Here is a 56,365-nt window from a genome sequence, read left to right on the forward strand (position 1 = left end):
GGCGACCTCATCGTGCCGGGCGGGTCGTCGGCGCCGGACGACCCGCTCCTCGGCTCGGCCGCCGCGCAGATCGTCCGGCAGCCGCCCTACGAGCGGATCGAGGACTGGCTGTGGCGGCGGGGCCGGGACCTCGCGGCCACCTACCAGGACGCGCTGAAGGAGGACGGCGAACTCACGCAGAAGCGAAGCGGTCGGCTGCCCTTCGGCCCCAGACGCGTGGAGCTGGTCGATACACCCGGCCGCCACCGGGCCGTCGGCCGCCGGGAGGAGGGGGAACCCGTCCTGGCCGCCCTCGCGTCGGCCGTGGGCATCGACGGCGGACGATCCGGCGACGACGAGCCCCGCCTCGACGACGAGACGGTGACGACCGTGGTCGCCACCGTCCACGAAGCGGTGATGGAGCTGGAGGCCGTACGCCAGAGGCGGACCATCGAGAACACGGCCTTCGCCAACATCTGGCGCGGACCGTGAGCCGGAGTCCGTCACGCTTCCCCGGCTCAGCGAAGTCCGCTCCGACGGGACGCGGGCGCGGAGCCAGGCGCTGCACACGCTGTCCAAGATCGGCGACCGGCGGGCGTGGGCGGCGCTCACCCGGGCGCTTCTGACCGACGCCGACGACGAGGACCGCGCCATCGCGCTGACCGCGGCGTACCTGCTTCAGCCGCGCGACCTGGGGTGACGGACCTCGCCCGGGGTGCCGCCCACGGGGGCCACCGCGGCGTGGGCCGTCGTGGCCTCCAGCTCCTCCGGTTCCTCCGGTTCCTCCGGTTCCTCCGGTTCCTCCGGTTCCTCCGGTTCCTCCGTCCGCGCAGGGCCCCGCGCCGCGTCCCGTGACGCGGGGCCCCTCCGCGGCCGGTCCAGGAGCAGCGGAATGGCCAGTGCGGGCAGCAGCCAGACGAACACGATGAGGCGGTAGCCGAGCAGTTGGTCGAGGTTCGGGTGGCCCGCCTGGTTGAGGAGGCCTGCCGCCCCTGCCGCCAGGGCGACGGGCAGCACCACGGAGCGCCGTTTCAGCAGCGCCCAGGCCGAGAGTGCGAGCAGGACGGGGAGGACCGGGTAGGTGGCCTGGCGGCGGAGCCACGCCGACCAGAAGATCCGCTCCTGGACGAAGAACTCGGGCCAGGGGTCGGGCAGATCGGGGCGCTGGTAGTGGTGGGTCAGCAGGTCCTGGGCGCTGTCCTGGCCCATGGGCCAGGACAGGAGGTGCGCCCCGGCGTAGACGATCGCCGCCAGCGCACCGCACAGCCCAGCCGCCCGCAGTACGGGCGCGGGCCTCCGCCGCTTCAGGCGGAGCCACCCGGACCAGGCCAGGAAGACGCCCGCGAGGGCGACCGCCAGCAGCAGGGCCTGCGAGTAGCGGACGAGGAACATCAGGGCGAGTCCGCCCGCCACGAGCGCCGCGCCCGTACGGGGCCGGTCCCGCAGCAGCAGGACGCAGCCGAGGACGACCGCCGTGCCGAGCGCCAGGGAGAGCCCGTCGCTCAGGGGGTTCATGGCGACGGTGCCGGTGGGCAGGGCGAGGTACAGGGCCTGTCCGGCCAGACCGGCGCGCCGGGAAGCCCCCGCGGCCCGGAGGGCGAGCAGGACGCAGACGCTTCCGGCCAGCGCCACGACGAGCCCGGCGAGCCAGAGACCCCAGGTGAGGCCGAAGGCGGTCACGAAGGGGACCAGGAGCAGCGGATAGCCGGGCCTGGCCTCGAAGATGGCCATGAAGCGCTGGTTGGCGAACGGCGCGGTCATGCCCGACGTGTTGCCGTGGCCGGACCAGTACGCGACCGAGTCGTTCAGGCGGCGCACGCACTGTTCCTCCGACTCTCCCGCGGCCTTCCTGCTGGTCCAGGGGATGGTGTTCAGGGGGGCGTGCTGCCCGCTGGCACAGGAGTAGCCGATGGCCAGCCGGCCCGCCTCCCGGCGGTCCTCGCCGCTGAGGCTCAGGGCGTAGGAGAGGTAGTTCTTCGTATCGGGTGATGCCCGTCCGGTGACCGCTGTCAGCTGGAGTCCGGCGAAGGCCACGGCGATGAGGAGCATCCCGACGAGACCGAGGTGCTGGGTTCTGCGAGAGCTCGGCACCAGCCTGCGGATGTTCTGCAACGGACTGCGGATGTGCGTCATCGGCCTGCGGATATGCGGCGTCGACCTGCGGATGTGCGTCATCGGCCTGCGGATGTTCGGCATCGGACGGACACTCCCCTGCATACGGCGGTTGCTCCATCAACGAGACAACCGGCGTGGGGTGGCGTTGCGGGGCGGCTCCGGATCCGCCCCGCAACGCCCAGGGCCTTGGGGCGGCTTCCGAACCGCCCCGCAACGCCCAGGTCATGAACGCCGTCGAGAAGGCTCAGCGAGTGGAGCGGGCGGCCCGGTCGGAGGGCCGCGCGGGGAGGGGCAGCGAGGAGACGGTGAAGGGGAGCGACTGCGGCGGCAACCCCGCGGACCAGCGGTTGAACTGACTGTTCACCACCAGCACCCGGCCGGCCGCGCCCGCCCCGTCGGCCGCCCCGTCGACCGCCCTGCTCGTGAGGGCGACCGCGCTCGGGTGCAGCAGCCCTTCCGGCGGCGCGAGTCCGTCCACCACGCGCCCGCGTGACAGGTCCTCGCTCATCTCGACGACCGCGACACGGGACTGTGCCCCGGGCCCCTCGAAGAGGTCACCCTGCGAGACGTACAGGCGGCCGTCGCGCCAGGCCAGGCCGTCGCCGCCCGGGAGGTTCTCACCATCGAGATCCACCTCGACGACCTCTCGGGTCGCCGGGTCGATCCGCCACAGCCGCCCGGTGTTGCTCTGCACCGCGAGCAGCCGGCTTCCCACGGCGACGATGCCGTTGAGGTTGTGCTGCCCGTGGATCCACTCGACGCCGGCCGCCTCGACGTCGAGCCAGGGACGCATCGCCCAGCGTCCGCCCGGTGCTCGCGTCACGCGGTAGATCTGGGGCTTGAACGAGTCGGTGACGTAGGCCGTGCCGTCACCGGCCAGGGCGATGTCGTTGACGAATCCGCCCGTTCTGCCCTTCAGCCGGGCGAGCAGAGCCTTGCTCCCGGTGTCGTAGATCCGCAGAGTGCCCGTCGCGCCTCCCCCGGCGAAGAGACGCCCCGCGGGGTCGATGTTCATTCCCGAGGTGAAGGTGCGTCCGTCCTGGCCCGCGGGCGACCAGACCTCGACGGCCGGCTCGGAGAGGTGCCCCCGGTAGAGCGTGCCGTCCTCCGCGCTGCCGACGTAGAAGTGGCCGGACGTGGGGTCCATGGCGAGTCCGGTGGGGAAGGCCCGGTCACCCGGCACCACGTACCGGTCGGGCGGAGCGGCCCTCCCCGGGGCGGGTGCGGCCTCTCCGGGGGCAGGTGCGGTGTCCCCGGGGGCGAGGGCGAGCGATGCGGCGGTGAGCGCCGCGACGGTGACGGCTACGAGCAGGCGCATGAGGTGTGGAATCCCTCTCGATGGCGTCGGAGCCCCGACGGCCGTCGGGGCTCCGGTGTTCCCGTGCTGCTGTGCCATCGTCGGCCGGGGCGGGCCGTCCTCCCGCTGCCGTGCCGCCCCCCGGGTCCCGCTGTCCCCGGGTCGCGCCGTCCCTGGGTACGCCGCACCCACCATCGTCCGACGCGCCGCGGCGCCGGGGCCGGCTCCTCCGTCGTCACCGCTCGGCCAGTGCGTGCAGCACCTTCGCCTCCGGAGTGTCCGGCGGCGCCGTGTAGACGAGCAGGCTCAGCTCCGGGTCCTGGGGGAAGGAGGTGATCTCGTAGCCGAGCGCGAGCCGGCCCAGCTCCGGGTGATCGATGCGTTTGACGCCGTACGCCTTCGTCCGGACCGTGTGCGCCGCCCAGTGACGCCGGAACTCCGGGCTCGCCGCGTTCAGCTCGTCGATCAGCTCCGCGAGCAGGCGGTCCTCGGGAAAGCGGCCCGCGGCGATCCGGAGCGTGCCGACGGCCTCCCGGGCGATCGTGTCGCGCTCCGGGTAGCGGCTGCCGATCCTCTCGTCGAGGAGATGGAGGCGGCACATGTTCCGGTCCCGGGGCGGGAGCCGGGCGAAGTCGGTGATGAGGGCACAGGCAGGACGGTTCCAGGCGAGGACGTCCATTCGGCGCCCCATGGCGAGGGCGGGTGCGGCGATCCAGTCCAGCAGGTGCCGCACTTCGGGTCGTGTGGCCTCACCACCGTCCGGGGCGTGGGCCGGAGACGACCGGGCCGTACGGTCCGCGCCGGACGCGGCGCGGGCGGCCCCGTTCCGCTGCCGGCGCGCGAGCCGTACGAGGTGGTCGTGCTCGTCCCGGTCCAGTCGGAGAGCGACGGCGACGGCTCCGAGGACGGCGTCGGACGCCCCGTGGTTGCGGCCCTGTTCCAGCCGGACGTAGTAGTCGACACTCACACCCGCCAGATGCGCCAGCTCCTCCCGCCGCAGGCCCGGCACGCGGCGTCTGCCGGAACCCGAGGCGAAGCCGACGTCCTCGGGACGTATCCGGGCCCGCCGTGAGCGTAAGAAGTCGCCCAACTCTCCCTGTGTACCCATACGTTCATTGTCTCCGCACGCCCGGCCCGGAACGAAGCGGACAGGACGGCCGGTCACGGGAGCAGCGAGCCCCGGTGCGCTACCGGCCCCGCGGCTTTCCGCGCTTGCCGCCCTGGCCTCCGGTCCGTCCGCCCGACGAGGGCTTCCTGCCCGCCGCGGGCCTGTTCCGGGCGCCACCCGACCCGCCGCCCGCACCGGCCCGCTTGCCCTTGTCCTTCGCTTTGGCCTTGTCCTTGGCCTTGTCCTTCGCCGGGCGCGGCGGGGTGGCCGCGCGGCCACGGGTGCTGTTGACGGTGCGCCCCCGGACGATCCCGATGAACTCCTCCACCAGGTCGGGGGTGATCTCCGCCTCGGGCCAGGACAGGGCCACGCGTGACACGGGGGCTTCCGGGACCGGACGGTAGGTGAGGTCCTTGCGGTGATGGAGGCGGGCCAGGGACTGCGGGACGAGGAGGACGCCCACGCCCGCCGCCACCAGTTCGATCGCGTCCGCCGTGGTCGCCGGGCGCTCGGCGGCGGGGCGGCCGGGCAGGGTCTCCCAGTCGAGGAGGTCGTCCAGCGGGTGCAGCACGATCTCGTCGGACAGCTCGGCGAGCGACACCTCCTCCGCGGCGGTCGCGACGTGGTCCTTGGGGATCACGACGACGGTCGTCTCGGTGTAGAGGGGGATCGCGCTCAGGACGCTCCGGTCGACCGGGAGCCGTACGAGACCGGCGTCGGCGCCGCCGCCCGCGAGCAGATCCGGCGCCTCGGCGGCGGTGGCCTGGACGAGTTCCAGGGAGGTGGCGGGCAGCCGCTCGTGCCAGACCCTCACCCACTTGGTGGGCGTCACGCCGGGGACGTACGCGAGCCTGAAGGATGAGGGGATGTCCGAGCCTGTCACGGAACCAGGCTACCGGCAGGTGGTCGGAGGTATGTCCCATGGTCGATACCCTGGACCCATGACGTCGCACAAGACCGCCCAGACCATGAAGCCCGCCACGGCGGCGAAGAAGCTGGGTGTGTACCTCCAGGCCACCCCCGCCGAGTTCCAGGAGGGTGCCGTCTCCCGCACCGAGCTCAACGCCCTCCAGACCGACCCGCCCGCCTGGCTGGTGGAGCTGCGCCGCAGCGGCCCGCACCCCCGCCCGGTCGTCGCCGCGAAGCTCGGCGTCTCCATCGCGGGGCTCGCCCGCGGCGGGGTCACCGAGGCGCTCACCACCGAGCAGATCGACGCGCTGAAGGACGAGATGCCCGAGTGGCTCCAGAAGGAGCGCGCCACACAGGCCGAGGTGCGCAAGGAGGCCGCTCGGATCAAGGAGCGCAACGCCGAGCGGGCCGCGCAGTCCGACGATCGGCGGTAGAACGGCCGCACACGACATGCCACGGGCCCGCGGCCGGTCCGTTCCGCCGACGCGTACGTCGGTGGAACGGCCCCGCTACGGGCCCGTCTGGTTGACCGGATCGGTCAGAGAGTGCCGGACTCGGCGATGGTGACCTTGGCGCTGGTCTTGCCGCTGGGGGAGCCGAGCGCCTCGATCTTGCGGACCAGGGCCATGCTGTCGTCGTCGGCGACCTCGCCGAAGACCACGTGCTTGCCGTCCAGCCACGGGGTGAGCACCGTGGTGACGAAGAACTGCGAACCGTTGGTGTTCGGTCCGGCGTTGGCCATCGAGAGCAGGCCCACACGGTCGTGCTTGAGCTTGAAGTTCTCGTCGGCGAACTTCTCGCCGTAGATGCTCTTGCCGCCGGTGCCGTCACCGCGGGTGAAGTCGCCGCCCTGGAGCATGAAGTCGGTGATGACGCGGTGGAAGGACGAGCCGGCATAGCCGAAGCCCTTCTCGCCGGTGGCGAGCGCGCGGAAGTTCTCCGCCGTCTTGGGGACGATGTCGTCGAACAGGTTGAACGTGATCCGCCCTGCGGGCGCGTCGTCGATGGTGATGTCGAAGTAGACCTTGGTTGTCATGGTGACATCCTCACATTCCTGGGAACCACAGGTGAAACCCGGGTTGGGTCGACACACGTCGGGCGCCCTGTTCCGCCCGCCTCCCGGCGGCCCCCGCGGGCCGCTCGGGCGGGGTTCACCAGGGCCGACCCGCGCGGGACGTGGGCGAGCCGGGGGCCCATCCGGTTCATGACGTACCCGAGGGCCGTTCCGGCATCCGTGTCGGCCGGGCCGCGGGAGCCGCCCGCGCGCCACCATTGCCCACCGCACGCGGGCCGGGGCCGGGGCCGGGGCGTGGGAGCCTATCGGCCCTGAAGCCCGTCGAAGGCGGTACGGAGGCGGCGTACGCCCTCCGCGATCTCGGCCGCTCCGGAGACCGCGGCGAAGCTCAGGCGGACGTGGCCGGCCGGGGGTTCGGCGCAGAAGTAGGGGCGTCCGGGGGCGATGGCGACGGAGGCGCGCAGGGCGGCCGAGACGACGGCCGGCTCATCGGTGGCCGTTCCCGCGCCGCTGCCCGGGAGGCGGAGCCAGAGGCTGCCGCCGCCCGCCGGGAGATGCGGCAGCGTGAGTTCCGGCAGCTCGCCGCCGAGGGCGGCCGCCATGGCCGTACGGCGGTGTCTCAGCTCGGTCGCGACGGCGTTGAGGTGGCGGGCCCACGACGGGGAGCCGACGAGTTCCAGCGCGGCTTCCTGAAGTGGCCGGGGTACGAAGAAGCTGTCGACGACCTGGATGGCCCGCAGGCGCTCCAGCACCGGCCCGCGGGCGGCCAGGGCCCCGACCCGCAGGCTGGGCGAGGTGACCTTGGTCAGCGAGCAGACGTGCACGACGACGCCGTCGGGATCGTCGGCGGCCAGCGGCGCCGGAAGCGGTCCGGCGTCGTCGTGGACGAGCCTCCGGGCGAAGTCGTCCTCGACCACGAATGCCCCCGCCGCGCGGGCGATGCCCAGGATCTCGGGGCGACGGGCGGGTGCGAGGGTGGCCCCGGTGGGGTTCTGGAAGAGCGGCTGGGTGACGAAGACCCGGGCGCCGGTGGCCCGGAACGCGTCGGCGAGCAGCTCGGGGCGCACCCCGTCGGCGTCCATCGGCACGGGGACGGGGCGCAGCCCGGTGGCGCGGGCGGCGGCAAGCATCCCGGGGTAGGTGGGCGACTCCACGAGGACCGGGGCGCCGGGCGGGGCGAGCGCGCGCAGCGCGGTGGCCAGCGCGCTCTGTCCGCCCGCGGTGATCAGGACGTCGGTGCCGGAGACGGCGGGGCCGATCTCGCGGGCGAACCAGGACCGCAGTTCGGGCAGCCCGTCCGTCGGGGGGCGGCCCCAGGCACCCGGCCTGCGGCCCGCGCGGGCCAAGGCCGCGGAGAGCGCCCGCTCGGGCTGGAGGGAGGCGTGGAGGTAGCCGCCGTTGAACTCGATGACGCCGGGCGCGGGTGCGGCGAGGGTGACCAGCACCCCGGAGGCGTCCACGGTACGCGGCACCACCTCGGGCCCGCCGTCGCCGCTCAGCGACACCTCCTGCCAGGACGTGTCGCCCGGCGCGGGAAGTGCGCCACGGGGGTGCGCCCGGAAGGCGCCGGAGCCGGGGCGGGTGACGACGAGCCCCTCGGCGGCGAGCTGGGCGATGGCGCGGGAGACGGTGACGGGGCTGACCCGGAACCGTTCGACGAGTGCACGACTGGACGGCAGCTTTCCACCGGCTGAGTAGCGGTTGAGCTCGCCCCGCAGGGAAGTGACCAGTTCGGCGACGCTGCTACGCTCTTGCATGAGAGCAGAGAATAGCGCTACCCAGCCGTCATCGATAGCGGTTGCCCCGTCGGCCTCCACCTCGCAGGCCCCGGCGAGCACGCCGACGGCGGCCGAGGCACCGAATCCGGCACCGACTGCGGCTGCGGCTGCGGCTGCGGCTGCGAACGGGCCGGGAAGCAGGCCCGCGCCGGGTCCCTCCGCCGGCCGGAGCGGCACCGTGCTCGCCGGGCTCGGCGTGGTGGCGTTCTCGCTCACCTTTCCGGCCACGGCCTGGGGCCTGGAGAGTTTCGGCCCCTGGTCCCTGGTCGCCCTCCGCAGCGTGCTCGCCGCCCTGATCGCGGGCAGTGTGCTGCTGGCCGCACGCGTCCCGCTGCCCGAACGGCGGCACTGGGCCGGGCTCGCGGTCGTCGGGGGCGGGGTGGTCGTGGGCTTCCCGCTGCTGACGACGCTGGCCCTGCAGACGTCCACCACCTCGCACGCGGCCGTGGTCGTGGGCCTGCTGCCGCTGACCACGGCGGTGCTGGGGGCCCTGCGTACCGGTGAGCGGCCCTCGCGGACGTTCTGGATCGCGGCGCTCGCCGGGGCCGCCGTGGTGATCGCCTTCACCGTGCAGCAGAGCGGCGGGGCCCTCGCATCCGGCGATCTGTATCTGTTCGGCGCGCTGCTCGTGTGCGCGGCCGGGTACACCGAGGGAGGCCGGCTGGCCCGGCTGATGCCGGGATGGCACGTGATCGGCTGGGCCCTGGTCCTGTGCCTGCCGCTCGCGGTGGCGGGCAGCCTGGTGGCCCTGCCCCTCGAACCCGTGCACCTGAACGCCCAGGGCCTCCTCGGCCTGGTGTGGGTCGCCGCCGGATCGACCTTCCTCGGGCTGTACGTCTGGTACCGGGGCATGGCGGCGATCGGTGTCGCCCGGGCCAGTCAGCTCCAGCTCGCCCAGCCGCTGCTGACGCTCGTGTGGTCCTTTCTCCTGCTCGGCGAGGAGATGTCCGCCGCGGCTCCGGTCGCGGCGGTGGCCGTGCTCGTCTGTATCGCCGCCACCCAGCGGGCCGGCCGCGGCGCAGCGGGGGCCTCCGGGCGCATACGGTCATAGACTTGTCGACACGGATACCGTCTCCCCCTGTGAGGAGGTCGCTCCCGATGGAGGCACACACGGGCGACCGGCTGCTGATGCACGGCAGGACCGTGGGACAGCACGACCGGGTCGCCGAGATCATCGAAGTGCTCGGCGACGGGGGCGCTCCCCCGTACCGGCTCCGCTTCGAGGACGGCCGTGAACACCTGATGTCACCGGGCCCCGACAGCGTCGTCCAGCACAGGGAGGCGCAGGAGGACGGGCAGCGGCGGTAGGAGCACGGGGCGGGGCTCGCACACCTGGGCCCCGGCTGCCGGGCACCCCCCGCCCGCCCGGGCCGGCTCCGCCCCGGCCGCCCCCTGCTCTCCGCTGCCCGCCCGCTCCCTGCCTTCCCCGCCGAACGCCGGACCCGGGTGCTACCCCGCCGAGAGCCGGACCTGGGCCCCTGTCACCCCACCGAGGGGCGGCCTCGGTGGGGATAGGCGCGGCCCCGGTCCGGATGGAGCCGGATCCGGTCCGTGTAGTGGTCGGCCACCACGCGTCGCATCGCGCCGATCCGGTCCGCCATCACGCTCTTCCCGGAGAAGAAGACATGGCCACTCACCTCAGCGTGGTCCCGGGCGAGAGTGAGGTGGCGGGAGAGCTCCGCCGGGTCCTGCCAGGGATCCGCCTGGGCCGGGTCACCCGCCTTGTACAGCGCCTCGCCCACGTACAGGTCGACGCCCGTGCCCCGGACGGTCCGGCTCCACCAGGCGAGGACCTTCGCGTAGTCGGCGGCGGCCTGGCCTACGTACCAGTAGATCTGCGGACAGATGTAGTCGATCCATCCTTCCTTGACCCACTTACGGGTGTCGGCGTACAGGTCGTCGTACGTCTGCACGCCCGCCCGGGTGTCCGAACCCAGGGGGTCGGTCGCCGCGTTGCGCCAGACCGCGAAGGGGCTGACGCCGAAGCGGACGTGGGGCTTGATCTGCCGGATCCGCTCCCCCGTCTCGCGCACGAGCCGGTCGATGTTGTCGCGCCGCCAGGCCGCCCGGTCGGCGAAGCCGCCGCCGTACCGCTCGAACTCCGCGTCGTCGTCGAAGACCTGACCGGCCACCGGATACGGGTAGAAGTAGTCGTCCCAGTGCACGGCGTCGACGTCGTAGCGCCGCACGGCGTCCAGCATCGCGTCCTGGACGAAGCGCCGGACCTCCGGCAGCCCTGGGTTGTAGTACAGCTTCCCGCCGTACGGCACGACCCATCCCGGGTGCCGCCGGGCCGGGTGGGAGGCGATGAGACGGGTGGGGTCGGCATGGTTCGCCACCCGGTAGGGGTTGAACCAGGCGTGCAGCTCCAGACCCCGGTCGTGTGCCGCGCGCACCGCCGTGCCGAGCGGGTCCCAGCCCGGGTCCTTTCCCTGCGTCCCGGTCAGGCAGGCGGCCCACGGCTCGTGCGGCGAGGGCCACAGAGCGTCGGCGGTCGGTCTGACCTGGAACACCACGGCGTTGAGCCGCAGCTCGACCGCCCGGTCCAGATACGCGGACAGCTCGGCCTCCTGTCGCGCCGCCGTGAGCCCCGGCTTGGACGGCCAGTCGATGTTGGCGACCGTGGCGATCCACATGCCGCGCACCTGACCGGGCGCCGCCCCGGGCCGCCCGCCTCCCCCCGGCCTCCCCGTCGGGGCGGCGACCGCGTCACCGGCCGACGTCATCGCCGCCACCAGTCCGGCCGCGCCCAGCATGAACGCCCTTCTCGCCACTCCCGTTCGCCGCATCCCGGCCCACCTCTCTCCGCCACATCCCGCATCCGACCTCGATAGCTCTACGTAACCGCATCATGCCCATCCGTAGCCTCCGTGACCCGCGGAAGGCCCGCGTCGGCATCCGGAGTAACGTCGTGGGGTCGAGGCGGGCACCGGAACCACACGGGACCCTGCGATACGGAGAACAGCGAAAGGCACGAGGTGACGGACTCTATGGCCGACATTGCACGCGTCGGAGTGGTGGGCTGTGGCCAGATGGGCGCAGGTATCGCGGAGGTGTGCGCGCGCAGCGGTCTCGAAGTGAAGGTCGCCGAGACCACCGGCGAAGCGCTGGAGATCGGCCGCACCCGACTCCACAACTCCCTGTCGAAGGCCGCCGAGCGCGGCAAGATCAGCGCGGAGGAGCGGGACGAGACCCTCGGCCGTCTGAGCTTCACGACCGACCTCGGGGAGTTCGCCGACCGCGATCTCGTCATCGAGGCCGTCGTGGAGAACGAGCAGGTCAAGACCGAGATCTTCCAGGTGCTCGACCAGGTGGTGACCCGGCAGGACGCGATCCTGGCCTCCAACACCTCCTCGATCCCGCTGGTGAAGCTGGCCGTCGCCACCTCGCGCCCGGACCGGGTCATCGGCATCCACTTCTTCAACCCGGCCCCGGTGCAGAAGCTCGTCGAGCTGATCCCGGCGCTGACCACCTCGGACGAGACGATCGCACGCGCCGAGGCCGTCGTGCAGGACGTGCTCGGCAAGCACCCGATCCGCGCCCAGGACCGGTCCGGGTTCGTCGTGAACGCGCTGCTGATCCCGTACCTGCTCTCCGCGATCCGGATGTTCGAGTCGGGCATCGCCAGCCGCGAGGACATCGACAACGGCATGGAGATGGGCTGCGCCCACCCGATGGGCCCGCTCAAGCTGGCCGATCTGATCGGCCTGGACACCGTCGCCTCGGTCGCGGACTCGATGTACGCCGAGTACAAGGAGCCGCTGTACGCCGCTCCCCCGCTGCTCCAGCGCATGGTCGACGCGGGCCGGCTCGGCCGCAAGACGGGGTCGGGTTTCTACTCGTACTGACCGTCCTACCGGTGGTCCCGTCAAGTGGTCCCGTCAAACGGACTGCTCCGTACGGCAGTCGGTGGTGGCGTTGTGCTGTCGCGGCGGAAGACGCGTGGCCGGAGGAGGTCGAATCCTGCCCGGCCGGGTGTCCGGCGCATGATCCTCTTGGTGAGCCGCAGTAGCAGCAGGACGGTGGCGGACGAGACGGGTGCGGCCGGTGACCGAGTGAGCAGGGCGGCCACCCGGCCGCACGACTCGACCAGCACATCCGTCACGGTCCGGCTCCGGTTTCCGTGCACCTTCCCGGTCAGCACCCCGCACCCCTGGCAGGCGACGCGACCTCCCGGGTCGGGGCCATGACCCGGATCACCTCACCTCACCGCCATCCCGTCACCGGATGCCCGACCGGCAGCCCGGTGCGAGCAGGAAAGAGGGGCCCCGGGGTCTTTCGTCGCGGCCGGGCCCCGGGGCGGCTACGCCTTGCTGCCGGCCTCCCGCTCCCGCTCCGGCTCGGCCTCGACCGGGGTGGGCGGCGCGATCACGTCAGCCAGCTGATTCCTCAGCAGCCAATAGCCGATGGCGGCCACCGCGCCGACCACCGCGCACCCGGCCCAGAGGGCATCAGCGCCGAAGCCGTCGATGAGGAAGCCGCCGAGCAGCGGTCCCGCGAAGGTCGCGCCGGACCACGACAGCGAGTAGACGCCCTGGTAACGACCGCGAGCGGTGGGCGGCGCGAGCGCGGCGGCGAACGCCATGCTGGTGGGGTTGTGCATGATCTCGCCGAGGGTCCAGATACACACGGTCACGATGTAGACGGGGACCGCGTTGGCGAGGCCGGTGAGTCCGAAGCCGAAGCCGGTGAGCAGCGACGCCACGATCAGTACGGTGATGGGTTTGACCCGCCGCAGCCCCCAGTTCACGGGGATCTGGCAGAGGACGACCACCAGTCCGTTCACACCGATGACCACGCCGTAGTCCGCGCTGGAGAAGCCCTCCATTCCCATCGTGACGGGGAGGGAGGTGGTGTACTGCATGAGGACCATGGCGAAGAGGAAGGACAGGCCCACGACCGCCATGAACTTGGTGTCGCGGAGCACGGTGCCGAGGCCGATGGCGGGGTCTGTGGCCGAGTCGGCCGTCGCGGCGTCGCGCTTGCCCCCGGTCGCGTCGGCCACACTCTTCGGCCTGGTCTCGGGGACCTTGAAGAAGATCACGACTGCGCACACCAGCACCGATACCGCATTGCCGAGGAACAGCAGCAGATATCCGTGCTCGGCGATCAGTCCGGCCGCGGCCGATGCCACGCCGAAGCCGATGTTGACCGCCCAGTAGTTGAGCGAGAACGCGCGGACCCGGTCCTCCTCCGGCACCAGGTCGGCGATGATGGCCTGGATGCAGGGCCTCGCCGCGTTGGCGGCGACCCCGAGCACGCAGACCAGCACGGCGATGACGGCGGGCTCGCGCACGAAGCCGAGTATCGCCATCACCACCGCGGTGGCGAGCTGGGAGATCAGCAGTGTGGGGCGGCGGCCGATCCGGTCCGCCATCACACCTCCCAGCACCGCGGCAACCGCTCCGCCGGCCCCGTACAAAGCGGCGACCAGACCCGCGAAGCTCGCCGAGAGACCGCGGTCCGCAGTCAGGTAGAGCGCCATGAAGGTGGTGACGAAGCCACCGAGCCGGTTGATCAGCGTGCTCGTCCACAGCCACCAGAACTGGCTCGGCAGACCGGAAATCGCACCCTTCACGGCTCGTGACACGGATGTCGGGTTGGGCAGGGCTAACACAGGACCCCCTCGAAAGTGCTGCACAGTCACCGAGACATGTAAGCAGTGAAAACCGTCACCGTATATTACTGACCCCGTCGGCCCCCGAGACGGCGAACACGTGAAATAAGCCATCGGACATAACGGCCGTAGTCGTGATCCCCATGGCGGTGCGGGGTAGGACGGATACCCCGGGATGGGACAACCGCCCTGGACACGCCCACTTGTGACGTGCCGTCAAGGACCCGCCTGCCGCGCCGACGGCGCGCCCACCGTAGCCGTTCCAGGCCTTCGGCCGACGACCCGCCCCTCGCCGCGGCGTGCACGCGGTGCGCACATCAGACGCTGCGAAAACGAATGCCGAGAAGTCCACGACTTCCCTCTCGCACCGCACAGGTGAGAGATCAACTCGGCTCGCCGCCTCACGGTACAGACGTATATCCGCCAACGAATCGGAAGATTTGACCTAATTTTCCATGAGGTCGCTCATCTGTACGCCTGAATCAAGCCGTTCAAGCCCGTCTCAGGCCGAAAGGTGCTGCGATCGAGCGGACCCGAGTGATAGTGTCTCGCCGAGCGGTCGCAAATGTCATAGTAAACGTTTGGCCATTCGGGGGTTTTGCTATATGACTGCACCGAGCGAAATACCTCGGACTGTCAGGATCGACTATGCTGAAAATAGCTGGTACGGGCCTCACATTCCGCTCGGCAGGCGTGGCTCCGAGAAGCTTCTGCCGACGCCACGACGGTCCACGCTATTCATGGGCACCTCCGTCTCGATGAGGTCCGCGCCCGACTGATCACCACGCCGTCCCCGGCCGGACCAACGCGCATGAGCGTGAGCCCAGGGCTCCGCCTGCCGGGCCGCGGAAGACGGTGCGGAGAAGCCCGACGTCGTCGACATCGCCATCCGCCAAGCCGGGCGGCGATGACGCAGGCACGTCCGCCGCCCTGACGCCATGCCGACGGAAAACGGCCGAGGTATTGACGGGGAAGCACGGAAGGAACTCGCAGCGCGTCCCGGCATGGGCCGTCTTCGTATTCCATCCGAGCGTCGAGCATCGTTCACTCGCCGTCCGACCAAGTGTCACCCGGCCCACATAGGCCTGTTCTGATCAACAATTCGGCGGGTAGCGCACCCGGAATTCCTGGGCGGCCGGAGTTCTCGGCCAGCCGGGACGCCATCCCGGTCGTTACGGTTGCTGACGATTCTTCATGAATTTTCTGGGTCTTCGGCTGGTTGTGGGCAGCACCCATGACCGTCCGGAGAAGAGGCCGCGCAGGAAGATGAGGGGGTGGGTGCCGTGTTTGCGCACGGTGGAATGCGGGACCGGATCCGCGCGAAGCGTTGCTCGCCGGTCGGGGACCGTCAGGATCCAGAGACCTTCTGTTGCCCCTTGATCCCCGGATCGCCCTCGGCCCGGCCGGCTTCAGGCCAGGCGCCTCAGCTCCACCACCAGCGCGGCCAGTTCCTCATGCGAGGGTCGCACGGCGGCCGGAAGAAGGACGGAAGGTCAGCTTCCCTGCCCCGCGAGGCCACTTCACACCACAGCGCCACAGCTCACCGGTTATCCACAACAGCCACACTTCTGAGTCATTGGGGGATGACAATTGATTTACGATTCAATCCTGGAGACCGTGGGCCGCACGCCCGTGGTCAGACTGCGCCGTCTGAGCGCATTCGGCTCGGAAATCATCGTCAAGCTCGAATCCTTCAATCCCGGCGGAAGCATCAAGGACCGCGCGGCGATCTCGATGATCAACGGGGCGGAGCTCGACGGCCGGCTGAAGCCCCACGGCACCATCATCGAGTCGACGTCCGGGAACCTGGGCAAGTCACTTGCGCTGATCGGTGCGACGCGCGGCTACCGGGTCATCCTGGTGATCGACCCCAAGGCGCCCAGGAGCATGGTCGACTTCGCCACAGCCCTCGGTGCCCAGATCGAGTTGGTGGACACGCCCGACGAGTCGGGCGGCTACCAGTGGCCGCGTATCGAGCGGGTCCAGCGACTGCTGGCCGAGACCCCCGGCGCGTTCTGGCCGGATCAGTACAACAACCCTGACAACGTCAGGGCCCACTTCGAGCTCACCAGCCGTGAACTCCTGGACGACGTACCGGTGTTCGACGCTCTGATATCCGCGGTCAGCACCGGCGGCCACATCAGCGGGCTGTCGGCGGCGGTGAAGAAGGAGTTACCCGACGTGGTCACCGTCGGCGTGGACGCCGCAGGGTCGGCCGCGTTCGGCTACCCGTTCTCCAAGTATTCGATGCGCGGTCTCGGGCTGGCCTGGAAGCCCGGCAACCTCGACCGCTCCATGGTGGACCGGGTCCACCTGGTCGCGGACTACGAGGGCATCGCCACCATGCGCGTCCTGGCCAGGAGCGAGGGCCTCCTGGTCGGTGAGTCCGCGGGCGCAGCCGTGTTCGCCGCCGTGCACCACGCCTACCGATACCCCGGAAGTCGCATCGTCGTCATGGCTGCCGACGGCGGCGTCAACTACCTCGGTGAGTCATTCGATTCTGACTGGCTGCGGGCCAAGGGCCTCGCCGAACAGATCGAGACCGCCGGGATCACCAACCCGGAGGGGCTCATCGCGGCCGCCTCCCACCCGGCCAACGAGCAGGTGCCGACCGAGCTCGGGCTCAGGAACGTCACGCTCGCCAACGACTAGACAACCAAAGGGTTTCGGGCAAGTACATGGCAATCGTTTTTCTTGAGGCGAACTCGACAGGGACCACGTCCGACGCGATCAAGCTGGCGACCGGGCGCGGTTACCGCACCGTCTTCGTCACCATGCAGCGCGGGTTCTACGAGACGCTCCCGGACAACCCGCTGGACCTGTGCGACACGGTTCTCACCTGTGACACCTACAACGTGGCCGAGATCCTGCGCGTCCTCCGCGACGAGGACGTGGAGGCGGTCATCTCGTTCGACGACTACCACCTGGTGACAGCGGCGCTCTGCGCGATGGCACTCGGTCTTCCGCACGCCGATGTGTCCGGGCTGGTGGCGGCTCGGTACAAGGACGTCGCACGCGAGTTGACGAAGGATCTGCCCGGCGGGATCTGGACCCTGACGGTCCCCGAGGAGGAGCTCGACACCGTCGATCTCGACTCGCTCCCTTATCCGGTCATCGTCAAGCCCGTGGACGAGAGCGGCAGCGTCTCGGTGCAACTGTGCCGGACGCCCGCCGACGTCACCTCGGTCACCGAGCGCTACCGCAGCCATGTGGTGAACGTCCGGGAGTACCGGCCGGTCCGGGCCGTGCTGTTCGAGGAGTACATCGACGGCGACGAGTACAGCTGCGAGCTGTACTGGAAGGCCGGCCACGGATGGCATGTCGCCGGCCTCACCAAGAAGTTCTTGGGAGCCCCGCCGAACTTCGTCGAGCGCGGCCACATCTTTCCCGCGCCGCTTCCCGAGCAGCAGGCGAAGGAGGTCGGCGAACAGGTGGTCGGCTGGGTCGAGGCCACCGGACTGCGGTGCGGCGCGGCCCATGTGGAGCTGCGGATCAACGACAGCGGGCCGCACCTGATCGAGATCAATCCCCGGCTGCCCGGCGGCCACATCACGCAACTGGTCGCCTGGTGCACGGGGATCGACATGGTCGCCCACTACCTCGACTTCCACCTGCGCACAACGGAGCCGCAGCCGCCTTCGGCGCCGGAGTACGCCGCGGCCTCCAGCAGGTTCGTCCTGCCGGACGAGGTCGCGGCCGGCAAGACGCATGAGGACGTCTACGAGTCCTTCACCCGGCTGCCGACCTTCCGGCGCGGCAGGGTGCAGCCCGGTGCGCTGTCGTCCGACCGGACAGCGCAGACCAATTACGACCGCATCGGATACGTGCTGTTGGTGGGGCCCGACCCGGCCGCGCTCGACGCCGATCTCGACCTGCTCGCGCAGGACCTGCGCAGCTGAACCCGTACATTCCAAAGGAGAGTTGAGCCGTGGGCTACAAAGTTCTGGTGTTGATATCGCACATGCAGCAGTGGCGTCTCGACAACCAGTCGATCATCCCGAACGGACTGTTCCGGGGCGGTCACGAGGTCCACGTGGCCGATATCGAGACACTGGGCATCAAAGAGGGCACCGTGGTGTGCGACATGTTCCAGGCCGACCAGGAGTACTTCGACGGCATGCCGTTCCCCCAGGAGCGGCTTGAGCAGGCCAGCTGCGAGGACTTCGATCTGGTCTGGCTGCTCACCAGCCCGCACCCGAACCTCTTCCTGGAGACCTACCAGCTGCTCTGGGTACTCAACCAGCGGGTCACCTTCGTCAACGACGCGGCCGCGGTGCTGTTCCTGAACAGCAAGACCTGCCTGCCCGGCGGCGTGCCCCGCGATCACCTGCCGACCACCTACGTCTCGAACAGCTTCACGGAGCTGGACAAGGTGGTGACCGACGATCCCGAGACCGCGTGGATCATGAAGCCGGGCAACGAGGGCTGCGGCGCCGACATCTATTACGTCAACGCCCGCGAGAAGAACTTCCGCGCCCTGCTCCAGTCGGCGACCGGCAACGAGGTGTCGCGGTACGAGAACTACGGCCGCCAGAACATCGGCCTGTCCCGCAAGTACATCACGATGCAGGAGTACGTCCCCAACGTCGTGGAGAACGAGCAGCGCGTCCTGCTCTCCGGTGGCGTGCCGGTCTGCGGATTCCGCCGGTTCCACGGCGACGACGACCACCGGGCCAACGCCACGCTGGGCAACGGGTTCGCCGACATGGAGCTCACGCCGGAGGAGGACGCGTTCTGCCGCGAGCTGGGTGAGTCCCTGATGCGCCAGGGCATCTACTTCGCCGGCATCGACCTGGCCTTCCCCTACGTCCTGGAGCTGAACCTGGAGAACCCGGGTGCGACCAAGTGGACGTTCCTCGCGACCGGCGTCGACAAGACCCCGGAGGTCGTGGAGCACCTCCTGGCGGCTCTGGTGCGCGACGGCCGTCTGAAGGCTCTGTCGGCATGACACGCACCGGCGAGCTGTCCACGCTGCTCGCCCCGGACCTGGTGGACAGCTGGAGCGAGTACCAGGAAACCGTGGGCCCCGAGGCGGCGCGGGAGGACTCGGACGCCTTCGCCGCGGGCATCTACCGCAAGGGGTGGCCGCACATCTTCCCACCGCCGCTCTTCTCGTCCGAGTTCGTCGACGAACTCTCCCACGCCGCCCGGACCGTGGTCGGTCTGCTGCGGGCCGTCCCGGAGCGGGTGTTCGGCGGTGACTTCGCGGCCTGGATGGAGTTCCAGGGGCTCACTCGCGAGGAGTCGGAGCTGCTGACCCGGTCGCTCAACAAGCGCAACCTCCAGATGGCCAGCCGGTTCGCCCGCCCGGACTTCGTGCTCACGACCGGCGGTCCCAAGGTGGTCGAGGTCAATGTCTCGGCGCCGCTGGGCGGGATGAACACCGTTGATCCGTACGTGAAGCAGTTCCGCAGCTCCGGCTACTTCCGGCATCTCCAGGAGGCGGGCTACGACGTCTCCGCCCCCGAGATGCGGAGCATCTGGGGCGAGGCCTTCCAGTCGCTGGTGCGACCGCGGCAGTCCGACGGCCGGCCCGTGGTGTTCGAGGCGATCGCGGACAGCAACGACATCAACTCGGGCCGCCAGGCCTTCGAGAAGCTGGTCGGCTCCTTCGGGTTCGCCTACGCCAACGGCCTGGTGCAGGATCTCGACGTCCGGGCCGACGGCGTGTACTACGAGGGCCGGCGCGTCGACGTCGTGTTCACCATGTACACCTGGCTCGAGACCCGGAAGTTCGTCCCGGCCGAGATCACCATCGGACTGATGGAGGCGGACGCCGCGGGGCTGGTCGACTTCATCGCACCGCCGACCAGCGCGCTGTTCGACCACAAGGCCAATCTGGAGCTCCTGACCTCGGACTCCTTCGCGGAGTGCTTCACCGGGGCCGAGCGGGACTTCATCCGGCGGTACGTCCCCAGGACGTTCCGGGTGACCGAGGAAACGGCTCCCGAGGCCCTTGCCGACCAGAGCCGTATGGTGCTCAAGCCGGGCTCCGACTACGGCGGCCGGGGCATCGTCTTCGGGGACCGGGTGTCCGGCGAGGAGTGGTCCACGGCTATCGACGCCGCGGCGGCCGGTTCGGGCTTCATCTGCCAGCAGCGACTGGAAGAGCTGTGGACCGGCCAGGGCTTCAACGGCACCGAGTACCGCGATCACTACGTCTGTCTCGGCCCGCTGGTGTTCGCGGACAAGTACGCCGGCACCTTCGTCCGCTGGGCCGACGCGGCGAGCGGCAACGCCGTGATCAACGTGAAGCAGGGGGCGGAGTCGGGCGCGCTGCTGGCCGGCCACGCGGCAGCCGTCCGAAGGTCCTCCTGACCTCTCGCTCGACCTGGTCGACGTCCTTCGAGGGCCCGGCGTCCCGATCGTACGCCCGAGCCGTCCGTGCGTCCGCCGACAGGAGCCGGTCCCGGTCACCCCGGGGCCGGCTCCTCGGGCCGCGTACAGGACGTTCGTACGCGGCCGGGTCAGCCCAGTCTCAGGTGGTGCAGCATCAGCAGGGCCGCCGCCATGTTCGCGGCGGGCACCTCGCCCCGGGCGATCATGTCCGGGACCACCTTGAGCGGTATCCACTCGCGGCGCGAGGACTCGAAGGCGTCCCGCGGGGGCCCGGTCCAGTGCGCCTCGTCGGACCAGTACAGGTGGTGGCGGGCGTCGGTGAGGCCGTTCGACGGTTCCACGGTGAGCAGCGGGCGCAGCTCGCCGGGGCGCCAGCCGGTCTCCTCCTCCATCTCACGGGCCGCCGCCACCGCGATGTCCTCGCCGTCCTCGACGACGCCCGCGGCCAGTTCCCACCCCCAGCTGTCGGTGATGAACCGGTGCCGCCAGAGCAGCAGCACCTCGTTCGCCTCGTTGACGACGGTGGCGGCCGCGACGGGCCGCAGCCGGATGACGAAGTGGTCGAGATGACTGCCGTCGGGGAGCTGGACGTCTGCCAGATTCACCCGGAACCACGGGTTCTGATACACATTCTGTTCGCTTAAGTTCGTCCACTGCACGGTTCTGCCGCCTTTCGACATGTTGGGGTCAACATGTCAGCAGGCTCGGCTGCCAGGGGGACCGCTCGACGGGGCGTCGGCACAGCTCACAGAGGCACGCGGAGCGCCTCGTCGATGAGGGCGGTGGTCTCCACCGCGTCGGCGCAGCCGCTCGCGGCCAGCTCACGCCGGGCCTGCCGCAGCCGGTCGCGCAGCCGCTGGGACTCCATTCCCCGGGCCCTCAGCGCCATTTCGGCAGCTGTGCCGGCCGCGCGGTCGGGCTCGCCCTGGAGCAGCTCGATATGACTCAACATCGCAAGCCGGTGCACGCGCCCCCGGTCGTGCGCCGGGGCGCGCACGGCTGAGGCGGCGTGCTCCCGGGCGGCGGGCAGGTCCCCGAGGCCGAGCAGCGCCTCCGCCACCTGGACGTCGACCAGGCCCGGCTGCACGTACCCCGTCTCGTCCGGCTCCCGGCCGGTATGGATCCGGCCCGCCTGGGCCTCGGCCCGCCCGATGCAGGCCCGGGCGCTCGCCGCGTCGCCGAGCTGTGCGTACGCCTTGGCCTGCATGGCGTGCAGATCGGCGGCGAGGGCGGGGGTGATGTGCCCGCCGGCGGCCCGCAGCGCGGCCTCGGCGAAGGCGATGGAGCGGCGGTGGTCGCCGAGGAACAGCGACTGGGTGACCAGGAGGGCGATCACATAGCCGCCGAGACCCCGGTCGCCGCTGGACTTGGCGAGCCGCAGCGCCTGGTGGAAGTAGCGCTGGGCGAGCCCGTGGGCGTCGGAGTCGTAGGCGCAGATGCCCGCCACCGCCACCAGTCCCGCCGTCGCCCGGTGCAGGCCCCGGCCCAGGGCGTCGCTGTAGCCGCCGCGCAGCAGCGGCGCGGCCTCCGCGTTGAGGAAGCGGACGATCCGGGGCCTGGTCGCGACGCCGCCCGTCTTGCGGTACATCTGCTCGTAGTGGTCGCGGGCCGACTTGAGCATCGCTATGTCGGCCGCGCTGACCCGGCACGGCCCCGGTCGCGAGACGTCGGCGTCCTCCGGGGGGTTCTCCCACTCCCAGACCGGCATCACCGCCGGGGTGCCGGTGACGGCGGGCACGGTGGCCAGGTGCGGGCGCCGCTGTTCGTCGGAGCGCCACAGCGCGGTGGCCCGCTCGACGAACCCGGAGAGGGAGGCGCCCTCGGCGCAGGCCTCCGTCCCCGACGCGGCGGAGGCACCCATACCGACGTCGTCGAGCCCGACGGGCCGCCCCAGCCGGCCGGCCAGCACCTCGCAGATCAGGTCGGGCACCTGCCCCCGCGGGCGCTGGCCCTTGAGCCAGCGGGCGACCGCCGTGTGTTCGTACCGCAGGCTCAGTCCACGGGTCAGACCCGCCCGGTTGACGTGGCCGGCGAGGCCCGCACGGGACACACCGGCCTCCTCGATCAGGGCTTCGAGCAGGACATTGGGCTCCATCGTCCCCCCAGGTGGGTGTCGCGACGAGCCTAGTGGAGCAGGATTCACACGGGGTGTGAACGGAATGCCCGAACCCTCCCGCTGTGCGCTCTGCCGCGCCGGTCCCGGGCTCGGTTGAATGAACTCCCTCGCAAGAGGCGGCCCGGGTCGTCGGCTCCCCCTCGTAACGGCCCACGACCCGCACCCGCGCCGTCCGCGCTGCTGACCTGCCCGACATTCCGAGGCAGCGCGGACGGCGCCCGGACCACACGGCCCACTGACCGACGACGAAGGAGGGTGGCTGCGGAACGAAGGCCGGAGCCGCGTTCCTCCCGGTTCCGGCCCCCGGTCCGGCGTGTGGTCCCTCCGCCCCCCGGCGGGATGGAGAAGGGGCGTATCCGGTGGCCGGATACGCCCCTTCTCCTCGCTGTCGCAGGCGTTACGCGCCTCGCAGCACCGCGCCCGTGCGCTCGGCGGCCAGGGCCACCGCGCTGTCGCGTGCGGCCGTGGCCTCCTCGACGGTCAGGGTGCGGTCGGCGGCGCGGAAGCGCAGAGCGTACGCCAGGGACTTGTTGCCCCCGCCGATCTGCTCGCCGGTGAAGACGTCGAACAGCCGCAGGGATTCGAGGAGTTCACCCGCGCCCTCGCGCAGTGCCCGCTCCACGTCGGCGGCCGGGACGTCCCCGGCGACGACGAGCGCGACGTCCTGGGTCGCCACCGGGAAGGTGGAGATCCGGGGCGCCTGGAGCGCTCCGTCGACGGCCCGCTCCAGGACGTCCAGCTCGACCTCGGCGGCACAGGTCCGCTCGGGCAGGTGGAGCGCCTTGATCACGCGCGGGTGCAGTTCGCCCGCGTGTCCGAAGAGGGTCTCCTCGCCGTCCACGGTGACGTACAGCGCGGCGCAGCGGCCCGGGTGCCACGGGGCGTGCTGGTCGGCGCGGACGATGACCTCGACGCCTGCCTCAGCGGCGATGGAGCGGGCGGCCTCGACGGCGTCCGCCCAGGTCGCCGGGGTGCCCTTGCCCCACCAGCCGGACTGCTCGCGGGCGCCCTCGAGGACGACGGCGGCGCGGCGCGGCTGACGCGGCAGGGCCGCGTCGAGAGAGGCGATCTCCTCGTCGGTCGGGCGGCGGTCGACCGGCAGCCGGACCGCCCGCGTCTCCTGGCCCGTCGGCCTGAAGACCAGGCCGGTCTCGAAGAGCGCCAGGTCGTGGCTGCCGCGGCCGTCGTTGCGCCGCAGGGCGCCGAGGAGGCCCGGCAGCAGCGTGGTGCGCAGCGCCGGCTCCTCGTCGGAGATCGGGTTGACGAGCTTGACCGTGCGGCGGCGGGCGTCGTCCGCCTCCAGGCCGAGCTGGTCCAGGACCGCGTCGCCGATGAACGGGTAGCTCAGCGCCTCGACGTACCCGGCTCCGGCCAGCACCCGGCCGATGCGGCGGTGCAGCCGCTGGCGGTCGGTGAGACCGCGGCCGGAGGGGGGCGTCGGCAGGGTGGAGGGCAGGTTCTCGTAGCCCTCCAGCCGGATGACCTCTTCGGCGAGGTCGTTCGGCTCGTTCAGGTCGGGCCGCCAGGACGGGACGGTGACGATCAGCTCGTCCTGCCCGTAGACGTCGCAGCCGACCTCCTGGAGGCGGCGGACGACGGTCTCGCGGCCGTACTCCACACCGGCGACCTTGTCCGGGTGGTTCGCCGGCATCGCGATGGTGCGCGGCGCCGACGGGGCGGTGATCTCGGTGACCCCGGCCTCGGCGGTGCCGCCCGCGAGCAGGACCAGCAGGTCCACCGTGCGCTGCGCGGCAGCGGCGGCGGCCTGCGGGTCGACGCCGCGCTCGAAGCGCTTGGACGCCTCGGAGGACAGCTTGTGGCGGCGCGCGGTGCGGGCGATCGAGATCGCGTCGAAGTGCGCGGCCTCGATGACGACCTCGGTGGTCAGCGCGTGCTCGCCGTCCGCGTCGGCGATCTCCGTGTTGGCGCCGCCCATGACGCCCGCGAGACCGATGGGCCCGCGGTCGTCGGTGATGACGAGGTCCTCGGCGTCCAGCACGCGCACGGTGCCGTCCAGCGTGGTGAGCTTCTCGCCCTGCGCGGCGCGGCGCACACCGATCGGGCCCTCGACCCGGGTGCGGTCGTAGGCGTGCAGGGGCTGGCCCAGCTCCAGCATCACGTAGTTGGTGATGTCGACGGCCAGCGAGATGGGCCGCATCCCGGCCTTCTGGAGGCGACGCCGCATCCAGATCGGGGAGCGGGCCTCCGGCTGGAGACCGGTGACGGTACGCGCGGTGAAACGGTCGCAGCGCGACGGGTCGGAGATCTTGACCGGGTAGCCGTACGCGTTCGGCGCGGGCACGTCCAGGAGCGCCGGGTCGCGCAGCGGCAGCCCGTACGCGATGGCGGTCTCACGGGCGACGCCACGCATCGAGAGGCAGTAGCCGCGGTCCGGGGTGACGGCGATGTCGAGGACCTCGTCGATGAGCTGGAGCAGCTCGATCGCGTCGGTGCCGACCTCGTGCTCCGGCGGCAGCACGATGATGCCGTGCGTTCCGTCGTCGCCCATGCCGAGCTCGTCGGTGGAGCAGATCATCCCGTGCGAGGTCTTGCCGTACGTCTTGCGGGCGGCGATCGCGAAGTCGCCGGGCAGGACCGCGCCCGGGAGGACCACGACGACCTTGTCGCCGACCGAGAAGTTACGGGCGCCGCAGACGATCTCCTGCGGTTCGCCGGTGCCGTTGGCCGTGCCGACGTCGACCGTGCAGAAGCGGATGGGCTTCTTGAAGCCCTCCAGCTCCTCGATGGTCAGGACCTGTCCGACGACCAGGGGGCCCTTCAGGCCCGCGCCGATCTGCTCGACGGTCTCGACCTCCAGCCCGACGGAGACGAGCTTGGCCTGTACGTCACGGCCGGTCTCCGTCGCCGGCAGGTCGACGTACTCCCGCAGCCAGGAAAGCGGGACGCGCATCAGATCTCCATCCCGAACGGCCGGGTGAACCGGACGTCACCCTCGACCATGTCTCGCATGTCTTCGACGTTGTGGCGGAACATCAGCATCCGTTCGATGCCGAACCCGAAGGCGAATCCGCTGTACTTCTGGGGGTCGACGCCGCAGGCGGTGAGCACCTTGGGGTTGACCATGCCGCAGCCGCCGAGCTCGATCCAGCCCTCGCTGCCGCAGGTGCGGCAGGGGCGGTCCGGGTTGCCGACGGACTCACCGCGGCAGACGTAGCAGACCATGTCCATCTCGGCGGACGGCTCGGTGAACGGGAAGAAGTTCGGCCGCAGCCGGGTCTTCATGTCCGGTCCGAAGAGCGCCTGGACCATGTGGTCGAGGGTGCCCTTGAGGTCGGCCATGGTGAGGCCCTCGTCGACGGCGAGCAGCTCGATCTGGTGGAAGACCGGGGTGTGCGTGGCGTCCAGCTCGTCGGTGCGGTAGACCCGGCCGGGGCAGACCACGTAGACGGGGGGCTTGCGCTCCAGGAGCGAGCGGGCCTGGACCGGGGAGGTGTGCGTACGCAGCACGACGCCGGACTCGTCGCCCTCGGTGACCTTGCCGTCGGGCGTGGTGCCCTGGACGAAGAAGGTGTCCTGCATCTGGCGGGCGGGGTGGTCGGGCACGAAGTTCAGGGCGTCGAAGTTGAACCACTCCGCCTCGGCCTCGGGGCCCTCGGCGATCTCGTAGCCCATGGCCACGAAGACGTCCGCGACGCGCTCCATGAGGGTCGTCAGGGGGTGGCGGGCGCCGGCCGGGGTGCGGTCGTAGGGCAGCGTGACGTCCACGGCCTCCTCGACGAGCACCCGGGCGTCGCGCTCGGCCTCCAGCTCGGCCTGGCGGGCCGCGAGCGCCTTGGAGACGGCTCCGCGGGCCTGGCCCACGCGCTTGCCCGCCTCGGCCTTGGCCTGCGGGGGCAGGGCGCCGATCTCGCGGTTGGCGAGGGACAGCGGCGAGGTACCTCCGGTGTGCGCGGTCTTCGCCTGGGCGAGCGCGTCGAGGTCACCGGCGGCGGCGAAGGCGGCGAACGCCTCGTCCCGCAGGCGCTCGATCTCTTCCGGTTTCAGTGCCTCGACCTCGACTGGGTCGTACGACTTGTTCGGTGCCGACATCTCTTCCCGTGCTTCCGATTGGCTGGTGGCGCGACCCGGCTGGAGACCGCTGGACGCAAAGGTGCCAAAGGTCGAGTCTACGGGCCGCAGGACGGTCGGGGCGCCCGTGGGCCGCTCACACCAGGTAGGCGGGCATGCTCACGGGCAGAATAAATCGGAACTCGGCTCCCCCGCCGGGCCCCCGGTCGACGGTGATGGTGCCGCCGTGGGCCTCGACGATGCCCTTGACGATGTAGAGGCCCAGGCCCGTGCCGCCGCGCTTGCTGCCCCGCCAGAAGCGGGTGAAGACGCGGCTCATCGACTCCTCGGGGATGCCGGGGCCTTCGTCGCTCACGGTGACAGCCGTTCCCATCTCGTCGCACGCTCCCGGCGCGGGTGCCGGTGCGATATCGATGGTGACGGTTCCCTCGCCGTGGCGCACCGCGTTTTCCAGGAGGTTGCCGAGGACCTGGTCGACCTTGTCGGGGTCGGCCCACAGGTCGGGCAGGGGCCCCCGGGCCCGGACCCGGAAGCGGTCGGGAGTCTGGCCGCCCGCGATGAGGGCCTGGATGTGGCGGGCGACGGCGGCGGTGATGTCGACGGGCTGGCGGCGCAGCTCCAGGCGGCCGGAGTCGATGCGGGAGATGTCGAGGAGCTCGGCGATGAGCCGGGTGACCCGGCCGGCGTCCGCGTCGACGGTCTCCAGCATCAGCCGCTTCTGATCGTCGGTGAACCTCTCCCACTTGGCGAGCAGGGTGGCGGTGAACCCCTTGACCGAGGTCAGCGGGGAGCGCAGCTCGTGGGCGACGGTGGCGATCAGCTCGGCGTGGCTGCGTTCGGTACGCCGGCGGGCCTCGGTCCCGCGCAGCGAGACGACGACCCGGCACACCGGCCCGGTCGGCCGCTCGCGTACGTAACGGGCGGCGACCAGCACCTCACGGCCGCCGGGCAGCAGCAGGTTGCGCTCGGGCTGGCCGTTGCGGGTGGCGAGACCGCCGTACGGGTCGGTCAGGGCCCACCAGCGCTTTCCCTTGAGGTCCTCCAGCGGGAGGGCGGCCTCCAGGGGGCGGCCGATCGCGTCGGCACGGGGGGTGGCGGTGATGCGGGCGGCGGCCGCGTTGAAGCAGACGACGTGCCCACGCTCGTCGGCGACGACGAGACCGTCGGGAAGATCGTCCGGGTCGATACCTGTGCCGAGGCCGTCCGGACCGTCCGGCTTCTCTTCCGCGCGCGGTGCGGTGGTGTGCGCCGGTCCCGGCGAGCTCATGCCGACAGCCATCTTCCCGTATCCCCACCTCTCGAACCGGTGCAGTGGGCCCCCGAGTTCGTCACCCTACTAGGCGGTGGCGAACCGGCGACACCCTGTGGGGGCGCGGAGAGGAGTGCGCCGGTGGGAGGGGCTCGCGAATGGCCGGGATCGTGTGGTGACGGACCGTCGGAGCGGTGCTCCGTCAGCGGGCCCCGGGGGCTCGCCGGGGGCGCTGCGCGCGGGCGGAGGCGTACAGGCAGACGGCGGCGGCGGTCGCGAGGTTGAGGCTCTCCGCCCTGCCGTGGATGGGGACGCGGACGACGGCGTCGGCGAGCGCGCGGGTCTCCTCGGGGAGCCCCCAGGCCTCGTTGCCGAAGACCCACGCGGTGGGGCCGCCCATGGTGCCCGCGTCCAGTTCGTCGTCCAGGTCGTCGGCACCGGCCCCGTCGGCGGCGAGGATGCGCACCCCGGTGTCCCGGAGTCCCCGCACGGCCTGTTCGACGGGGACGCCGACGGCGACGGGCAGGTGGTAGAGCGAACCCGCCGAGGCCCGTACGGACTTGGGGTTGTAGAGGTCGACCGACGCGTCGGTCAGGATCACCGCGTCCGCGCCCGCCGCGTCGGCGCAGCGCAGTACCGTTCCGGCGTTCCCGGGGTCCCGTACGTTGGCCAGAACGGCCACCAGTGCGGGCTTCGCGGCGAGGATCTCCTGGAACGGCGTGTCCAGGAAGCGGCAGACGCCGATGAGGCCCTGCGGGGTGACGGTCTGCGAGACGTCGGCGAGGACGTCGGCGTCGGCCAGGTGCACCCGGGCGCCCGCGGTGTGGGCGGCCTCGACGATGTCGGCGTACCGGTCGGCGGCCTCGGGGGTGGCGAACAGCTCGATGAGGGTCGGCTCGCCGTCGCCGCCCCGGTGGGCGGCCGCCTCGCGCACGGCCTGGGGCCCCTCGGCGATGAACCTGCGCTCCTTGCCGCGGAAGTTGCGGCGGGCCAGCCGGCGGGCGGCGGCGACCCGGGGGGAACGCGGGGAGATCAGTTCGGGGGTGCCCATGGTCGGCGGCGAGCCTCTCTGCGTACGGCTGTGGTGGTGTGCGGTGGCGTCGGCGGGGGGCCCGACGGCGGGTCAACGCACCGGACCCGCAGGCGGCGTGCGCCTGCGGGTCCGGTTCGCGTACCTGGAAGGGGGTGCCTGGACTGGCGCCTCCCGTTTGGGACGTGCCGGGCTCGCAGACCCCGGCATGTCCCGAACGGAAGACCCTAGGCGGCCTTCGGGGCGTTGACGTCGCTCGGGAGGGCCTTCTGAGCGACCTCGACGAGGGCGGCGAACGCGTTGGCGTCGTTGACCGCGAGCTCGGCCAGGATCTTGCGGTCCACCTCGATGTTGGCGGCCTTCAGACCCTGGATGAGGCGGTTGTACGTCATGCCGTTCTGGCGGGCAGCGGCGTTGATGCGCTGGATCCACAGCTGACGGAAGTCGCCCTTGCGCTTCTTGCGGTCGTTGTAGTTGTAGACCAGGGAGTGGGTGACCTGCTCCTTGGCCTTGCGGTACAGGCGCGAGCGCTGCCCGCGGTAGCCCTTGGCCGCCTCGAGGATTGCCCGGCGCTTCTTGTGGGCGTTGACTGCCCGCTTGACGCGTGCCACTTGTTAACTCCTTGTAGCGGGGCCGTGGGTGTCGTCACACGGCCCGGAAACGAATTGGTCCCGGTGTGATCGAGGTCGTGCCTCCGGGGCGAGCCGGAGGCCGAGCCTCACTTGCCGAGAAGCTTCTTGATCTTCTTGGCGTCGGCCGGAGCCACGACGACCGTGCCGGTCAGCGAGCGGGTCTTCTTGGACGACTTGTGCTCGAGCAGGTGGCGCTTGCCGGCCCTCTCGCGGAGCACCTTGCCGGAGCCGGTGATCTTGAAGCGCTTGCTGGCACCGCTGTGCGTCTTGTTCTTCGGCATCGCGCCGTTCTCTCCTCGTCAGTGGCGCCCCTCACGGTGCGGGGCACCGGACTGCAGGGGCGTCAGATCTCTATGGGATTCCGGGGGGACCCGGGGGCCGCCTGGATGGCGGCCCCTGAGGTCACGACTCGGAAGGTGTCTCGGCCGGAGCCTCGACTGCTTCGGCCGGAGCCTCGGCGGTGTCGCCCTCGGACGGTGCGTCGGTCGTGCCCTGACGCTCGGCCTTGCGGGCGGCCTGGGCCTCACGGGCCTCGGCCATGGCTTCGGTCTTCTTCTTGTGCGGGCCCAGAACCATGATCATGTTCCGGCCGTCCTGCTTCGGGTTGGACTCGATGAAGCCCAGGTCCTCCACGTCCGAAGCGAGACGCTGGAGCAGTCGGAAGCCCAGCTCGGGGCGGGACTGCTCGCGACCACGGAACATGATCGTGATCTTGACCTTGTCGCCCTGCTTGAGGAACCGGACGACGTGACCCTTCTTGGTGTCATAGTCGTGCGGGTCGATCTTCGGCCGGAGCTTCATCTCCTTGATGACCGTGTGCGCCTGGTTCTTGCGCGCCTCACGGGCCTTCATGGCCGACTCGTACTTGAACTTCCCGTAGTCCATGAGCTTGCACACGGGCGGACGGGCTGTCGCCGCCACCTCGACCAGGTCGAGGTCATACTCCTGTGCGAGTTCCAGGGCCTTGGCAAGCGGAACAATCCCGACCTGCTCGCCGCTGGGACCGACAAGTCGGACCTCGGGAACGCGAATCCGGTCGTTGATGCGGGGCTCGGCGCTGATGGATCCTCCTCGGTAGCACCACGCGGCCGCCTGGCGGACAGCCGCGTAACGTCTTATAACGTCAAGACCAACCGAGCCGGAAGCGCAAAAATGCCCCGGACGGGACACAGGCGAGGCTCCAGGAACTACCGGAGCACCGCCGCGTTCAACCGCGGGGCGCATCGGACGGCTCCATCGTCCGTACGGAACGATGGGGACCGTCTGACCGGTGACCCGCCGTCCGGTGAGGACGGTCAGGTGGGAGATCGGAGCCTCCACTTGTGGGCCGGGCACATAGATGTCCGGCCGGTCGTTACACAAGGTTAGCAGCCCGGCCCCGGGTGCGCTAATCCCGCGTCTCCCCCGATGGCACCCTTTGCCTGCCCCCCGCAGTGTCGCCTCCGCGTCCGCGTCCGCCTCCATGTCCGTGCCCGTGCCCGTGTCCATGTCCGTGCCCATGTGCGTCCCGGTGCCCCGAAGCGGCTCCCGCGCGCGGGAGGGCGGTGGCCTGCCCTTATCGTGTGGGCATGAGTGACGCGACCCCCAGCAGTGAGAACCCCGGCTTCGACGCCATGGCCCGCGACATCGCGGAGGTCCCCGCGGTCGAGGTGATCGTGACGGTCGCCGTCAACCTGATGAGCGCAGCAGCCGTGAAGCTCGGCCTCACCGAGGAGGGCGAGGAGCACAAGGACCTCGACGAGGCCCGCAAACTGGTCCAGGCGCTGGCCGGACTGCTCGACGCGAGCGCCACGGAGATCAGCACCTTCCACGCCTCGCCGCTGCGCGACGGTCTGAAGTCCCTCCAGCTCGCTTTCCGCGAGGCCTCGCTGGTGCCGGACGAGCCCGGCCACGGCCCCGGCGAGAAGTACACCGGCCCGGTCTACGGCTAGCCGCCGCCTCCTTCCCGGTACGCCACGAAGCCCGCCGTCCCCCTGTGGGGCGGCGGGCTTCCGCGTGGGGCGGCTGGCTTCCGCGTGGGTGCGGGCCGGCCGGATGCCTCGGGCCCGGATCCCTCAGATGGCGTCCTCGGCCTCCTCGGGCGGGAGGTTGGGGCAGGGGTGGGTGAGCCGGTGGGCGTAGGCGGCGATCGCTCCGCCGACCAGGGGCGCGAGGATGAACAGCCAGAGCTGGGTAAGGGCCGCACCGCCCGCGAAGAGCGCCGGACCGAAGCTGCGCGCGGGGTTGACCGACGTGCCGGTCAGCGGGATGCCCACCAGGTGGATCGCGGCGAGCGCCAGGCCGATGGGCAGCCCGTCGAATCCGATGACCGCCACCTTGTGGGTCACCGCGAGGACGACGTAGACGAGCAGGAACGTCAGCACCACCTCGGCGAGGAACGCGCCGCCGATGTTGATGCCGACGGCCGACCGGTCGTCGTAGCCGTTGGTGCCGAACTCGCCGCTGGTCTCCAGGCCGGGGATCTGCTTCGCCAGCAGGAACAGCAGGGCCGCGCCGACGATCGCGCCGAGGAACTGGGCCACCCAGCGCTCCACGGCCGCCCGGATGTCGATCCGGCCCGCCATATACATGCCCAGCGTCACCGCGGGATTGACATGGCAGCCGGAGATCGGGCCGAGCGCGTAGGCCAGGGCGAGGAGAGTGAAACCGAAGGTGAGGGCGATGCCCACCGTGCCGAGGTAGTCGACGGCGAGCACCGCGGACCCCACGGCGAAGAACACCAGCAGCAGGGTGCCGAGGAACTCGGACGCCACGATCCGCTTCTGCATGGAACCACCTCGCGAGCTTGATCGGTTGGTCGGATTTCTCCGGATTTCCGACAATTCTCACGGCGGCGGGCACATGGCGCGCGTCGGTGCGGGCCGGCCCCGGGTCGCCCCGGGCCGGCCCGAGGGTGTCAGCGGGCGAAGAGAGGCTCTCCCGGCGCGACGGCACCGGCGGGGAGAACGGCCAGATCCAGGCCGCTCACCAGCCGGGCCCGCAGCACCTCGCTGGCCGACAGCGCGCGGGCGATGCGGCGGGCCGCCTCGGCGGGCACGGCGTCCGGGGCGAGGACGAGCGCGAGGGTGCCGTCCGCGCTGCCGGGCCCGAGGTGGGCGCGGACCACGGCGGGGTCGGCGGCCACGGTCTCCCGTACGGCCTCGATGACGGCGGGGTCCTGGAGCGGGTCGGTGCTGGTGCGGTTCTCGGCGAGGGCCAGCAGCGCCTGGCCGCTCAGCTCGAAGGCGACGGGCCCGGCGAGGTCCAGCACGACGGTGTCGGCCTTCTCGTGGGCGGCGGCCTGGAGCGCCTGGTGCAGCGGTACGGCGACGGGGCGCGCCTCGGGGTCCCAGAGTGCCAGCGAGGCGGTGGAGGTGAAGGCGGGAAGCGCGCGGCGGTCGCCGGCCTGGAGGGTGGGTACGGCCATGTCGCTGGTCTTCTCGCGCCTCAGCCCGTCCCCCCGTCTCCCACCACCGCCCTTCTGAAGTGCTTCGCGCCCCTCGTGACCGTTCTCCTCGACCTCCCCCAGGACGGCGACGACGGGGACCAGGAGCCGGGCGTCGCGCAGTGCCGTGAGGACCGGGCCGACGGCGCCGCGGTCGCGGGACCAGGCGTCCAGGGCCCTGGTCAGGGCGGGGGACGCCGAGCCGTCGTCGTCGGAGAAACCGGGGTCCGGGATGTTCTTGAGCTCCACGGGACGAGGGTAGTGCCTGGCTCTTCGCGGCTTGCCCGCAGGTGGGGCGGGCGCGGGGCTCGGCGTCCGGCCGTCGCCGCGAGCCGGCACACGGACTCAGCGTTCCGTCGCCCCGGCCAGCAGGTCGGCCGCCTCCTCGCGGGCGTGGGCGACGGGGTCCGGGAAGACCTTCAGCCCGTGGGCGACCAGGGCCCCTTCGTGCAGCAGCATCAGCGTCCGGCCCAGCCGGTCGGCGGCGTCGGGGCCGAGCCCCTCGACTCCTCGGGCGAGCCGGGTGAACAGGTCGAGCATCCACTGCTTCTGGCCGGTGATGACCGCGTGCGCCGGGTGGGACGGGTCGCTGATCTCCGCGTGGGCGTTGATCATGCTGCACCCTTTGGAGCCGTTCTCCGTCATCCAGGCGCGCGAGGCGTCGAAGACGGCCAGGATCCGGTCGCGTGGCGCGGGCGGCACGGCGTCGAGGTGCTCGGCGAGCAAGGCGCGCCAGCGCTCGTCGCGGTCGGCGAGGTACTCCACGACGATCTGCTCCTTGGAGCCGAAGCGGTCGTAGAGGGTCTTCTTGGTCACCCCGGCCTCGGCGGCGATCAGGTCCACCCCGACGGCGTGGATGCCCCGGTCGTAGAAGAGCCGCCCGGCGGCCGCCAGGGCCCGTCGCGCGGCCGGCGTCATGGTGATCCGGCGCAGTTCCTCGGGAGTGTCCATGGGCACGAGTATACCGATCTGTATAGTCGACAGGGTAGGTATACCGATCTGTTTAGCGAGGTGCGTCATGAACGTCCTGCTCCCGGTCGCCTTCGTGCTGTGCTGGAGCTCCGGGTTCATCGGGGCCAAGCTCGGCGCCGGCAGCGCGTCCGCGCTCACGATCCTCATGTGGCGGTTCCTGCCGCTGACGGTCGTCCTGGCCCTGGTCGCGGTGACCGTCGCGCGCGCCTCCTGGCGGGGCCTCGGCGCCCGGGACGTGGTCCGGCAGGCCGTGATCGGCACGTTGTCGCAGAGCGGCTATCTGCTGACCGTCTACTACGCGATCCAGCTCGGGGTCTCCACGGGCACCACGGCCCTGATCGACGGGGTCCAGCCGCTGGTGGCGGGGGCGCTGGCCGGGCCGCTGCTGCGGAGTCACGTGACCGCCCGGCAGTGGCTCGGCCTGTGCCTGGGGGTCGCCGGGGTCGTCGTGGTCACGACCGCCGACGCCTCCGCCGCCGCCGGGGCGGCCGGGTGGGCCTACGCCTTGCCGTTCGTCGGCATGCTGTCGCTGGTGGCGGCCACCTTCCTGGAGAGCCGTTCCGCCACCCGGGTGGCCCCTTCGGTCTCACTGACCGTGCACTGCGCCGCCAGCACCGTGATCTTCACCGCGCTCGCCCTCGGCACGGGGACCGCGCTGCCGCCCGCCGAGCTCGCGTTCTGGGGCGCGGTCGGCTGGCTGGTGGTGCTGTCCACCTTCGGCGGGTACGGGCTGTACTGGCTGATCCTGAGGCGCTCGGGCGTCACGGCGGTCAACACGCTCATGTTTCTGATGGCCCCGGTCACGGCGGTCTGGGGAGCCCTGATGTTCGGGGAGCCGTTCGGTCTCCGGACCGTGCTCGGCCTGGCGCTGGGGCTGGTGGCGGTGGTCGTGGTGCACCGCGGGGCCTCCCCGCGCGGCGACGGGCACACCGGTGATCAGGCTCGGAAGGCGCCCACGCGCGACTGGTCGGACGCGGTGTCCGGGGCGGGCCGGTGAGTCGGTGGGGGGCGGCCCGGGCGCGGTGCGTTCAGCGGCGGCCGGGGGCGTTCCGGCCGCGCCACAGGACGACGGCGACGGCCAGCAGCGCCGCGCCGAGGCCGGCGGCGAGCGGGGCCGCCCAGTTGGCCGTCGCGTCGGCGGTACGGGCCGGGGCCGGGCCGTCGCCGAAGTACCGCCCTCGGTGTCCCGCCGGGGCGGCCTTGGCGTCCAGGTCGGCCGGGCGGAGCCGGGCGCCCGCCTCGATGGCCTCCGCCGGGTCGACGATCCCGTAGCCGCGGGCGTCGTCGCGGCCCTGGGCGGGGGCGTCGCGTGCGGTGTCGGCGAGGAGCTTCTTGATCTGGACCGGGTCGAGGCCCGGGTGGGCGGCACGGACCAGGGCGACCGCGCCGGAGACGAAAGCGGCGGCGGCCGAGGTGCCCCACTCGATGTAGTAGTGCCCGTCCGGGTTGGCGACCACGATGTCGACGCCGGGGGCGCTGACGGTGGCGTACCAGCGGCGGGTGGAGAACGAGGCGTGCGTGCCGTACTCGTCGACGGCGGCGACCGCGATCACCCCGGGGTAGGCGGCGGGGTAGGAGATCCTGTCCCCCTTCTCCCCGCCGTTGCCGGCCGACGCGACCACGGGGACGCCCTTGGACAGGGCGTACTGGATGGCCGCGTCCTCGCCGGGGTCGGGGTGGGCGGATTCGCTGTCGTCGCCCAGGGAGAGGTTGATGACGTCGGCGCCGTTGTCCGCGGCCCAGCGGATGCCGTCGGCGAGGGCGGTACCTCGGGACTTGCGCGCCTTGGCGCGGGCCGGGTCCTTGGACTCCAGGATGACCCGGACCGGCAGGATCCGGGCCTCGGGGGCTATGCCGAGGATGCCGTCGGAGCGCCCGGGGCCGTTGCCGCGCCCGGCGATGATGCCGGCCATCGCGGTGCCGTGCAGGGCCCAGGCGGAGTCGCCGCGGGCGGCGCCGAAGCCGACGAGGTCCTTGCCGGGGAGCACCTGGCCCGTCAGGTCGGGGTGGGCGTCGTCGACCCCGGTGTCCAGGACGGCGACGGTGACGCCCCGGCCCCGGGTGGTCTCCCAGGCCCGGTCGGTGCGCAGGGCGTCCAGGGCCCACTGCTGGTCGCGGATGGCGTCCGCGTGGGCGGGCGCGGCGGGGATGAGCGCGAGGACGGCGGCGGCGCAGACCGCGGCGAGGACGCGGTGGGGTCGTCGGGTCATCCGGGCTGCTCCGTGAGTTCGGCGACGGCTCCGCGCAGTCCGCGCTCCACCTGGTCCGCGATGCCCTTCGCCTCGTGGCCGAGTCCGGCCTGGGCGATGTCCGTCGTGGCGCCCGAGGCCATGGCGTCGGGCGCGGGCTGCGGGGCGGCGACGGTGCGGCCGTCCGCGAAGCCGGAGACGGCGAGGACGACGACCGGGATATCGGTGAGCGGGTCGACCGTCCAGCTGGCGCGCTGCCCGTCGCCGAAGGAGGCCGCGAGGGTGCCCTCGGGAGCGTACGTACGGGGCATGAGGTCCTTGCGCGAGCCGAGCTTCTGCCCGGTGAACCGGGTCCGCAGGGCCGCCATGCCCGCGGCGTCGGCCTCGGTGAAGACCAGGCCGACGGTGGTGACGGCCGAGCGGGTGGCGTCGGTGTAGGTGGCGCGCACCAGCCGTTCGCAGCCCACGGAGCGGAGCGTGGTCAGGAGCAGCGGGTCGAGCCCGGCTTTGCACGTGCTGTCGGCGGCGACCGCGATCCGGGTCCAGGTGCGGTGGGTGCCTCCGGGGCCCGCGCCCTCGCCCCGGAGAGTGCGCGGGAACAGCGTGTCGACGGGGACGCTGTGCCAGGCGCCGCGTGCGGCGGTGTACGGGTTCCCGGTGGTCTCGGCCGAGGAGTCGCCCGTCAGCCAGGCTCCGGTGGCGGCCCCGCCGATCAGCCCGAGGCCGAGCACGACGCAGGCGGCGGCCGTCGCCGTACGCCACCGCTGCCGGGGCCGGACCGGCCGCAGCCGGGTGGTGGTCTCGGCGGGGGTCTCCGGGTAGCCGTAGCGCACCGGCGTCCGGTAGCCACCGGGGGGCGGCGGCGCGGCTCCCGGAGCGGGCGTCAGATCGACGGCCCCGACGGGCCTGCGCCGGGCGACGGTCGGCGGGCCGACGGGCGGACCGGGATGCGTCGGGCTCGCGGAGCCCGCGGGGGGCGGGCCCGGGTGCGTGGGGCTCGTCGCGGGGGGCGGCGCGGGCGTCACGGCGGGCACGGGCCGCTGGGCCTGGGGGGCTGGTGCGGCCTGCGGGGCTGGTGGGGCTGGTGGGGCTTGTGAAGCTGGTGCGGCCTGTGCGGCCTGTGCGGCCTGCGGGGTCACCCTGGCGGGAGGGGCCGGTGCTGCCTGCGGTGCCGGTGCGGCCGGACGGGTGGAAGGGGCCTGTGCGGCCGGATCGCCCGGTGCGGCCTGCGGGGCGGAAGGGGCCGGTGCGGCCTGCGGGGCCGAAGGGGCCGGTGGGGCCGAAGGGGCCGGTACGGCCGGACGGGCCGGTGCGGCGGCGCCGCCCGCCAGAGTGAAGCGGGCCGGCGGGGCCTGCGGGTCCAGCGGAGCCGGTGCGGCCGGGTGGGGCGGAGTTGGCTGCTGGGCCGGGGGCGATGCCGGGGCCGGGGACTCTCCCTGCGGAGCCGGGGCCGGGGCCGGTCGGCGGGCCGGTGCGGCCGGAGCCTCCTGCGGAGTGTCCGGGGGCCGGACCCGCTGAGGCGGTGCGGTCGGTGAGGCGGCCGGGGGTACGGGGGCGGGCGTCGTGGGCTCGGGAGCAGGGACCGCGGGAGGGGTCGTCGGGCGGGGCGGCACAGGGGTGCGCTGCGCTTCGGTACTCATCCGGCCCCCTGCTTACACGTCCTCGTACCGACCACGGATCACCGCCGCTGACAGGCCCGTTGGTGCTCGCGTGCACGTCACTCTACGGGCTGCGGGCGGGCGGCGGGGAACTGGCCGCCCCGGCCGGCGGGCGATCTGTCCCGATCGTCCCCCTACCCAGCCGTAGAGGCTCTCTGGCAAGCTGCGGCCATGACTGCCCCTTCCGCTGACCGGACCCGCTACAACCGGGCCACCGCCCATCTCGACGCCCCGGTCGCGATCGTCGATCTTGAGGCGTTCGACGCCAACGCCGACGATCTGGTGCGGCGGGCGGCCGGGAAGCCGGTCCGCGTGGCGAGCAAGTCCGTGCGGTGCCGGGCCCTGCTGGAGCGGGTGCTCGCGCGTCCCGGGTTCGCGGGGGTCATGTCGTACACGCTGGCGGAGTCGCTGTGGCTGGCCCGGGCCGGCTTCGACGACGTCCTGCTGGCCTACCCGTCGGCCGACCGGTCCGCGTTCGCCGAGCTGGCCGCCGATCCGAAGCTGGCCGACGCCGTGACCGTGATGGTCGACGACCACGCCCAGCTGGAGCTGATCGACGCGTCCCGGGCGGGCGGGCGGGAGGAGATCCGGGTCTGCCTGGAGCTGGACACCTCGCTGCGGATGCTCGGCGGCCGGGTCCGGATCGGGGCGCTTCGCTCACCTCTGCGCTCCCCCGCGCACCTCGCCGAGCTGGCCCGCTCGGTGGCCCGCAGGCCGGGCTTCCGGCTGGTGGGGCTGATGGCGTACGAGGGGCATGTCGCCGGGGTCGGCGACGCGCTGGCGGGGCGGCCGCTGCGGTCCCGGGCGATCCGGCTGATGCAGTCGGCCGCCCGCAAGGAGCTGGCGGTGCGCCGGGCCGAGGCGGTGCGGGCGGTCCGGGCGGTCGCACCGGACCTGGAGTTCGTGAACGGCGGCGGCACGGGCAGCGTGCAGCACACGGCGGCCGAGTCCGCGGTGACGGAGATCGCGGCCGGTTCGGGGCTGTACGTGCCCCGGCTGTTCGACAACTACACGTCGTTCACCGGCCGGCCCGCGGCCCTGTTCGCGCAGCCCGTGGTGCGCCGGCCCGGCGTGGGCGTGGTGACGGTGCTCGGCGGCGGCTATCCGGCGTCCGGCGCGGCCGGTGCCGACCGCTCCCCGGTGCCGTATCTGCCGGAGGGGCTCCGCTACGACGCGCAGGAGGGCGCGGGCGAGGTGCAGACCCCGCTGCTGGGCTCCCCCGCCGACGACCTGCTGATCGGCGACAAGGTCTGGTTCCGGCACGCCAAGGCCGGGGAACTGTGCGAGCGCTTCGACGCGCTGCACCTGATCGAGGGCGACCGGGTCACGGCGAGTGTTCCGACGTACCGGGGCGAGGGGCGGACCTTCCTCTGACCTCTGCCCGGGGAACGCGGGCGAGGGGCGGGTAGCCCTTCTCCGGCACCGGGCACCGCGCGGGGGCCGGCGCGTCAGGGGCCGATGGACGCGCCCACTCCGCCGCTCGTCGCGCTGTCGCCGAGCGGGCGGATGCCCCGGGTGATCGTGTCCATCAGGGACAGCGGCAGGCCGGGGACCTCGGCGTCGAACGCGAACCGGACGAGCACCGGCGTCCCGGTGCCCACCGAGGAGGGGAAGGCGAGGGACTGCACGTAGCCGCCGGGCCCCTTGCCGGTGGTGACCTGCCAGCGCACCAGGTAACCGGTGCGGCCGGCGACGGTCAGCTCCTGGGCCTTGAGGACCTTGTGGGAGGTGATGCCGCCGTGGGTGCGCCGGCCGAGGTTGTCCTCCTCGTAGGCCCTGTCGGCGGCGGTGACGATATCGGCCTCGGCCAGGGCCCTGACATCGGTCTCGCCGCCCCGGGCGGTGCGGGTGGAGACCGTGCCGTGGTAGCAGAACGACGCGCCTCCGGGGCAGTCGTAGGACTGCTCGGTGCGGATGGTGGGGGCGTCGTCGGAGGTGCTCTTCGGCTTCTCCCAGCCCTTGGGCACCGGCACGGTGATCCCGTTGAGCTGGTCGACGAGGACGGTGGGGTCCTCCTCCGGGGCGGGCTCGGCGGAGGAGGCGGTGGCCGTGGGGGCGGTGACGGGGGCCGGGGGCGAGGTGGTCGTCGTCGGAGCCGCCGGCGTACCGCCCTCGTCGCGGCCCAGCAGCACGGCGCCCGCGACGGCCGCGCCCAGGACCAGCACCCCGGAGAGCGTGATCGCCAGGACCTTCGTCCGGCTGCCGCCGGCGGCCTCGCCCCGGGGGTCGCGCTGGTGCGGGAGCGGAAGCGACGGCGGGCCGAACGCCGCGGGGGCGGGCGGCTGTTCCGGTGCGGCGTGGGCGGCGGCGAGCGGGCGGGTGTGCACGGTCCAGGCCGTGCCGTCCCACCAGCGCTCGTGGCCGGGTGCGCCCGTGTCCGGGTACCAGCCGGGCGGCGTCACGTAGCTCATGCCACCACTCTAGGGTCCGGCCCGGACACGGCGGCCGGGGTTCGCGGGGTCAGGCGTCGCGGCCGGTCAGGGACAGCAGATCGCGGGCGGGGCCGGTGGGGCGGTGGCCGCCCGGCCAGACGGCGCGCAGTTGGCGGCGCAGCCGTACGCCCGCGACGGAGACCTTGACGAGGCGGCGGGACGACAGCTCCTCGCCGAGGGCGAGTTCGCTCAGGACGCAGGGTCCCGCGCCGCTCTCCGCCGCGCCCTTGACCGCCGTGGTGGAGGAGAGTTCCAGCAGGGGCCGCGCCAGCCCGCCGTGCACGGCGAGCGCCGCGTCCAGGACCTGGCGGGTGCCGGAGCCGTGCTCGCGCAGGATCAGCGGGGTGGCGGCGAGTTCACCGGGCAGCAGCGGGGCGCGGCGGCGGGCCCAGGGGTGGCTGGGGGCGACCACGACGACGAGGCGGTCGTGGGCGATGACGGTGCCGTCGAGACCCTCCGGTATCGACAGTCCCTCGACGAAGCCCAGGTCGGCCTCGCCGGTGACCAGGCGGCGGGCGACGTCCGCGGAGTTGCCGACGCGGAGCGAGACCGCGGTGGCCGGGCGCTCCCCGCGCAGGGCGATGAGCCAGCCCGGCAGCAGGTACTCGGCGATCGTCATGCTGGCGGCGACCCGCAGCCGGGAGTCGCGGCGGTCACGCAGCGCCTGGGCGCCGGCGTCGAAGGCCTCCGCCGCCTCGACGACCCGGCGCGCCCAGTCGGTGACCAGCGCGCCCGCGTCGGTGAGCCGGGAGCCGCGCGGGGAACGGTCCAGGAGGGCGACACCGAGCTGTCGCTCCATGGACCGGACGCGGCTGGAGGCGGCGGGTTGGGTGATGCCGACCTCCCGGGCGGCCCGGCCGAGGCTGCCGTGCCGGGCGACGGCGAGGAGCAGCTCCAGCGCGCCGAGGTCGGGGACCCGGTGGGAGAGGGGGACGTGGGGTGCGTGGGGTGCGTGGGTTGCGTGGGTGTCGTCGCCGGTCATAAATCCAGCTTATGACCTCATAGGCGCGGGGTCCCTGGTGGGCGGGCCCCCGGCCGCGAAGACTCGTGGCATGGCCATCTTTCCGCGGACCCGGACCGACGTCCCATCACCGCCCGCCGCGCTTCCGACCCTCCCGGCGGAGGCGTCCGGTGACTCGACGCGGCTGCCGACCCTCCCGGCGGAGGCGCCCGGCGACCCGGCGCGGCTGCCGTCGCTGCGGCACATCGGCCCGAACTGGTACGCGAGCGTCATGGGCACCGCGATCGTCGCGAGCGCCGGCGCGATGCTCCCGGTGGACGTTCCCGGACTGCGCGCCGCGTGCACCGTGGTGTGGGCGCTGTCGGCCCTGCTGCTCCTGGCCGTCCTCACCGCGCGGGCCGGGCACTGGTTCTGCCACCGCGACCAGGCACGCGCCCATCTCCTGGACCCGGCCGTCGCCCCGTTCTACGGCTGTCTGTCGATGGCGTTGATGGCCGTCGGCGGGGCCACCCTGACGGTGGGCCAGGACGTGGTGGGCGCGCGGGCGGCGCTCGCGCTGGATGTGGTGCTGTTCGTGGCGGGCACGGCGGTCGGTCTGGTGGCCGCTGTCGCGGTGCCGTATCTGATGGTCGTACGCCACCGTCCCGCGCCCGGGACCGCGTCGCCTGTCTGGCTGTTGCCGCTGGTGGCCCCGATGGTGTCGGCCTCGCAGGGCGCGCTGCTGGTGCCGCACGTCTCCGCCGGGCAGGGGCGCGAGGCGCTGCTGCTGGCCTGTTACGCGATGTTCGGCCTGTCCCTGCTGGCCACGCTGGTGGTGCTGCCGCTGGTCTTCTCCCGGCTGGTCCACCACGGTCCGCTGCCGCTCGCGCTGACCCCGACGCTGTTTCTGGTGCTGGGGCCGCTCGGGCAGTCGACGACCGCCGTCAACCAGCTGGCCGACGCCGCCCCGGGGGCGGTCGGGGCCCCCTACGCCTCCGCGTTCGGCGCGTTCGCCGTGCTGTACGGGGTGCCGGTGATGGGCTTCGCGCTGCTGTGGCTGGCCCTGGCGACCGCGATGGTGGTGCGGGCCGCGCGGAACGGGATGGGGTTCGCGATGACGTGGTGGGCGTTCACCTTCCCCGTCGGTACGTGTGTGACGGGCGCGGCGGGTCTGGCGCGGCACACCGGTCTCGACGCGCTGACCTGGCTGGCGGTGGCGCTGTACGTCGCCCTGGTCGCGGCGTGGGCGGCGGCCGGGGCGCGGACGGCGCTCGGGGTCCTCAGCGGAGCGCTGACGGCAGCGCCCGTGCCGCCTCGGCCAGCGACGGCCCGTACCACGTGAGCAGCCGCCCGTCGACGAGTGCGGTGGGCAGGGCGGGGAAGGCCTCGGGTCCGTCGTCCGCGGTGAAGCGGTAGGGCTCGTCGGGCAGCACGATCAGCTCGGCCCCGGAGGCGTTCAGCTCGTCGAGCGGGATGCGCGGGTAGCGCTCGGCGTGGTCGGCGTACACGTTGCGGATGTCGAGGCGGGCGAGGAGGTCGCCGGCGAAGGTGTCGTGGCCCAGCACCATCCAGGGCCTGCGCCAGATCGGTACGGCGGCGGGGCGCGGGGTCCCGGAGGGCGCGGGCAGCGCGGCCCAGGCGGCCTCCGCCTCGTCCAGCCAGCGGGGCCTGGCCAGCCCGCAGCCGTCGACGAGGACCCGGTGCAGTTCGGCGAGTGCCTGGTCCAGGGTGCGGACCTCGGTGACCAGGACGTCGAGCCCGGCCGCCCGGAGCGCGTCGAGGTCGGGGACCCGGTTCTCCTCCTCGTTGGCGATCACGAGGTCGGGGGCGAGGGCGGTGATCGCGGCCACGTCCGGGTTCTTCGTGCCGCCGACGCGGGCGGCGGTGAGATCCGCGGGGTGCGTGCACCAGTCAGTGACCCCGACGAGCAGCCCGGGTGCGGTGCGGGCGACGGCCTCGGTGAGCGAGGGGACCAGGGAGACGACGCGCACGGACGGCCTTTCGCGGGTGGGAGGGGCGGGCGCACCTCGTACGGACACTCCCCGTACGCACTCCCGCGTACGGACACTCCCCGTACGGGCTCGGCACCGTACGGACACTCTCCGTACGGGCACGGCACCGTACGGACACTCCTCGTACGGACTCGGTGCCGTACGGGCACAGCACCGTACGTACTCGGGGCCGTACGGTCGGCGTTCGGGCTCAGCGGCGTGAGTCGAACGTGGCGTCGATGTGTTCGGCCACCGAGACGACCAGCAGCCGGGTGCCGGGCAGGGTGGCGCGCCAGCGGTGGCGGACCCCGCCGGAGAGGAACAGGGTGTCGCCGTGTTCCAGGCGGTGGACCTGGCCCTCGGCCTCGACGTCGACGGCGCCCTCGACGACGTACATCAACTCGTCGTTGCGGTGCTGGAACTCGCGTCCGAGGTCCGGTTCGCCGGTGAACTCCAGGGCGCTGAGCTGATGCCGGCCGCGCACCAGGCGGCGTACGCCCTCACCCTCCTCGGCCCGGACGACGTCGACCGCGCGCGCGGAGTCGGCGGCGGCCCGCAGGCGCCCGGTGGTGGTCTCCAGCGCTTCGGCGACCCGGTCGAGGGAACGGGCGCTGGGGCGGGCGCGCTCGTTCTCGATCTGGCTGAGGAAGGGCACGGAGAGGCCGCTGCGCGAGGCGACCGCGGCCAGCGTGAGGCCCAGGGTTCTGCGCCGTCGGCGGACGGCGGCGCCCACCCGCGGTGTGTCCTTGTCGTCCATGTCCCGGCTCCCTCCCGCCTCCGCCATCCTCCCGGTTGCCAGCACCTTACGCACATGGTTGCGCACGACGTCCGGTAAACGCCCCCCGGGAAGCCGGAAGGGGTGGCCCCGCCCGAAGGCGGGGGCCACCCCTGATGACCTGCTGCTTTCGTGCTCGTGGGCCCTTACTGGGGCGCCATGGTGTCCGCGATGCCCGGGTTGTCGTCCATCCAGGCCTTCACGGCTTCCTCCTCGTGCCCCACACCGCGCTTCTGGATCTCGTTCTCCAGGCCGCCGAGCTGCTCCTCGGTGAGCTTGAAGTCCTTGAACCACTTCGTCAGCTGCGGGTACTGCTTCGGGAACTCCTTGGAGGCGATGGTGTGCAGCCGGTCGCCCTCACCGAACGCCTTCTTCGGGTCCTTCAGCTTGGTCATGCCGTACTCGTTGTACGCCCAGTGCGGGGTCCACAGCAGGACCGCGATGGGCTCCTTCTTGGCGTACGCGCGCTTCAGCTCGGCCAGCATGCCGGGCGTGGAGGAGTCGAGGACCTCGTACTCCTTGTCCAGGCCGTAACTCGGCAGGACGTTCTTCTTGAGGTTCTCCATCGTGGCGGTGCCGGGCTCGATGCCGACGATCCGGCCCTTGAAGTCGGAGCCCTTGCCCTTGAGGTCGTCGAGGGTCTTGACGTCCTTGACGTAGTCGGGGACGGCGACCTCGATGGACGTCGGCCCGTACCAGGAGCCGAGGTCGGTCAGCTTGTCGCCGTACTTGTCCCAGTAATTCTTCTGGGTGTACGGCAGCCAGCCGTCGAACTGCACGTCGATCTGGCCGCGTGACATCGCGGCGTACATCGGGCCGACCTCGAACTGCTTGAGGTTGATCTTGTAGCCGCGCTCCTCCAGGACCGCCTTCCACAGGTACGTGGCGGCGATGTCCTCCTCCCAGGGGAACCAGGCGACCTCGACGGCACGGTCACGCTCGTCCTTGCCGCCGTCGGCCTTGGCGTCCTCCGGGACCGGGGACCACGTGTCGGCGACGCCCGGGTTGTCCTTCAGCCAGACGCGGACGGCTTCCTGCTCCTTGCCGGAGCCGGACTTCTGGATCTGGGCCTCAAGGCTGGTGAGCTGCTTCTCGCTCATCTTGAAGTCCTTGAGCCACTTGCTGACCACGGGGTTCTCGGCGGAGAAGCCCTTGCGCGCCAGGGTATGGACGCCGTCACCCTCGCCCCAGAGGCCCTTGGGGTCCTTGAGCTTGGTGAGGTCGTACTCGTTGTAGGCCCAGTGCGGCGACCAGAGCGGAACGACGATCGGTTCCTTCTTGGCGTACGCGCGCTTCAGCTCGGCCAGCATGGACGGCGTGGAGCCGTCGATGAGCTTGTACTCCTTGTCCAGGCCGTAGCCCGGCAGCAGCTTGTCCTTGAGCAGGCCCATCTCGCCGGCGCTCGGCTCGATGCCGACGATCCGGCCCTTGAACTCGGACGCCCGGCCCTTCAGGTCGTCCATGGTCTGGACGTCCTTCATGTACGCGGGGACGGCGAGCTCCAGCGAGGTCGGGGCGTACCACGCGCCGAGGTCCTCCAGCCGGTCCTTGTACTTCGCCCAGTAGCTGGCGTGGGTGACCGGCAGCCACGAGTCGGTCTGGAAGTCGATCTGCCCGTTGGCCATACCGGTGTACAGCGCGCCGGCCTCGTACTGCTTGACGTCGACCTCGAAGCCGCGCCGCTCCAGCATCTCCTTCCAGAGGAAGGTGGAGGCGATGCCCTCGTCCCACGGGATGTAGCCGATGCTGACCTTCTTGCCGTCACCGATCAGGGCGGCCTTGCCGGCCGTGTCGTCCTTGGAGCCGCCACCGAAGACGCTCATGCTGCCCGCGACGAGCGCGAGGACGACGATGCCGACGGCCGCGATGCGGGGCTGCGGGCGATAGGTCCAGATCTTCCAGCCCTCGGCCATGGCCTGGGCCTTGGCGACCGCGCGGCGGCCCAGCGGGGAGACCTCGGTGCCCAGCGCGCCGGTCATCCGGTCCAGGTACATGGCGAGGATGACGATGGAGATGCCCGCCTCGAAGCCGAGGCCGACGTCGACGTTGCCGATGGCGCGGTAGACGGAGCCGCCGAGGCCGCCGCCGCCGACCATGCCCGCGATGACGACCATGGACAGGCCGAGCATGATGACCTGGTTGATTCCGGCCATGATCGTGGGCAGGGCGAGCGGCAGCTGGACGCGCAGCAGGGTGTTGCGCGAGGTGGTGCCGAACGCCTCGGCCGCCTCGACGAGTTCGCCGTCGACCTGGCGGATGCCGAGCTCGGTCATCCGGACGCCCGGGGGCAGCGCGAAGATGATGGTGGCGATGATGCCGGGGACCACGCCGACGCCGAAGAAGATGACGCCGGGGATCAGGTAGACCATGGCGGGCATGGTCTGCATGAAGTCCAGGACCGGCCGGGTGATCGCGCTGACCGTCCTGGACCGGGAGGCCCAGATGCCCAGGGGCACGGCGATGACCAGGGTGACCAGCGTCGCGACGAGCACCAGGGTGAGGGTGTCCATCGCCTCGTCCCACAGTTCGACGGAGTCGATGAGGGCGAACCCGACGAAGGTGAGCAGCGCCGCGGGCAGGCCGCGCAGCCACCAGGCGATGACGGCGACGATGCCCGCGAAGAGCAGCGGCGCGGGGGCGGACAGGACGGCGGCTATGCCGTCGAACATGCCGCCGACGAGGGAGCTGATGGCGTCGAAGAGCCAGGCGAGGTGGGTCTGCAGCCAGTCGACCGCGGAGTCGACCCATTCGCCGAGGGGGAGCCTAAACACTGGCCACCTTCTTCACGCCGTCCGCTGCCGCGGGTTCGGTGTCGTGGGGGGCCTCGGCCGGGGTCATCGGCTCGCCCAGGACGGCGAGGAGCCGGGAGCTGGGGACGACGCCGACGAGCTTGCCCTTGGCGTCGGTCACGGCGACCGGGTTCGAGCTCTGCGAGCAGGGCGTGAACAGGTCGATGATCGGCGTGGACTCCGGGACCGTGGCGGGGGCCGCGGCCAGCACGTCCTGCGGGGTGCGCAGTTCCTTGCCGTCCGCCGCCCTGGTGCCCATCACGGTGTGCGCCTCGGCCATGATCGCGCCCGCGGTGAGCACCCGGGAGCGGTCGACGTCCTGGGTGAAGGAGGCGACGTAGTCGTTGGCCGGGGTGACGAGGATGTCCTCGGCGGTGCCGAGCTGGACGATCTCCCCGTCGCGCATCACGGCGATCCGGTCGCCCAGGCGCATGGCCTCGTTCAGGTCGTGGGTGATGAAGACGATGGTCTTCTTCAGGCGCTTCTGGAGCTCCAGGAGCTGGTCCTGCATGTCACGGCGGATCAGCGGGTCGAGCGCGCTGAAGGACTCGTCCATGAGCAGCAGGTCGGCGTCGGTGGCCAGCGCGCGGGCGAGGCCCACGCGCTGCTGCATACCGCCGGACAGCTCGTCGGGCCAGGACTTCTCCCAGCCTTCGAGGCCGGTCAGCCGCAGCGCCTCGGTGGCGCGCACCTCACGCTCCTCGCGGGACACGCCCTGGACCTCCAGGCCGTACGCGGCGTTCTCCAGGACGCTCCGGTGGGGGAAGAGCGCGAAGTGCTGGAACACCATGCTGATCTTGGTGGAGCGGACGTGCCGCAGTTCGCGGGGGCTCAGGGCGGTCAGGTCCTGGCCGTCGAAGAGCACCCGGCCCGCGGTGGGGTCGAGCAGACCGTTGAGCATCCGCAGCAGGGTGGACTTGCCCGAGCCGGACAACCCCATGACGACGAAGATCTGCCCCGGCTCCACGGTGAACGAGGCGTCGATCACCGCTGCGGTCGTTCCCTCGCCGCGCAACTCGTCGCGGCCGGAGCCGCTCTCGAGCTTCCGCACGGCTTCATCGGGTCGTCTGCCGAAGACTTTGTACAAGTGCTCGGCTTGCAGCCTGGACACATACACCTCACGCGTTGAACCGAAAAACGGTCTGCCACCCCCTCCGGCAGACCGTGGAGCGGTGCGGGTTCTTTCCGCGTGGCACATGCACTAGTTGAAAATGCGACGTGGTTCGCTCCGGTGGCGCGCCTGCCCTCGCTTACACAACCCAAACACAACAGTGACCCAGGTCACTGACCTGCGACGGGGCGCCAGCAAGCGGTTACCCGGGGCGACTGTGGGTGCGGTGGGGCATCATCGGGTCTGTGACGCGACGCCTGATGCTCCTCGACACCGCCTCCCTCTACTTCCGCGCCTACTTCGGGGTGCCCGATTCGGTGCGCGCGCCGGACGGTACGCCCGTGAACGCCGTGCGCGGCCTCCTCGACTTCATCGGCCGCCTGGTGCAGGACCACCGGCCGGACGATCTGGTCGCCTGCTGGGACAACGACTGGCGTCCGCAGTGGCGGGTCGACCTGATCCCGACGTACAAGGCGCACCGGGTCGCCGAGGAGACGCCCGCCGGGCAGACGGACGAGGAGGAGATCCCCGACACGCTGTCCCCGCAGGTCCCGATCATCGAGGACGTGCTGGCGGCCCTCGGGATCGCCCGGGTCGGCGTCACGCCGTACGAGGCGGACGACGTCATCGGCACCCTCGCGGGGCGGGCGACCGGGCCGGTGGACATCGTCACCGGCGACCGCGATCTGTATCAGCTGGTCGACGACGCCCGTCAGGTGCGCGTGCTCTACCCGCTCAAGGGCGTCGGCACCCTTCAGCTGACCGACGAGGCGTGGCTGCGCGAGAAGTACGGTGTGGACGGCGCGGGCTACGTCGATCTGGCACTGCTGCGCGGCGACCCGAGCGACGGGCTCCCGGGTGTTCCCGGCATCGGCGAGAAGACGGCGGCGAAGCTGCTGGACGCGTACGGCGATCTCGACGGGATCATGGCGGCGGTGGACGACCCGAAGGCGAAGCTGACGCCCTCGCAGCGCAAGCGGCTGGACGAGTCGCGCGCCTATGTGGCCGTCGCGCCGAAGGTGGTCCGGGTGGCAGGGGACGTCCCCCTGCCCGACTTCGATCCGTCACTGCCGCGCGAGCCACGCGACCCGGCCGCCCTGGAGGCGCTGGCGGAGCAGTGGGGGCTGGGCGGCGCGCTTCAGCGGCTCCTGACCGTCCTTCAGCACTGAGGTGTTAACTTAGGCATACCTAAGCTTACGTTTTCGAACCAGGGAGTACCTCGTGGCAGAGCGGCCGGCCCGGCAGGGACCCACGGCTCAGGGCGCGCAGGTCGTGCGCACCGAGCAGATCACCCCGCACATGGTCCGGGTGGTCCTCGGCGGCGAAGGGCTCGCGGACTTCACCCTCTCCGGCTTCACCGACCACTACATCAAGCTGTGCTTCGCGCCCGAGGGCGCGGACTACGCGCACCCGTTCGACATGGCCGCGATCCGGGAGCGGTACCCGCGCGAGCTGTGGCCCACCACCCGTACGTACACGGTGCGCTCCTGGGACCCGGTCGCCCGGGAGATGGCCGTCGACTTCGTCGTGCACGGTGACGCGGGCCTCGCGGGACCGTGGGCGCAGCGGGCCCGGGTGGGCGAGCAGGTGACCTTCCTCGGCCCCGGCGGCGGTTACGCTCCCGAGGCGTCGGCGGACTGGCACCTGCTGGCCGGCGACGAGAGCGCGCTGCCGGCGATCGCGGCGGCGCTGGAGCAGATGCCGTCGGGTGCGCTCGTGCACGCCTTCGTCGAGGTGTCGGACGCCTCGGAGGAGCAGAAGATCGTGACGCCCGACGGGGTGACGGTGACCTGGCTGCACCGCGGCGACCGGCCCGTCGGCGAGCTGCTGACCGCCGCCGTGAAGGGGCTGGACTTCCCGGAGGGCGAGATCCAGGCCTTCGTGCACGGGGAGGCGGGCTTCGTGAAGGAGATCCGCCGGTATCTGCGCGTGGAGCGGCAGATCCCGCTGCCGCGGCTGTCGATCTCGGGTTACTGGCGTCTCGGCAAGGACGACGACGCCTGGCGCGCCGTCAAGCGCGAGTGGAACGAGCAGGTGGAGCGCGAGCAGGAGAGCGGCACGACCGCCGCCTAGCCGTCGGCTCGGCGCCGGGTCCGATCGGCCCGGAGCCCCGCCGGGCCGGGCCGGGGGCTCCGACCCGGGCCGCCCGTGTCGCCCGGGCCAGTCGTTTCGCCCGGCGGCCGTGTCGCCCTCGGCCGTGTCGCCCGGCGAGCAGACCATCGGACCCCGTCCGTCGCACCTGCGGCGGGCGGGGTCCGCGCGTCGGGGGAGGCGGCGGACGGGGCCGTCCGGCCGGGGCCGCAACGCCTGCCCGCCGGGCCGCCCACCGGCCACGTACGGCCGCCCACCGGCCGCCCACCGGCCGCCCACCGGCCACGCACGGCCATGCACGGCTACGCACCGGGCAGCCTGCGGGTCCGTCCGCCGGGGCCGTCCGGGCCGTCCGGGTCCGCCCGCCGGATCCGTCCGCCGGATCCGCCCCCGGCTTCAGGCGCCCGGAGGGCCCCCCTCCGCACCCCCGGCACCGGCACCCCGCGCCCCGCCTTCGCGAGGCTCGCCCTCTTCCGCCACCTCGGAGCCCTCCGGGTCGGCCTGCCCCGAGAGGCTCTCCGGGGACTCGAAGCGCCTGAAGGACGCGTCGATGTGCGCCAGCCGCCGCAGCGCGCCGAACATCGCCTCCCCGAGGACGGTGCCCACGACGACGCTCTCGACCAGGTCCTCGCGGGCCACCCGCCGCTGTACGTAGTCGAGGTCGGCGCGGGCGACCGGCTCGGCGGCATCCGCGTAGACGTCCAGCAGGTCGATGTATCCGCCGTGCCCCGCCCTGCGCAGCGCGGACAGCACTCCCGCCAGCGATTCGGCGGCGCAGCTCTCTTCGTCGACCTGCCAGCCCCGCCGCAGCAGCAGTTCGGCCACCTCCTCCCGCGCGTCCTCCAGCTCGGGCCCCGACTCCTCCTCGCCGGTCGGCGTGACGCCGTCCGCCGCGATGCCGAGCACCTTGTGCACCGGCTGTTCGGGGTCGTCGATGGCCTCCAGGACCTCGCCGATGCCGGCGAGCGAAAGGCCGCCGACGTCCAGCAGCGCCCGGATCAGGCGCAGTCGGCGCTCGTGCCCGGGGCCGTAGCGCGCCTGGTTCGGGCTGGTCAGCTCCCCTGCGGGCAGGAGCCCCTCCCGCAGGTAGTACTTGATCGTCGGCACCGGAACTCCGGACCTGCGACTCAATTCACCGATGCGCACCGCGTGTTCGCCCTTTCGCCCTTGCCAGAAACCGCACTCATCATAGATAGTCCCCCTATCGGATAGCGGACAGCGCAGCTATCCATACTGCTCGCATCGTCACAGGGGGTCCCTCATGTCGTCATGGCGTTCCTGGCATCGCCCATTAGTCGTCTTCTCCGCCGCGATGGCCGTTCTGGCCCTCGTTTCCGCCGCGGGCCTCGTGGTCGACGACCGCGTCCTGGTGGGCGCGCCGATCTGGGCGAAGCCCTTCAAGTTCGCCGTGTCCTTCGCCGCGTACGGCCTGACCCTGGCCTGGATGCTGGCCCATCTCACCCGGGGGCAGCGGGCCGGCCGGTGGGCGGGGCACGTCGTCGCGCTGACCAGCCTGACCGAGATGGTACTGATCACGGTGCAGGTCGTCCGGGGCCGACGCAGCCACTTCAATTTCGCGACCCCCTTCGACGCGACGCTGTGGGACGCGATGGGGGTGACCATCGTCGTCCTGTGGGCGGGCACCCTGGTGATAGCGGTCCTGCTGCTGCGCGCCCGCATCGCCGACCGGGCGACGGCCTTGGCCGTCCGGGGCGGGCTGCTGATCGCCCTGGCGGGTGCGGCCCTCGGCTTCCTGATGGTGCTGCCGAGCGAGAGCCAGCGGGCGGCGGGGAACCTCGACACCGCCGACATCGTCGGCGCGCACTCCGTGGGCGTACCGGACGGCGGCCCGGCCATGCCGCTGACCGGCTGGTCGACGACCGGCGGGGACCTGCGTGCCCCGCACTTCGTGGGCATGCACGCCCTCCAACTGCTGCCGCTCCTCCTGATCGTCCTGGTGCTCCTCGCACCCCGGTTCGCCCCGCTGCGCGACGCCGGAGTGCGGCTGCGTCTCGTACGGGTCGCCGTGGGCGGCTACGCGGCCCTCGTCGCGCTCATCACCTGGCAGGCACTCCGGGGCCAGCCGCTGATCCATCCGGACGGGGCCACGCTGGCCGTCGCCGGAATCCTCCTCGCGGCGGTGGCGTACGGAACGTGGAGCACGCTGCGCACGGCCGCCCACGACCGCCCGTCCTCCCGCACCGCCGACGACAAGGAGCCCGTGGCATGACCGGCGCGCTGTTCGAGATCACGTTCTATCTGGCCGCCCCGTTCTGGCTGCTGATGATCTTCGCCCCCACCTGGTCCGGCACCGCCCGTGTCGTCGCCTCGCCGCTGACCGTGCTGCCCGTGCTCGCCGTGTACGTCGTCATGGCCGTCCCGGTGTTCCCGGAGCTCTGGACGGCGGTGAGCGGTCCGGACATCGACACGTTCCGGGATCTGACGGCCCTGGCCGGCGGAGCGGGGGCCATCTGGGCGCAGGTGATCGCCTGGGACCTGCTGCTCGGGCAGTGGATGTACCTCCAGAGCCGGAAGCTGGGGCTCTCGCCGCTGCTGATGGGGCCGCTGCTGATCCTGACGATCCTGCTGTCGCCCTTCGGGCTGCTGATCTTCCTGGCCGTCCGCGCCGCCCGTCTGCGACGGCGCGAAACGCTCGCGGGCTGAGTCGCGCCCTCCCCGGGGCCCGTCTGGAAAGATCGCGGGCATCCGACCAATCCGCGCGGTCCTCGGCTCCGAATCACTGCCGGAAGCGACGATCGTCCCTGGAGGAAGCCCGCGTGAAGGAAGCCGTACACATCAGTGGGGCGCCCTCGCCCGGACCCGATCTCCAGGAGCTCATGGTGCGGGTGGCCCGGGGCGACCAGGACGCGTTCGCCGCGGTGTACGACGCGGTGAGCGGGCCCGTGCTCGGCCTGGTGCGCAGCGTGCTCCGCGATCCGGCCCAGTCGGAGGAGGTGGCGCAGGAGGTGCTGGTGGAGGTGTGGCGCACCGCGCCCCGCTTCCGGGCCTCCCGCGGCAGCGCGATGAACTGGGTGCTGACCCTGGCCCACCGCCGGGCCGTCGACCGGGTCCGCTCGGCCGAGGCCGCCGCCGCCCGGGAGCACAAGGCGGCGCTGCTGGACCGGACGCCCGCCTTCGACGAGGTGTCCGAACAGGTCGAGACCCGGCTGGAGAGAGAACAGGTACGGCGCTGCATGCGCACCCTGTCCGAGCTGCAACGGGAGTCGGTCACGCTGGCCTACTACCGGGGCCTGACCTACCGTGAGGTCTCCGAGCTGCTCGCCGCGCCGCTGGGCACCATCAAGACACGACTCCGCGACGGCCTCATCCGCCTCCGCGACTGCCTGGGGGTGAGCGCATGAACACGGCCGAACTGCACACGCTGACCGGGGCCTACGCCCTGCACGCGCTGCCGGAGCCCGAACAGCGGGCGTTCGAACGGCACCTGGAGGACTGTGAGGCCTGCGCCCAGGAGGTTCGGGAGCTGATCGCCACCGCCGCCCGGCTCGGCCTCGCCGTCGCCGAGCTCCCGCCGCGCGAGCTGCGCGAGAGGGTCCTGCGGGAGATCGCGACCGTACGCCAGGAGACTCCGGCGCCCGACGGACGGGCGCGGACCGGCGGGGGCGGGGGCGGGCGGAGGGGCCGGTGGCACGCCTACGCGCTCGCCGCCTGTGTCGCCGCGGCCGCCGCGTTCGGCGGGGTCGCGGTCTGGCAGAACCAGGTGGCGCAGGACGCGCGGCAGGAGGCGGACCGGGCGCAGCGGCAGAACGAGCAGCTGGCCCGGGTGCTCTCCGCCCCGGACGCGAAGACCGCCTCGGGCGGGCTGACCGGCGGCGCGCACGGCACCGTCGTCGTCTCGGCGAGTCAGAACCGTGCGGTGTTCCTGGCCTCGGGAATGGAGCGTCCGCCGAGCGGCAAGGTCTACCAGCTCTGGTTCAACGACGAGGGCACGATGCGCTCGGCCGGTCTGATGGACCCGAAGGCGGGTGACGACGCGGTCCTGCTGAACGGGCCGGTGGACCGGGCGTCCGGGATGGGCATCACGGTCGAACCCGCCGGAGGCTCCGACGAGCCGACCTCGTCCCCTGTGGCGCTGATGGACTTCCCGACCGCCTGACCCACATCTGACCCCTCACCCACGAACCATGCAAGGGAGCGTCCGTCCGATGAGTGTCGCGGTGGTGCTGTTCACCTCCGATCTGCGTCTGCACGACAACCCGGTGCTGCGTGCCGCGCTGCGGGACGCGGACGAGATCGTCCCGCTGTTCGTCCGGGACGACGCCGTCCACCGCGCCGGGTTCGACGCGCCCAACCGGCTCGCCTTCCTCGCCGACTGTCTGGCCGGCCTGGACGCCGGACTCCGCCACCGGGGAGGCCGGCTGGTCGTCCGCCGGGGCGAGGCCGCCGCCGCGGTGAGACGGGTGGCCGAGGAGACGGGGGCGGCCTACGTGCACGTCGCCGCCGGGGTCAGCCGGTACGCGGCACGGCGCGAGGAGCGGATCCGGGAGGCCCTCGCGGGCGCCGGGTGCGAGCTGCGCGTCCATGACGCGGTGGTCACCGCGCTCGCTCCGGGCCGGGTGACCCCGACCGGCGGCAAGGACCACTTCGCGGTGTTCACCCCGTACTTCCGCCGTTGGGAGGCGGAGGGGGTGCGGGGCACCCTGACCGCTCCCCGCACCGTGCGGGTGCCGGACGGCGTGGCGAGCGACCCGCTTCCGGACCGGGACAGCGTCGAGAACCTCTCCCCCGGTCTCGCCCGGGGCGGTGAGGACGCGGCCCGCGAGCTGGTGACGACCTGGCTGAACGGGCCGATGGCCGACTACGGGGACGGCCACGACGACCTGGCCGGGGACGCGACGTCCCGGCTCTCCCCCCATCTGCACTTCGGTACGGTCTCCGCCGCCGAACTGGTACACCGCGCCCGGGAGAAGGGCGGCCCCGGCGGCGAGGCGTTCGTACGGCAACTGGCCTGGCGCGACTTCCACCACCAGGTCCTCGCGGCCCGCCCCGACGCCTCCTGGTCCGACCTCCGCACGCGCCGGGACCGCTGGCGCTCCGACGAGGACGAGATCAGCGCCTGGAAGTCCGGGAGGACGGGCTATCCGCTGGTGGACGCGGCGATGCGGCAGCTGGCGCACGAGGGCTGGATGCACAACCGGGGCCGGATGCTGGCCGCGAGCTTCCTCAGCAAGACGCTGTACGTGGACTGGCGGGTGGGCGCCCGGCACTTCCTGGACCTGCTGGTCGACGGCGATCTGGCGAACAACCAGCTCAACTGGCAGTGGGTGGCGGGCACCGGCACGGACACCCGGCCCAACCGGGTGCTCAACCCGGTGATCCAGGGCAAGCGCTTCGATCCGCGGGGTGACTACGTACGGCGCTGGGTGCCGGAGCTGGCGGAGCTGGAGGGGGCCGCGGTCCACGAGCCGTGGAAGCTACAGGGCGCGGACCGCGCGGGCCTGGACTACCCGGACCCGGTGGTGGACCTGGCCGAGGCGCGGACCCGCTTCGAGCGCGCCCGCGGCCTGGACTGACCGGGCGACGACGCGGGGGCGACAGACGAGGAGGGCCCCGTTCCGCACGCCGCGGACCGGGGCCCTCCTCGATGTGCCGGGCCCCGGTCGATGTGCTCAGGTCCGGCGCGGCGGCCGGGGAAGGAAGCCACTCGTGCGCGCCTTGTACGCGTCGAACCCGGGCCGGCCGGCCATGTGACGCTCCAGCAGGGCCGCGCCGCTGCCCTTGGTCAGCAGGAAGCTCATCACCAGCGGGGCGACGACGGTGGCCGCCGCGGCGGCGGGGGCCTGGCAGACGAAGAGGAAGAGGCCCCACCAGACGCAGAAGTCGCCGAAGTAGTTCGGGTGGCGGGTCCAGGACCACAGCCCCCGGTCCATGATCTTCCCCTGGTTGGCGGGGTCGGCCCTGAACCGGGCGAGCTGCGCGTCGCCGATCGCCTCGAAGGCCAGACCGACCGCCCACAGGACCGCCCCCGCCCAGGCCCACCAGGCGAGCGGCGCGGTCAGGTACTGCGCCGCCTGCACCGGGAGCGAGACCAGCCAGACCAGCGCCCCCTGGAGCAGATACACCTTGCGCAGGGCGTACAGGTTCGGGTCACCGGGGGCCTTGGCGAGCATCTTCGCGTAGCGCGGGTCCTCCCCGTGGCCCCGGCCGCGCCGGCCGATGTGGATGGCCAGGCGCAGCCCCCAGATCACGGTCAGCGCGGTCACCAGGAGCCGGCGGCCGTCGTCGCCGACGCCCGCCGACAGGCCGAAGGAGACCAGGGCGACGGCGGCGAACCCGATGCCCCAGGCGACGTCGACGATCCGGTGCACGCCCTTGTTCAGGGCGACGGCGAAGGTGACGAGCATGACGCCGAGCGCGGCGACGGCCGCGCCGGCGAGCCCGCTCGCGAAGGCGGGCCAGGCGAAGCCGCTCATCGGTCCTCCTCCCGGGCGGCGGCCGGCGTGTACCCGTGCCGCCGGGTGACCGGCGTCGCCGAGCAGCGGACCGGGCCGGGCGGTGCGGTGGTCGTGGTCACGCGGACTCCTCGCGGGTCAGGAGCAGTTGCTGGACATCGAGGTAGCCGGAGCGGAAGCCCGCTTCGGAGTAGGCGAGGTAGAAGGTCCACATGCGGCGGAAGACGGCGTCGAAACCGAGGGCGTCGACCTCGGCCGCCCGCTCGGTGAACGTCTCCCGCCACAGCCGGAGCGTCTCCGCGTAGTGCGCGCCGAAGCGGACACGGCGCGTGGTGCGCAGACGGGTGTGGCCGGTGGTGATCCGCTC

The 56,365-nt window shown here is 72.2% G+C and carries 51 protein-coding genes and 1 pseudogene (2 of these 52 only partly in view); 21 read left to right on the top strand and 31 right to left on the bottom strand.

What is annotated here, in order from left to right:
- Together PSQ21_RS04515 and PSQ21_RS04520 are read left to right on the top strand one after the other, a co-directional pair.
- Positions 1-471, top strand: the 3' portion of a protein-coding gene (locus PSQ21_RS04515) for a GOLPH3/VPS74 family protein (RefSeq protein ID WP_274029109.1). 138 nt of this gene lie to the left of the window's left edge; only the last 471 of its 609 coding nucleotides appear in the window; the start codon falls outside the window, past its left edge; it ends in the stop codon at positions 469-471.
- Positions 467-664: pseudogene (locus tag PSQ21_RS04520) on the top strand (HEAT repeat domain-containing protein); the annotation flags it as partial. The gene PSQ21_RS04515 and the pseudogene PSQ21_RS04520, both read left to right, overlap by 5 nt.
- Here PSQ21_RS04520 and PSQ21_RS04525 read toward each other — a convergent pair.
- The 4 genes from PSQ21_RS04525 to PSQ21_RS04540 form a co-directional block, all read right to left on the bottom strand.
- Entirely contained in the window at positions 658-2,070 is a 1,413-nt protein-coding gene (locus PSQ21_RS04525; RefSeq protein ID WP_274035637.1) for a hypothetical protein, read from the bottom strand. The pseudogene PSQ21_RS04520 and the gene PSQ21_RS04525 overlap by 7 nt on opposite strands.
- A 268-nt stretch (positions 2,071-2,338) precedes the next feature.
- Positions 2,339-3,412, bottom strand: coding sequence for an SMP-30/gluconolactonase/LRE family protein (locus PSQ21_RS04530; RefSeq protein WP_274029111.1), 1,074 nt, complete (start codon positions 3,410-3,412; stop codon positions 2,339-2,341).
- Between the two features lie 214 nt (positions 3,413-3,626).
- Complete coding sequence (locus PSQ21_RS04535) at positions 3,627-4,499, bottom strand: helix-turn-helix transcriptional regulator (RefSeq protein ID WP_274029112.1); 873 nt, start codon at positions 4,497-4,499, stop codon at positions 3,627-3,629.
- A 79-nt stretch (positions 4,500-4,578) separates the two neighbouring features.
- Positions 4,579-5,382: a LysR family transcriptional regulator substrate-binding protein gene (locus tag PSQ21_RS04540; RefSeq protein WP_274029113.1), complete on the bottom strand. Its 804-nt coding sequence runs from the start codon at positions 5,380-5,382 to the stop codon at positions 4,579-4,581.
- A gap of 58 nt (positions 5,383-5,440) precedes the next feature.
- Here PSQ21_RS04540 and PSQ21_RS04545 point away from each other — a divergent pair, with 58 nt between their 5' ends.
- A complete protein-coding gene (locus tag PSQ21_RS04545; RefSeq protein ID WP_274029114.1) occupies positions 5,441-5,842 on the top strand; it encodes a DUF5997 family protein in 402 nt (133 codons plus the stop codon).
- A 104-nt stretch (positions 5,843-5,946) separates the two neighbouring features.
- Here PSQ21_RS04545 and PSQ21_RS04550 read toward each other — a convergent pair whose 3' ends face one another.
- Entirely contained in the window at positions 5,947-6,444 is a 498-nt protein-coding gene (locus PSQ21_RS04550; protein ID WP_274029115.1) for a peptidylprolyl isomerase, read from the bottom strand.
- Between the two features lie 281 nt (positions 6,445-6,725).
- The gene (locus tag PSQ21_RS04560) at positions 6,726-8,180 is read right to left on the bottom strand and encodes an aminotransferase-like domain-containing protein (protein WP_274029116.1); all 1,455 of its coding nucleotides are present in this window, start codon (positions 8,178-8,180) and stop codon (positions 6,726-6,728) included.
- Here PSQ21_RS04560 and PSQ21_RS04565 point away from each other — a divergent pair.
- Both PSQ21_RS04565 and PSQ21_RS04570 read left to right on the top strand, forming a co-directional pair.
- Positions 8,179-9,252 carry a DMT family transporter gene (locus PSQ21_RS04565; RefSeq protein WP_337961665.1) on the top strand — a complete coding sequence of 358 codons (1,074 nt, stop codon included), beginning with the start codon at positions 8,179-8,181 and terminating at the stop codon, positions 9,250-9,252. The genes PSQ21_RS04560 and PSQ21_RS04565 overlap by 2 nt on opposite strands.
- Positions 9,253-9,299: 47 nt before the next feature.
- Positions 9,300-9,509: a DUF1918 domain-containing protein gene (locus tag PSQ21_RS04570; protein WP_274029118.1), complete on the top strand. Its 210-nt coding sequence runs from the start codon at positions 9,300-9,302 to the stop codon at positions 9,507-9,509.
- Between the two features lie 173 nt (positions 9,510-9,682).
- On the opposite strand, the gene PSQ21_RS04575 is transcribed toward PSQ21_RS04570, so the two are convergent.
- Positions 9,683-10,990: a glycoside hydrolase family 10 protein gene (locus PSQ21_RS04575; RefSeq protein ID WP_443334371.1), complete on the bottom strand. Its 1,308-nt coding sequence runs from the start codon at positions 10,988-10,990 to the stop codon at positions 9,683-9,685.
- A 201-nt stretch (positions 10,991-11,191) separates the two neighbouring features.
- Between PSQ21_RS04575 and PSQ21_RS04580 the strand changes: the two genes are divergently transcribed.
- Positions 11,192-12,049, top strand: coding sequence for a 3-hydroxybutyryl-CoA dehydrogenase (locus PSQ21_RS04580; protein WP_274029119.1), 858 nt, complete (start codon positions 11,192-11,194; stop codon positions 12,047-12,049).
- A 455-nt stretch (positions 12,050-12,504) separates the two neighbouring features.
- On the opposite strand, the gene PSQ21_RS04585 is transcribed toward PSQ21_RS04580, so the two are convergent.
- Entirely contained in the window at positions 12,505-13,791 is a 1,287-nt protein-coding gene (locus tag PSQ21_RS04585; protein ID WP_274029120.1) for an MDR family MFS transporter, read from the bottom strand.
- A gap of 1,617 nt (positions 13,792-15,408) precedes the next feature.
- Between PSQ21_RS04585 and PSQ21_RS04590 the strand changes: the two genes are divergently transcribed.
- Genes PSQ21_RS04590 through PSQ21_RS04605 form a run of 4 tightly spaced genes read left to right on the top strand, consistent with a single transcriptional unit; the run spans position 15,409 to position 20,136 of the window.
- Positions 15,409-16,470: a PLP-dependent cysteine synthase family protein gene (locus PSQ21_RS04590; protein WP_274029121.1), complete on the top strand. Its 1,062-nt coding sequence runs from the start codon at positions 15,409-15,411 to the stop codon at positions 16,468-16,470.
- A gap of 26 nt (positions 16,471-16,496) precedes the next feature.
- Positions 16,497-17,717, top strand: a complete 1,221-nt coding sequence (locus PSQ21_RS04595; RefSeq protein WP_274029122.1) for an ATP-grasp domain-containing protein — start codon at positions 16,497-16,499, stop codon at positions 17,715-17,717.
- Positions 17,718-17,746: 29 nt separating this feature from the next.
- Positions 17,747-18,766 (top strand): ATP-grasp domain-containing protein, encoded by a 1,020-nt coding sequence (locus PSQ21_RS04600; RefSeq protein ID WP_274029123.1) that lies wholly within the window; start codon positions 17,747-17,749, stop codon positions 18,764-18,766.
- On the top strand, positions 18,763-20,136 hold the full coding sequence (locus PSQ21_RS04605) for a hypothetical protein (RefSeq protein WP_274029124.1): 1,374 nt from the start codon (positions 18,763-18,765) through the stop codon (positions 20,134-20,136). Before PSQ21_RS04600 ends, PSQ21_RS04605 begins: the two co-directional genes overlap by 4 nt.
- Before the next feature lie 149 nt (positions 20,137-20,285).
- On the opposite strand, the gene PSQ21_RS04610 is transcribed toward PSQ21_RS04605, so the two are convergent.
- The 9 genes from PSQ21_RS04610 to infC all read right to left on the bottom strand — a co-directional run bounded on the left by PSQ21_RS04610 (position 20,286) and on the right by infC (position 30,332).
- Positions 20,286-20,816 (bottom strand): NUDIX hydrolase, encoded by a 531-nt coding sequence (locus tag PSQ21_RS04610; protein WP_274029125.1) that lies wholly within the window; start codon positions 20,814-20,816, stop codon positions 20,286-20,288.
- A gap of 86 nt (positions 20,817-20,902) precedes the next feature.
- Positions 20,903-22,252: a transcriptional regulator gene (locus PSQ21_RS04615; RefSeq protein WP_274029126.1), complete on the bottom strand. Its 1,350-nt coding sequence runs from the start codon at positions 22,250-22,252 to the stop codon at positions 20,903-20,905.
- A 418-nt stretch (positions 22,253-22,670) separates the two neighbouring features.
- Positions 22,671-25,184 (bottom strand): phenylalanine--tRNA ligase subunit beta, encoded by a 2,514-nt coding sequence (gene pheT / locus PSQ21_RS04620; protein ID WP_274029127.1) that lies wholly within the window; start codon positions 25,182-25,184, stop codon positions 22,671-22,673.
- Positions 25,184-26,323: a phenylalanine--tRNA ligase subunit alpha gene (gene pheS, locus PSQ21_RS04625; RefSeq protein WP_274029129.1), complete on the bottom strand. Its 1,140-nt coding sequence runs from the start codon at positions 26,321-26,323 to the stop codon at positions 25,184-25,186. The genes pheT and pheS overlap by 1 nt, the downstream gene beginning before the upstream one ends.
- Before the next feature lie 115 nt (positions 26,324-26,438).
- Entirely contained in the window at positions 26,439-27,581 is a 1,143-nt protein-coding gene (locus PSQ21_RS04630) for a sensor histidine kinase (RefSeq protein ID WP_274029130.1), read from the bottom strand.
- A gap of 172 nt (positions 27,582-27,753) precedes the next feature.
- Positions 27,754-28,602: a TrmH family RNA methyltransferase gene (locus tag PSQ21_RS04635; RefSeq protein ID WP_274029131.1), complete on the bottom strand. Its 849-nt coding sequence runs from the start codon at positions 28,600-28,602 to the stop codon at positions 27,754-27,756.
- Positions 28,603-28,808: 206 nt separating this feature from the next.
- Positions 28,809-29,192 (bottom strand): 50S ribosomal protein L20, encoded by a 384-nt coding sequence (gene rplT, locus PSQ21_RS04640; RefSeq protein WP_007457565.1) that lies wholly within the window; start codon positions 29,190-29,192, stop codon positions 28,809-28,811.
- 107 nt (positions 29,193-29,299) lie between these two features.
- Positions 29,300-29,494 (bottom strand): 50S ribosomal protein L35, encoded by a 195-nt coding sequence (gene rpmI / locus PSQ21_RS04645; RefSeq protein ID WP_003970213.1) that lies wholly within the window; start codon positions 29,492-29,494, stop codon positions 29,300-29,302.
- Positions 29,495-29,615: 121 nt separating this feature from the next.
- Complete coding sequence (infC, locus tag PSQ21_RS04650) at positions 29,616-30,332, bottom strand: translation initiation factor IF-3 (protein WP_274035640.1); 717 nt, start codon at positions 30,330-30,332, stop codon at positions 29,616-29,618.
- 449 nt (positions 30,333-30,781) lie between these two features.
- Between infC and PSQ21_RS04655 the strand changes: the two genes are divergently transcribed.
- Positions 30,782-31,144: a DUF1844 domain-containing protein gene (locus PSQ21_RS04655; protein WP_097870855.1), complete on the top strand. Its 363-nt coding sequence runs from the start codon at positions 30,782-30,784 to the stop codon at positions 31,142-31,144.
- 123 nt (positions 31,145-31,267) lie between these two features.
- On the opposite strand, the gene PSQ21_RS04660 is transcribed toward PSQ21_RS04655, so the two are convergent.
- The 3 genes from PSQ21_RS04660 to PSQ21_RS04670 all read right to left on the bottom strand — a co-directional run bounded on the left by PSQ21_RS04660 (position 31,268) and on the right by PSQ21_RS04670 (position 33,588).
- Positions 31,268-31,981, bottom strand: coding sequence for an MIP family channel protein (locus tag PSQ21_RS04660; protein WP_274029133.1), 714 nt, complete (start codon positions 31,979-31,981; stop codon positions 31,268-31,270).
- A 128-nt stretch (positions 31,982-32,109) separates the two neighbouring features.
- Positions 32,110-32,886 (bottom strand): SseB family protein, encoded by a 777-nt coding sequence (locus PSQ21_RS04665; protein ID WP_274029134.1) that lies wholly within the window; start codon positions 32,884-32,886, stop codon positions 32,110-32,112.
- A 96-nt stretch (positions 32,887-32,982) separates the two neighbouring features.
- The gene (locus PSQ21_RS04670; protein WP_274029135.1) at positions 32,983-33,588 is read right to left on the bottom strand and encodes a TetR/AcrR family transcriptional regulator; all 606 of its coding nucleotides are present in this window, start codon (positions 33,586-33,588) and stop codon (positions 32,983-32,985) included.
- A 67-nt stretch (positions 33,589-33,655) separates the two neighbouring features.
- Between PSQ21_RS04670 and PSQ21_RS04675 the strand changes: the two genes are divergently transcribed.
- Positions 33,656-34,606, top strand: coding sequence for a DMT family transporter (locus tag PSQ21_RS04675; protein ID WP_274029136.1), 951 nt, complete (start codon positions 33,656-33,658; stop codon positions 34,604-34,606).
- Between the two features lie 31 nt (positions 34,607-34,637).
- On the opposite strand, the gene mycP is transcribed toward PSQ21_RS04675, so the two are convergent.
- Positions 34,638-35,819, bottom strand: coding sequence for a type VII secretion-associated serine protease mycosin (gene mycP / locus PSQ21_RS04680; protein WP_274029137.1), 1,182 nt, complete (start codon positions 35,817-35,819; stop codon positions 34,638-34,640).
- Positions 35,816-36,685 carry a hypothetical protein gene (locus tag PSQ21_RS04685; RefSeq protein ID WP_274035641.1) on the bottom strand — a complete coding sequence of 290 codons (870 nt, stop codon included), beginning with the start codon at positions 36,683-36,685 and terminating at the stop codon, positions 35,816-35,818. Before PSQ21_RS04685 ends, mycP begins: the two co-directional genes overlap by 4 nt.
- A gap of 942 nt (positions 36,686-37,627) precedes the next feature.
- Between PSQ21_RS04685 and PSQ21_RS04690 the strand changes: the two genes are divergently transcribed.
- Positions 37,628-38,830, top strand: a complete 1,203-nt coding sequence (locus PSQ21_RS04690; RefSeq protein ID WP_274029138.1) for an amino acid deaminase/aldolase — start codon at positions 37,628-37,630, stop codon at positions 38,828-38,830.
- A gap of 74 nt (positions 38,831-38,904) precedes the next feature.
- Here PSQ21_RS04690 and PSQ21_RS04695 read toward each other — a convergent pair whose 3' ends face one another.
- Both PSQ21_RS04695 and PSQ21_RS04700 read right to left on the bottom strand, forming a co-directional pair.
- A complete protein-coding gene (locus tag PSQ21_RS04695) occupies positions 38,905-39,867 on the bottom strand; it encodes a DUF2510 domain-containing protein (protein ID WP_274029139.1) in 963 nt (320 codons plus the stop codon).
- A 49-nt stretch (positions 39,868-39,916) separates the two neighbouring features.
- Complete coding sequence (locus tag PSQ21_RS04700; protein WP_274029140.1) at positions 39,917-40,870, bottom strand: LysR family transcriptional regulator; 954 nt, start codon at positions 40,868-40,870, stop codon at positions 39,917-39,919.
- 70 nt (positions 40,871-40,940) lie between these two features.
- On the opposite strand from PSQ21_RS04700, the gene PSQ21_RS04705 reads away from it, so the two are divergent.
- Positions 40,941-42,170, top strand: a complete 1,230-nt coding sequence (locus PSQ21_RS04705) for a TDT family transporter (protein WP_274029141.1) — start codon at positions 40,941-40,943, stop codon at positions 42,168-42,170.
- On the opposite strand, the gene PSQ21_RS04710 is transcribed toward PSQ21_RS04705, so the two are convergent.
- From PSQ21_RS04710 to PSQ21_RS04725, 4 genes are all read right to left on the bottom strand, one after another.
- On the bottom strand, positions 42,109-42,819 hold the full coding sequence (locus PSQ21_RS04710; protein ID WP_274029142.1) for a helical backbone metal receptor: 711 nt from the start codon (positions 42,817-42,819) through the stop codon (positions 42,109-42,111). The genes PSQ21_RS04705 and PSQ21_RS04710 overlap by 62 nt on opposite strands.
- A gap of 211 nt (positions 42,820-43,030) precedes the next feature.
- Entirely contained in the window at positions 43,031-43,576 is a 546-nt protein-coding gene (locus tag PSQ21_RS04715; RefSeq protein WP_274029143.1) for a helix-turn-helix domain-containing protein, read from the bottom strand.
- Positions 43,577-43,740: 164 nt separating this feature from the next.
- Positions 43,741-46,365, bottom strand: a complete 2,625-nt coding sequence (locus tag PSQ21_RS04720) for an ABC transporter permease/substrate binding protein (RefSeq protein WP_274029144.1) — start codon at positions 46,363-46,365, stop codon at positions 43,741-43,743.
- Entirely contained in the window at positions 46,358-47,434 is a 1,077-nt protein-coding gene (locus PSQ21_RS04725) for a quaternary amine ABC transporter ATP-binding protein (protein WP_274029145.1), read from the bottom strand. The genes PSQ21_RS04720 and PSQ21_RS04725 overlap by 8 nt, the downstream gene beginning before the upstream one ends.
- A gap of 320 nt (positions 47,435-47,754) precedes the next feature.
- On the opposite strand from PSQ21_RS04725, the gene PSQ21_RS04730 reads away from it, so the two are divergent.
- A complete protein-coding gene (locus PSQ21_RS04730; RefSeq protein ID WP_274035642.1) occupies positions 47,755-48,663 on the top strand; it encodes a 5'-3' exonuclease in 909 nt (302 codons plus the stop codon).
- 52 nt (positions 48,664-48,715) lie between these two features.
- A complete protein-coding gene (locus tag PSQ21_RS04735; protein ID WP_274029146.1) occupies positions 48,716-49,567 on the top strand; it encodes a siderophore-interacting protein in 852 nt (283 codons plus the stop codon).
- A 414-nt stretch (positions 49,568-49,981) separates the two neighbouring features.
- Here the strand turns inward: PSQ21_RS04735 and PSQ21_RS04740 are convergent, their stop codons facing one another.
- Positions 49,982-50,692 (bottom strand): MerR family transcriptional regulator, encoded by a 711-nt coding sequence (locus PSQ21_RS04740; protein ID WP_443334372.1) that lies wholly within the window; start codon positions 50,690-50,692, stop codon positions 49,982-49,984.
- A gap of 154 nt (positions 50,693-50,846) precedes the next feature.
- Between PSQ21_RS04740 and PSQ21_RS04745 the strand changes: the two genes are divergently transcribed.
- The 5 genes from PSQ21_RS04745 to PSQ21_RS04765 all read left to right on the top strand — a co-directional run bounded on the left by PSQ21_RS04745 (position 50,847) and on the right by PSQ21_RS04765 (position 55,119).
- Complete coding sequence (locus PSQ21_RS04745; RefSeq protein ID WP_274029148.1) at positions 50,847-51,815, top strand: hypothetical protein; 969 nt, start codon at positions 50,847-50,849, stop codon at positions 51,813-51,815.
- Complete coding sequence (locus tag PSQ21_RS04750; protein WP_274029149.1) at positions 51,812-52,249, top strand: ABA4-like family protein; 438 nt, start codon at positions 51,812-51,814, stop codon at positions 52,247-52,249. Before PSQ21_RS04745 ends, PSQ21_RS04750 begins: the two co-directional genes overlap by 4 nt.
- A 113-nt stretch (positions 52,250-52,362) precedes the next feature.
- The gene (locus PSQ21_RS04755) at positions 52,363-52,947 is read left to right on the top strand and encodes a sigma-70 family RNA polymerase sigma factor (protein ID WP_274029150.1); all 585 of its coding nucleotides are present in this window, start codon (positions 52,363-52,365) and stop codon (positions 52,945-52,947) included.
- On the top strand, positions 52,944-53,702 hold the full coding sequence (locus PSQ21_RS04760) for an anti-sigma factor (protein ID WP_274029151.1): 759 nt from the start codon (positions 52,944-52,946) through the stop codon (positions 53,700-53,702). Before PSQ21_RS04755 ends, PSQ21_RS04760 begins: the two co-directional genes overlap by 4 nt.
- A gap of 49 nt (positions 53,703-53,751) precedes the next feature.
- Positions 53,752-55,119 carry a cryptochrome/photolyase family protein gene (locus PSQ21_RS04765; protein WP_274029152.1) on the top strand — a complete coding sequence of 456 codons (1,368 nt, stop codon included), beginning with the start codon at positions 53,752-53,754 and terminating at the stop codon, positions 55,117-55,119.
- Between the two features lie 96 nt (positions 55,120-55,215).
- Here PSQ21_RS04765 and PSQ21_RS04770 read toward each other — a convergent pair whose 3' ends face one another.
- Positions 55,216-56,019, bottom strand: coding sequence for a DUF1295 domain-containing protein (locus tag PSQ21_RS04770; RefSeq protein ID WP_274029153.1), 804 nt, complete (start codon positions 56,017-56,019; stop codon positions 55,216-55,218).
- 97 nt (positions 56,020-56,116) lie between these two features.
- Positions 56,117-56,365, bottom strand: the final stretch of a protein-coding gene (locus PSQ21_RS04775) for an SAM-dependent methyltransferase (RefSeq protein ID WP_274029154.1). It continues 1,017 nt past the right edge of the window; the window shows 249 of its 1,266 coding nt (coding positions 1,018-1,266); its start codon lies beyond the right edge, outside the window; the stop codon is at positions 56,117-56,119.

This window comes from Streptomyces sp. MMBL 11-1 (assembly GCF_028622875.1).
Lineage (GTDB): Bacteria > Actinomycetota > Actinomycetes > Streptomycetales > Streptomycetaceae > Streptomyces.

What these genes read in the sequence shown, in the direction of transcription:
- PSQ21_RS04550 (WP_274029115.1), bottom strand. Translation starts at nt 6,444, where the DNA reads ATGACAACCAAGGTCTACTTCGACATCACCATCGACGACGCGCCCGCA.
- PSQ21_RS04580 (WP_274029119.1), top strand. Translation starts at nt 11,192, where the DNA reads ATGGCCGACATTGCACGCGTCGGAGTGGTGGGCTGTGGCCAGATGGGC.
- PSQ21_RS04575 (WP_443334371.1), bottom strand. Translation starts at nt 10,990, where the DNA reads ATGCGGCGAACGGGAGTGGCGAGAAGGGCGTTCATGCTGGGCGCGGCC.
- PSQ21_RS04595 (WP_274029122.1), top strand. Translation starts at nt 16,497, where the DNA reads ATGGCAATCGTTTTTCTTGAGGCGAACTCGACAGGGACCACGTCCGAC.
- PSQ21_RS04630 (WP_274029130.1), bottom strand. Translation starts at nt 27,581, where the DNA reads ATGGCTGTCGGCATGAGCTCGCCGGGACCGGCGCACACCACCGCACCG.
- PSQ21_RS04705 (WP_274029141.1), top strand. Translation starts at nt 40,941, where the DNA reads ATGGCCATCTTTCCGCGGACCCGGACCGACGTCCCATCACCGCCCGCC.
- PSQ21_RS04615 (WP_274029126.1), bottom strand. Translation starts at nt 22,252, where the DNA reads ATGGAGCCCAATGTCCTGCTCGAAGCCCTGATCGAGGAGGCCGGTGTG.
- PSQ21_RS04545 (WP_274029114.1), top strand. Translation starts at nt 5,441, where the DNA reads ATGACGTCGCACAAGACCGCCCAGACCATGAAGCCCGCCACGGCGGCG.
- PSQ21_RS04635 (WP_274029131.1), bottom strand. Translation starts at nt 28,602, where the DNA reads ATGGGCACCCCCGAACTGATCTCCCCGCGTTCCCCCCGGGTCGCCGCC.
- PSQ21_RS04715 (WP_274029143.1), bottom strand. Translation starts at nt 43,576, where the DNA reads ATGGACGACAAGGACACACCGCGGGTGGGCGCCGCCGTCCGCCGACGG.
- PSQ21_RS04565 (WP_337961665.1), top strand. Translation starts at nt 8,179, where the DNA reads ATGAGAGCAGAGAATAGCGCTACCCAGCCGTCATCGATAGCGGTTGCC.
- PSQ21_RS04670 (WP_274029135.1), bottom strand. Translation starts at nt 33,588, where the DNA reads ATGGACACTCCCGAGGAACTGCGCCGGATCACCATGACGCCGGCCGCG.
- mycP (WP_274029137.1), bottom strand. Translation starts at nt 35,819, where the DNA reads ATGACCCGACGACCCCACCGCGTCCTCGCCGCGGTCTGCGCCGCCGCC.
- PSQ21_RS04690 (WP_274029138.1), top strand. Translation starts at nt 37,628, where the DNA reads ATGACTGCCCCTTCCGCTGACCGGACCCGCTACAACCGGGCCACCGCC.
- rpmI (WP_003970213.1), bottom strand. Translation starts at nt 29,494, where the DNA reads ATGCCGAAGAACAAGACGCACAGCGGTGCCAGCAAGCGCTTCAAGATC.
- PSQ21_RS04530 (WP_274029111.1), bottom strand. Translation starts at nt 3,412, where the DNA reads ATGCGCCTGCTCGTAGCCGTCACCGTCGCGGCGCTCACCGCCGCATCG.
- PSQ21_RS04570 (WP_274029118.1), top strand. Translation starts at nt 9,300, where the DNA reads ATGGAGGCACACACGGGCGACCGGCTGCTGATGCACGGCAGGACCGTG.
- PSQ21_RS04745 (WP_274029148.1), top strand. Translation starts at nt 50,847, where the DNA reads ATGTCGTCATGGCGTTCCTGGCATCGCCCATTAGTCGTCTTCTCCGCC.
- PSQ21_RS04765 (WP_274029152.1), top strand. Translation starts at nt 53,752, where the DNA reads ATGAGTGTCGCGGTGGTGCTGTTCACCTCCGATCTGCGTCTGCACGAC.
- PSQ21_RS04675 (WP_274029136.1), top strand. Translation starts at nt 33,656, where the DNA reads ATGAACGTCCTGCTCCCGGTCGCCTTCGTGCTGTGCTGGAGCTCCGGG.
- pheS (WP_274029129.1), bottom strand. Translation starts at nt 26,323, where the DNA reads ATGTCGGCACCGAACAAGTCGTACGACCCAGTCGAGGTCGAGGCACTG.
- PSQ21_RS04730 (WP_274035642.1), top strand. Translation starts at nt 47,755, where the DNA reads ATGCTCCTCGACACCGCCTCCCTCTACTTCCGCGCCTACTTCGGGGTG.
- PSQ21_RS04655 (WP_097870855.1), top strand. Translation starts at nt 30,782, where the DNA reads ATGAGTGACGCGACCCCCAGCAGTGAGAACCCCGGCTTCGACGCCATG.
- pheT (WP_274029127.1), bottom strand. Translation starts at nt 25,184, where the DNA reads ATGCGCGTCCCGCTTTCCTGGCTGCGGGAGTACGTCGACCTGCCGGCG.
- PSQ21_RS04605 (WP_274029124.1), top strand. Translation starts at nt 18,763, where the DNA reads ATGACACGCACCGGCGAGCTGTCCACGCTGCTCGCCCCGGACCTGGTG.
- PSQ21_RS04760 (WP_274029151.1), top strand. Translation starts at nt 52,944, where the DNA reads ATGAACACGGCCGAACTGCACACGCTGACCGGGGCCTACGCCCTGCAC.
- PSQ21_RS04560 (WP_274029116.1), bottom strand. Translation starts at nt 8,180, where the DNA reads ATGCAAGAGCGTAGCAGCGTCGCCGAACTGGTCACTTCCCTGCGGGGC.
- PSQ21_RS04750 (WP_274029149.1), top strand. Translation starts at nt 51,812, where the DNA reads ATGACCGGCGCGCTGTTCGAGATCACGTTCTATCTGGCCGCCCCGTTC.
- PSQ21_RS04695 (WP_274029139.1), bottom strand. Translation starts at nt 39,867, where the DNA reads ATGAGCTACGTGACGCCGCCCGGCTGGTACCCGGACACGGGCGCACCC.
- PSQ21_RS04535 (WP_274029112.1), bottom strand. Translation starts at nt 4,499, where the DNA reads ATGGGTACACAGGGAGAGTTGGGCGACTTCTTACGCTCACGGCGGGCC.
- PSQ21_RS04700 (WP_274029140.1), bottom strand. Translation starts at nt 40,870, where the DNA reads ATGACCGGCGACGACACCCACGCAACCCACGCACCCCACGCACCCCAC.
- PSQ21_RS04660 (WP_274029133.1), bottom strand. Translation starts at nt 31,981, where the DNA reads ATGCAGAAGCGGATCGTGGCGTCCGAGTTCCTCGGCACCCTGCTGCTG.
- PSQ21_RS04770 (WP_274029153.1), bottom strand. Translation starts at nt 56,019, where the DNA reads ATGAGCGGCTTCGCCTGGCCCGCCTTCGCGAGCGGGCTCGCCGGCGCG.